Below are 55,562 nucleotides of genomic sequence, written 5' to 3' on the forward strand. Positions count from 1 at the left end.
TGCGTACCGGGGAGGACAACCAGGGCGTCATCGGCCTGCGCCAGACCGGCATCCCGGACGAGTACGAGCCCGGGCTGAACGTGCGGTTCATGGGGCTGAGCGAGAAGGCCATCATCAGCTACCTCGTCAGCGCCTACTACTCCGCCGCGGTGCTCGTCCCGGACGCCCTCGGCGTCCTGGAGAACGTCAACATCGCCAACTGGCGCGACTAGAACGGCGAGCGGAAGGGCGGTGGCCCGGGGATCCCTCCCCGGGCCACCGCCCTTCCGTCGTGCGCCCCGCTCCGGCTCCGCTACTTCAGTGCCGGGAACAGGTCCAGGAACACATCGGGGGCGACCGCGATGCCCCGGCCGAAGGGCGCGTCGAGGTCCCAGATCAGGAACAGCAGGAACGCGATGAGCGCGCTGAACAGGCCCGCCAGCAGCAGCTCCCGGCCCGAGCGGCGGATCTGCAGCGTGAAGATCAGCCCCACCGTCACCAGGGCGCCCGCGATGAGGCCGAACCACACCATCCCGGGCATCGTCGCGCCCGCGTTCTGGCCCCGCGCGGTACGCGCCTCGTCGGCCACCGCGACCTGGTCCACCACCGGCTGGTAGGCCTGGGCGTCCAGGTCCCCCTTGGGCGCGTAGTCCGTCACGTCGCGGCGCACCGCCGACAGCAGTTCCGTCCCCTTCGGGGAGAGGGTGCCGTGGTCGGCCATGTACGGCCACTCCTTGTGGACCACGTACGAGACGTACGCGTCGACGTCCGCCCGGATCCGGTCCCGCACCTCGGGCGGATACACCTGCACGCGCGTGCTGATCTCGTGCAGGGCCTGCGCCTCACGCATCACGTCGTCCTGCGCCGCACCCTGGCCCTCCCACACTCCGGCGATCGCCAGGCCCAGGACGATCGCGTAGATCACCCCGATCATCATCGTCATGTACTCGATGACGTCGGGCGTCTCGGTGGGGTCGTCGTCCACCGGGACGCGCCGCTGTCTGAGCACCACGACGGTGATGACGACCACGCAGGCCGCGGCCATCGCGATCACCAGAGCAATCCACTGCGACATGACGAACTCCTAGCTGACGTAACTGACAGCGGGTCTACGGGTCACCGGTCGTCGGAACGACGTCAACGGGCCCTGCGGTACACGTGCGAGCCCGGCCGGAGCACGGCCGCCGCGAGCAGTCCCGGCACCGTCGTGAGCAGCATCGTCATCATCAGCGGCCGCCGTTGGTGCTTGGGGGGCGCCGGGGCCGCGGCAGGGGCCGGCCAGTGGACGGCCGGGCGCGGAGGCGGGGCGTGCCGCGGCGACGGGGTCGGCGCGGGGGTGACGACGGGCTCCGGACTGCTGCTCGGCTCCGGGGCCGGCGAGGGCTCGACGCGCGGCGGCGGGGTAACCCGCGGGGGCGGGACGACCACGCGGTGCGTCGGCCTGGGCGCCGGGGTCGGCCTGGGCACGGGCGTCGGAACGGGCGTGGGGGTGGGACTGGGGGTCGGTGTGGGGGTGGGAGTCGGCGTCGGAGTCGGAGTCGGTTCAGGACACGACGGATGGCCCCCGTGCCAGTGCCAGTAGCAGTGGCAGTGGTGCCAACCCCAGTGCCAGTATCCGTGGCCGTGGCCGTGGCCGTGGCCGTGCCCGTCCTCGACGCCGTCCTCGACGCCGGGCCCGTGTCCATGGCTGTCGGGAGCCTGGACGCAGACGTGCACCGAGCCGTGCTCCACCTGGACCGTGACCGGCCCCGGACAGTCCTCGCCGGCGACCGCGACCGGTACCAGCAACCCCGAACCGCACAGGGTGGTCCCCGCCGCCACCACTGCTCCTCGCAGGGCGGCCCTTCCCCACCGATTACTCACAGGACAGATCTTGAGGCCGCGCGAACCGCGACCAGGCCCCAGTTCGAACCTGTACCCCCGAACGAATCAACGCAAGGTCGTTAAACCTCGCACCAGTTCGAATATCAGCCGACAAGGCGCATCTCGTGGGGGGTGCCGTTGAGCCGCCGACCGCCCTCCTCGGTGCATGTCACGATGTCCTCGATCCGGACCCCGAAGCGCCCCGGCAGATAGATGCCGGGCTCGATCGAGAAGCACATTCCCGGCACGATCGGCCGCTCCTCGCCCTCCACCATGTAGGGCGGCTCGTGCGTCGTCACACCGATGCCGTGGCCGACCCGGTGGATGAAGTATTCGCCGTACCCCGCGTCCGTGATGACCTTGCGGGCCACCCGGTCGATCTCCTGGCAGGCGATACCGGGCCGGACCGCCTCGAAGGCCGTCTGCTGGGCCTCGCGCACGATGTCGTGCACCTTCCGCTCCTCGTCCGAGGGCTCGCCGACGTGCACCGTGCGCGTGGTGTCGGAGCCGTAGCCGTCCTTCAGGCCGCCGAAGTCCAGCACCACCATGTCGCCCTCGGCGATGGTCCGCTCCCCCGCCTCGTGATGCGGGTTGGCGCCGTTCGGCCCGGAGCCCACGACGGTGAAGTCGACCTGGCTGTGCCCGTACGAGATCAGCAGATCCGCGAGGTCGCCCGCCACCTCGGTCTCCCGGCGGCCCGCGAACCGCACCTTCAGGATGTCCCCGTACGCGGCGTCCGCCGCCGCTCCGGCCGCCGCCAGCCGCGCCAGCTCGTGCTCGTCCTTGACCGCCCGCAGCATCGGCAGCACATCGGTCAGCGACGCGTACGCCGTACCGGGCAGCGTCCGCTGGAAGCCCAGCAGGTGCATCGCCCACGCCGAATCGGAGATCCCGTAACGCCCCTCGGGCCGCAGCAGACTGATCGCCGCGTTGTAGGGGTCCTGCCCGTCGATCCAGTCCGTCAGCAGGACCGCCCCCGCGCCCTCCGCCGTCTCGGCGTCCGGCCGCTCCAGGACCGGCACCAGCATCTGCGGCTCCTCGCCGGCGGACAGCACGAGCATCGTCAGCCGCTCGGTGATCGCCGTCGGCTGGTACCCGCACAGATAGACCAGGTCCGGGCCGGGGGTCACGACCACACCGGCCAGCCCCGCCGCGGCCGCCGCCTCCGCGGCCCGTGCCATCCGGGCCGCGTAGTCCTCCCGCGTGAACGGCTGGATACCCGCCATGACTCCTCCTGAAGCCGCCGGCCACCGGCGGACGCCGGACCGTACGGCTTCCAGCCTCAGGGCTCCCGACCTGGTGCGCGACCGGGGGCGGGCCCGCGGCACCGGCCCCGGGAACGCCGGGAGCCCCCGGCCATGGCTGGCCGGGGGCTCCCGGATGGATCGAGCGGTGGGCGTGGACGGGTTCGAACCGCCGACCAGCGCCGTGTAAAGGCGCTGCTCTACCACTGAGCTACACGCCCTCGGAACGTGAAGTGACAGATTACATCGCCGAACCCCGTGCTCCCCAACCGGATACCAAGGGCGGGTAAAGCATGGCCCGGCGTTCGGTCACGTGTCCGTGCAACCGCCCCGGGCCGTGTATTCGTCTTGGTCAGGTGGGAGACTGGAGCCGACAGACACCAGCGGCGGACCTGCGGGAGAGAGTCACTGTGACGACGGCACGCTCGTGGTGGCGGCGCGGCGACAATCTGCGCGCTGATGCCCAGGCCGCGAAGGACGCCGCCTCCCAGGCCTTCTACGAGCTGGACACCGCCCAACGGGACCTGGACCTGTCGATAGAGACCATCAGCGCCGTCGACAACTCGCCGGCCGCGCAGCGCGCGCTGGCCGGGTTCCGGGCGCTCGGCGAGCAGATCGACCAGGTCAGCGGGGCATACATCGCCACCGTCGACGCCCATGACCTGGACCGTGACGAGCTGGACACGGCGACCGCCACCCGGGCCCGCAACGAGCTGACGAAGGCGAAGGACGACCTCGACCGGGCCAAGGCGGACCTGGAGCGGTTCGCCGCGAGCCTCGCGCCGCTGCTGGGGAAGGCCGAGACGCAGCTGGCCCGGCTGGCGCCGGCGGTGGAGCGGGCGCGGCAGGGGTTGTTGGCGGCGAGCAACGCGCTGGACGCGGTGCGGGCCGCCGGGCTGAAGGGCGACGAGCTGGCCTCGCGGCTGGCGGCGCTCTCGCCGGAGCTCACGAAGCTGAACCAGGGGGCCGGGACGCACGGCGTGCCGGAGACGCTGGCGCGCGCGGAGGACGTGCAGCGCCGTGCGGAGGCGATCCGGGCGGAGGCGTCGCGGCTTCCTGAGCAGGCGAAGGAGATCGACAAGCGGCTGGTCAGCCTGCGCACCCGCGTCGAGGCGCTGGCCACCCGGGCCGGCGGCGTCGAGCCGGTCCTCAGTGAGCTGCGGCGGCGTTTCTCGCTGGCGTGCTGGCAGGACCTGCAGCAGGTGCCGGCGCAGGCGGAGACCGCCGTGGCGCAGGCGAGCGCCAAGCTCGCGGAGGCCGCCAAGGCGCGCGACGAGCAGCGCTGGGCCGACGCGACGTCCCGGCTGAGCACGGTCCGGGCGCTGCTGGACGACGTGGACGGGTCGGTGTCCGCGGCCGGTGACCGGCTGCGCCGGCTGAACGAGGTCAGCAAGGATCCGAAGGCCGAGGTCGAGAGGACCCGGTTCGCCATCCGGGACGCGCAGCGGCTGGCGATGCAGGGCCGGACGACGCCCGAGCCCCGGCATGCCCGGCCGCTGGACGACGCGGTGGCGCGGCTGGACCGGGCGCTCGCCGCGCTGGAAGGGCGGCATCCGGACTACTGGGCCTTCCTGACGGAGACGGCGGCGGTGCGGGAGACCGTGAACCGGGTCGTCGCGAACATCCGTGAGGACCGGGCGCAGGGGCGCTGACGCTCCGCGGGGCGGTCGGCCGGCGGGGCTATTCTTCGTCGCATGCCCCGATACGAGTTTCGCTGCCGGTCCTGCGGTACCACTTTCGAGCTGAACCGGCCGATGGCCGAGTCCTCCGACCCCGCGAGCTGCCCCGAGGGGCATGACGACACGGTGAAGTTGCTGTCGGCCGTCGCCGTGGGCGGCAGCGCCACCGCTCCCGCGTCGGGTGGCGGTGGTGGCGGTGGCGGTGGGTGCTGCGGAGGCGGCTGCTGCAGCTGACGCTCCGCGCCGTCCCGCGTCGGGACCCGGTGTTCATCCTCGCGACATGTGGCCGTCCGTCGGTCCTCATGACCGCGTGCGAGGTTCCCTTCTAAAGTTGGCTAGACAACTTATGGAGGACCGTATGGACCTGACCCGTCTCCCGGCGGCCTGGCTGCGGGACAACTGCCGCTGCGCCCAGTGCCGCGATCCGCGCAACGGCCAGAAGCTCTTCCAGATCACCGATCTGCCAACGGACTTGGCGGTCGGCGAGGTGCGGGCCGGTGAGCTCGCGTTCGAGGTGGAGTGGCTCCCCGACGGCCACCGGTCCGTCTACGGGACGGAGTGGCTCGCCTCGGCCGACCCCGACCCCGGCGACGGCAGCGGGGACAGCGGCGACGGCCGTACCGAGGCCGGCAAGCAGCTGTGGTGCGCCGCCGATCTGGACGGGCGGCTGCCCGAGGCCGGCTGGGAGGCGTATCTCGCCGACCCGGCCGAGCGGATACGGGTGCTGGAGTCCGTCCAGCGGCTCGGCTTCGCCCTGCTGCGGGACGTGCCCCGCACCGAGCGGCAGGTGCTGGCCGTCGCCGGGACGTTCGGCCATGTCCGCGAGACGAACTACGGCACGCTGTTCGACGTGCGCGTCGAGGCGGACCCGAACAACCTCGCCTTCACCGGCGCGGCGATCACCCCGCACACCGACAACCCGTACCGCGACCCCGTACCGACCCTGCAGCTGCTGCACTGTCTGACGAACGCCGCCGTCGGCGGCGACTCGGGGCTGGTCGACGGCTTCGCCGCCGCCGCGCTGCTGCGCACCGAGGACCCGGCCGCGTTCGAGGTGCTGACCCGCACCCTGGTGCCCTTCCGCTTCGACGACGCCCGCACCGCGCTGCGCGCCGACCGGCCGCTGATCGACGTGGACCCGCTCGGGCGGATCCGTGAGGTCCGCTTCAACAACCGCTCCATCGGGACGCTGCGGCTGTCGCGGGAGGCGCTGGACTCCTTCTACCGCGCCTACCGGGCCTTCGGTGAGCTGCTGGTGCGCGCGGAGCTGCGGCTGGACTTCCGGCTGGCTCCCGGCGACTGTCTCGTCTTCGACAACACCCGTCTGCTGCACGCCCGTACCGCGTTCGCCGAGAGCGGTGAGCGTCATCTGCAGGGCTGCTACGCCGACCTCGACGGGCTCGCGAGCACGCTCGCCGTGCTGCGCCGGGAGCGGCCGCTCGACGAGCTGGCCGCCCTCTTCGACGGCGCGGGCGCCGAGCAGTACCTGGGCGAGGACGTCACCCAGGCCCAGCACATGCTGCAGGCCGCTTCCCTCGCGGAGGCCGCGGGCGCCGCGCCCGCTCTCGTCGCCGCGGCGCTGCTGCACGACGTGGGTCACTTCCACGGGGCGGTGACCGGCGCGGACCTGATGGCCGGGACCGACAACCGTCACAGCCACACGGGCGCGGAGTGGCTGGCGCGGTGGTTCGGACCTGAGGTGACGGAGCCGGTGCGGCTGCACGTCGCCGCCAAGCGGTATCTGTGCGCGGTGGAGCCGGAGTACTTCGGGCGGCTGTCCGAGGCCTCGGTCCACACGCTGCGGGTCCAGGGCGGGCCGATGTCGCAGAGCGAGGTACGTGACTTCGAGGCGGAGGCCTTCGGCGCCGAGGCGGTGCGGCTGCGCCGGTGGGACGAGGGCGCCAAGGACGTACGGGTGACGGCGGCCGCGGACTTCGCCCACTACCGGCCGCTGCTGGCAAGCCTGTTGCGGTAGGACCGCACGACCGGAGGGGGTCCGCCGAAGACTCGGGCGGACCCCCTCGGCGTCAGCCGTGACCTACGGCTGCAGCCGTCCCGCGAAGCGGCGCTCGAAGCCGTCGCCGGTGTCCGCCGTCACCGTGAAGTCGTAGCGGCGTGCGGTGGCGGACGGGACGACCGCGGTCGCCGAGGCACCGGGCGCGACCGTCACCTGGTGGCCCGGGAAGGTGAACACCGCGGGCTTTCCACCCGCGTTGGTGAGCTTGAGGTGGACGCCGTCCGGCGCCTCGACCGCCGAGACCTCCGGGTGCGCCTTCGCCGGGTTGGTCCAGGTGCGGACGTCGCCCTTGTAGCCGCGCAGGAATCCGTCCGGGCCATGGGTGTCGATGTCGTACGGGCCGCCGCTGACGGCCTGGGCGCTGAAGTAGTCCGTGATGCTGCCGCCCACGGGCAGCGTGTAGCGCCAGGCGCCGAACTTGCGGTGGTTGACGGTGTACATCGACAGGCCGGCGCCGAGGGAGCCGAGGTTGTCCACGGTGATCCAGATCAGGCCCTTGGCGGTGTCGGTCCGCGAGGACGAGCCGAAGCGGTAGCCGGTGGGCAGCGCCGGGCGGTCGCCCGGCTCCACCTCGGGGAAGTGCTGGACCACCGGCGGGAAGAGCGGCGGGAGCACCTTCTTGTGCTGCTCGGCCAGGTCCGCCAGGAGCTTCTTGGTGTCGGGCAGGGCGGGGAACGTCGTGGTGGACGTCCGGAAGTCGAACGCCGACATCAGGTCGCCGCAGACGGTGCGGCGCCAGGCGGAGATGTTGGGCTCGCGCACCCCCGTCCAGTTCTCCAGGAACCGCAGGACCGACGTGTGGTCGAAGACCTCGGAGTTGATGCGGCCGCCGCGGCTCCAGGGCGATATGACGATCATCGGGACGCGCGGGCCGAGCCCGATGGGCGCGCCGTTGATGAACTCGTCCGGGGTGCCGGCGGGGGCGGCCGGCGGGATGACGTGGTCGAAGAAGCCGTCGTTCTCGTCGTAGTTGAGCAGGACGACGGTCTTGGCCCAGACCTCGGGGTGGGCGGCGAGCGCCTCCAGCACGTAGGAGGAGGTGAAGTCGGCGCCCTGGGCCGGCGGGTGGTTGGGGTGCTCCGACTGGTCGGTGGGGGCCACCACCCAGCTGACGGCGGGCAGTTTTCCGTTGGCCACGTCCTGGGCGAAGTCGTCCGCACCGCGCTTGACCATGCCGTTCACGTAGAGCGGGGAGTCCTTGGAGGCGTTCTGGTACTGCCTGAACCAGGCCAGGGCGTTGTCGTCGTAGTTGTCCTCCTGCTGGTAGACCTTCCAGGAGATGCCCGCTGCCTGCAGCCGCTCCGGATAGGTCGTCCAGGTGTAGCCCTTCTCGCTGTTGTCGACGACCGGGCCGCCGGCGGTGCCGCGCGGGTCGACCGTCCCGGACCACAGGTAGAGGCGGTTGGGGTTGGTGGACGCCATGGTGGAACAGAAGTACTGGTCACAGAGGGTGAAGGCATCGGCGAGCGCGTACTGGAAGGGGATGTCCTGGCGCCGGTAGTAGCCCATCGTGTACCAGGACTTGGCGGGGATCCAGTTGTTGTACTGGCCGTTGGCCCAGGCGCTGTGGGTGCCGTCCCAGGAGTGGTCCAGGTCGAAGATCCGCTGGGCGTCGGAGGTGGTGGTGTCCAGGTGCCAGGGCAGCAGGCTGGTGCCGCCGACGGAGCCGAGCAGCCGCTGGTGCAGCACGTCGGAGCCGTTCGGGAAGCGGAGCAGCGAGCTGTCGCCGTAGCCGCGGGCGCCGCTCAGGGTGCCGAAGTAGTGGTCGAAGGAGCGGTTCTCCTGCATCAGGACCACGACGTGTTCGACATCGTCCAGCGTGCCCTGTCGTGCGGGCTCGGCCAGCGCCTGCTGCAGGCCGGCGGGCAGGACGCCGGTGCCGATGGCCGCGCCGGTGGCGACGGCCGAACCGAGCAGCGTGCGGCGGGACATGCCGGTTCCGGGCAGGCGGGAGAGGGCGGACACGGTGCCTCCTGGTCAGAGAGGTGCGGGGGTTACTCGCGGTTACTGGCGAGTAGGATGATGACAGTCGCACATGAACAGGGGAAGACCGGAGACAGACGTTTCGTCAGATTCCCGTGCGACGGGACAGTGAGGTGACCGCCGTCGAGTTGTGGACGGTGAAGGCCACCGTTCCCGGCAGGTAGCGGTCCTGCGACCACTCCACCGGGGAACCCGCCGGATCGGTGGTGCGGCGCCGCTCACGCAGCAGCGGATCGCCCACCAGGCAGCCGAGCAGCCGGGCGTCGTCGGCGTCGGCGAGGGCCAGGTCGATGGTGTGGTGGGCGTCGGTGAACAGCACGCCCTGCTCCTGGAGCGGCACGGTGTGCGAGACCGCGTGCGGGTCCAGCGCCTCGACGAGGGCGCCTATGTGCTCGGGGTAGACGGTGCGCTCCACCATCACCGGGACGCCGGACAGGGTGCGGACCCGCAGCACGCGGTAGACCTCGGCGTCCGGTTCCAGCCGGAGTTGTTCACGTTCGACCTCGTCGGCGGGACTGCGGATGATCTCCACCACCCGGCCGCCGGGCTCCTCGCCGATGGAGCGGGCCCAGCGGGTGAAGCTGAGCAGCTCGCCGAAGCTCTGCACCCGGGCGGTGCCCAGCACGACGCGGCGGGTGCCGCGCCTGGAGGTGACCAGCCCGTCGGCCCGCAGTACGGCCAGGGCCTGGCGCACGGTGCCGCGCGAGACGCCGTAGCGGGTGGCGAGTTCGCCCTCGGCCGGCAGTCGGCCGCCGGACCCGTAGGCGCCGTCGGCGATGGCCTGCCGGAGGTCGGCGGCCACCTTCCGGTACATCGTCTGCCGGCCGTCCGCCACGCTGCTCCCCCACGTCGATCACTGCTCCGGCGACCGAGCCTAGATCCTGTCCGCCGGATCACCCACGGACGGCCCACCGACGGACCGCACTCCGACCCTAACCGCCGAATCAACCGCCGATTCCGGGGCAACCGCGTCATTCCCGCGGCCGACACCGGAACGCAGTGGCGCGTTCATCCGCCGGACACTGGACTGCGGCGTACTGAGGTCGTCATTGTTCGAGTTGTACAGCCAACCCTGGCTATCTCCCGTCCCCATGGAGAGTCTCGTGATTCTGCCCCGCCCCCGGGCCGCCGGCCTCGCAGGTGTCCTCGCCATAGCTGCGCTCGGCCTCAGTGCCTGCGGCGCCGCACCCACCGAGAGCACGGCGGCCGACGGCAAGAAGAGTGCCGCCACCGCCACCTCCGCCGCCGAGTTCGGCGGGATGGACGCCCTGGTCGCCGCCGCGAAGAAGGAGGGCAAGCTCAACGCGATCGCCCTGCCGCGCGACTGGGCCAACTACGGCGCGCTCATCGACGGCTTCAGCAAGAAGTACGGCATCAAGGTCGAGGTCGAGAACCCCGACGCCTCCAGCCAGATCGAGATCTCCGCGATCAGCACCCGCAAGGGCCAGGACCGCGCCCCCGACGTCGTCGACCTCGGCAGCGCCTTCGCGCTGAGCGGCGCCTCGCAGGGCCTGTTCGCCTCGTACAAGGTCGCGGACTACGAGAAGATCCCGGCGGCGCAGAAGGACGCACAGGCGCGCTGGTACTACGACTACGGCGGCTACGTCTCGATCGGCTGCGACGCCAAGCGCGTCAAGGAGTGCCCCTCGACCTTCGCGGACCTCCTCAAGCCGCAGTACAAGGGCCAGGTGGCGCTGAACGGCAACCCGACGAAGTCCGGTTCGGCCTTCGGCGGCGTCTACGCGGCGGCCATCGCCAACAAGGGCTCGTTCGACAACATCCAGCCCGGTCTGGACTTCTTCGGGCAGCTGAAGAAGTCGGGCAACTACAACCCGGTGGAGTCCACCCCGGCGACCGTCCAGAAGGGCGAGACGCCGATCAGCATCGACTGGGACTACCTCAACGCGGGTTACACCGACGAGTTCAAGACGAAGAACGTGGACTGGAAGGTCTCCATCCCCAGCGACGGCGTCTACGCCCAGTACTACGCGCAGGCCGTGAACAAGGACGCGCCGCACCCGGCCGCCGCCCGCCTGTGGGAGGAGTACCTGTACAGCGCCGAGGGCCAGAACCTGTGGCTCAAGGGCTACGCCCGTCCCGTGCTGATGGACGCCCTCAAGCAGGCCGGCACGCTCGACGCCGCTGCCGCCGCCAAGCTGCCGGCCGTCGCCGGCACCCCGGCCTTCCCGACGCCCGCGCAGGTGGACGCGGCCAAGAAGACCGTCACCCAGGGCTGGGCCAAGGCCGTCGCCTGATGACCCTGAGGACCAAGGCGCCGGCCGGCATGCTGGCGGCGCTGCCACTCGTGCTGTTCATGCTGGTGGCGTTCGGCCTGCCCGCCGTCGCCATGCTGACCGGTGCCTTCAGTACGTCGAGTGACGCGCCCGGCGGCGCGCAGTGGACGACGGCGAACCTCACGGACTCCGTGCAGGGCGCCTACCTCACCGGGCTGGTCAGCAGCGTCAAGCTGTCGGCGCTGTCCGCACTGCTCGCCGCCGTGCTCGGACTCCCCCTCGCGCAGGCCGTGGTGACCTCGCGTCACCGCGCCCTGCGCGAGGGTGTCCTCGCGGCGTCCGGCGTGCTCGCCAACTTCGGCGGGGTACCGCTCGCCTTCGCCTTCATCGCCACCCTCGGCAACGCGGGCGTCCTCACCGAGCACCTGGGCCTGACCGGTGCCGGCTGGAGCCTGTACACGTTCTGGGGCCTGGTCATCGTCTACCTCTACTTCCTGCTGCCGCTGATGGTCCTGGCCATCACCCCGGCGCTGGAGGGCCTGCGCAAGCAGTGGCGCGAGGCCGCGCAGAACAACGGCGCCACCGGCTTCCAGTACTGGCGGTACGTCGCGCTGCCGGTGCTGGCCCCGTCCCTGCTCGGCGGCTACGTGCTGCTCTTCGGCAGCGCCTTCGCCGCCTACGCCACGGCCGCCGCGCTGGGCAGCGGCTCGGTGCCGCTGATCACCGTGCAGATCGCCGACGCGCTGTCCGGCAACGTCCTGGTCGGCCAGGGCAACATCGCGCTCGCGCTCAGCCTGGACATGGTCGTGGTCGCCGGGCTCGTCATGGCGGTCTACGTCCCCCTCCAGCGAAGGAGCGCACGATGGCTCGACTGACCCGCAAGCCGCTGTGGCGCGGCGCCGTCGGCCTGCTGGCCGGCCTGTACTTCCTGGTCCCGGTGGCCGCCTCGGTGATCTTCACCGTGGACGTCCCGGGCCAGGGCTTCACCCTGGACGCGTACAGCGGCATCGTCAGCGCGGACGGCTTCACCGACAGCCTGCTGCTCACCCTGGAGCTGGCCGCCGCGACCATCGTCCTGGTGATGGTGCTGCTGGTCCCGGCGCTCGTCGCGGTGCGCCTCGGCGCTCCCCGGCTGCGGCCGGTCCTGGAGATCATCTGCTCGCTGCCGCTGGTGGTCCCGTCGGTGGCGCTGGTCTCCGGCTACAGCAGCGTGCTGCGCTGGGGCCCGGAACACCTGTCGCGCACCCCGCTGTTCCAGACGTTCACCGCCGTGCAGGACAAGCGGTTCCCGTTCGTCCTGGTCCTCGCCTACACGGTGATGGCGCTGCCGCTCGCCTACCGGGCGCTGGACTCCGGGCTGCGCGCGGTCGACGTCCGCGTCCTGGTGGAGGCCGCGCGCAGCTGCGGCGCGAGCGCTCCGCGGGCCGTCCTGCAGGTGGTGCTGCCCAACCTGCGCGGCGCGCTGCTGAACGCGTCCTTCCTCACCCTCGCGCTGGTTCTCGGCGAGTACACCGTCGGCGCCCTGCTCGGGTACCAGCCGTTCGCGGTGTGGATCGTCAACACCGGAGGCAACCAGGCGCAGTTGTCGGTGGCCGTCTCGGTGCTGAGCCTGGTGGTCACCTGGATGCTGCTGCTGGTGTTCGCCGCCCTGGGCCGGCCCCGCGACCGGTCCCGTTCCCTGTCCCGCTCCCGCCGGGCCGGCCGCGACGCGGCCGCTCCCGCACCCATCGCACAGGAGGTGGCATGACCGCCGCCACGGCTTCCACCAAGGCCACCACGTCCGCCCCGGACCCCGCGGACTCCTCGACGGCCACCACCGTCGAGTTCCGCGCGCTCAGCAAGTCGTTCGGCGCCACCGTGGCGCTCGACGGCCTGGACCTGACCGCCCGTCCCGGTGAGCTGCTCGCGCTGCTCGGCCCGTCCGGCTGCGGCAAGACCACCGCGCTGCGGATGCTGGCCGGCTTCGAACGTCCCGACTCCGGCCAGGTCCTGGTCGACGGCCAGGACATCAGCGGGGTGCCCGCGCACCGCCGCGACGCCGGGATGGTCTTCCAGTCGTACAGCCTCTTCCCGCACCTGACGGCCGCCGACAACGTCGCGTTCGGCCTGAAGATGCGGCGGACCGGCGCCGCCGAGCGCCGGAAGCGCGCCCATGAACTGCTGGAGCTGGTCGGGCTGCCGCAGCACGCCGACCGCTTCCCGCACCAGCTCTCCGGCGGCCAGCAGCAGCGCGTGGCGCTCGCCCGCGCGCTGGCGCTGCGGCCCAAGGTGCTGCTGCTGGACGAACCGCTGTCCGCGCTGGACGCCAAGGTCCGGGTGACGCTGCGCGAGGAGATCAGGCGGCTGCAGCAGGAGCTGCGGATCACCACCGTCTTCGTCACGCACGACCAGGAGGAGGCGCTGTCGACGGCCGACCGGGTCGCGGTGATGCGCGACGGCCGGCTGGAGCAGGTCGCGGCCCCCGCCGAGCTGTACGACACGCCCGCGACGGCGTTCGTCGCCGAGTTCGTCGGCACCATGAACCGGCTGCCGGGCGTCATGGCGGACGGTGACGTGGAGGTGCTCGGACAGCGGCTGCCGGTGCGCGGCGCCGCCCCGGCGCAGGGCCCGGTGGACGTCCTGGTCCGGCCGGAGGCCCTGGAGGCCACCGCCGACGGCGAGGGCCGCTCCCGGGTGCTCACCGCCGCCTTCCACGGCTCGGTCACCCGTCTCACCCTGTCGCTGCCGGACGGCGCGACGGTCAAAGCGGACGTGCCCAGCCACCGCGCGGCCACCCTGCCGGCCGGCGCGACCGTCACCGTGACCCTCCCGCAGCGCCCCGTGCTCGTCGACGGACCCACCGCGTGACGCTTCAGGCGGTGCTCTTCGACATGGACGGCACGCTGGTCGACACCGAGGGGGTGTGGTGGGACACGGTCGCCGAGACCGCGTCGGCGCTCGGCTACACGCTGACCGACGCGGACGTCCCCGACGTGCTGGGCCGGTCCGTCGACCACACCACCGGCCATCTGCTCACGGCCACCGGGACCGCCCGCACCCGTGAGCACCTGGCGGCGGAGCTGGACGCCCGCTTCGCCGAGCTGGTGGCCCGCGAGGTACGGCCGCGCCCCGGTGCGACCGTGCTGCTGGCCCGGCTGCGCGCGGAGGGGGTGACGACGGCGCTGGTGTCCGCCTCGCCGCGGCGCGTCGTGGAGCTGGTGCTCGACGTGCTCGGCCGGGAGAACTTCGCGGTCTCCGTCACCGCCGACGACACCCCCCGCACCAAGCCCGCTCCGGACCCGTATCTGGCCGCCGCCCGGCTGCTCGGCGCCGATCCGGCCCGCTGCGTCGCCGTGGAGGACACCCCCACCGGGGTGGCCTCCGCCGAGGCCGCGGGGTGCCAGGTGCTGGCCGTGCCGTCCGTCGTGCCGATCCTGCCCGCACCGGGCCGGACGGTGCTGCGCAGCCTGGAGCAGGCGGGGCCCGCGCTGCTGCGCTCCCTCGTCGCGGACCGGGCGGCAGCCGGCGGAACAGTTGATGAAGAGGCCCGCCGGGAGGATGCTTGAGTTAAGTGGGGCATGTGGTTCCGCTTGCCCCCGCTTCCGCCAAGGAGGCCGCTCATGGTCATACGACTCGACGAGCATCTGCCCGCTGATCACCGGCTGAGCCAGGTCTACCGCGTCGGCGCGGGCCTCACGGGGCTGGTGCTGCTGGTCTTCGGCATCCTGGGGCTACTGAACCAGGTCCCGTTCCTGGACACCCACGGTGACACGGTGGCTGGACTCAACACCAACGGCACGCTGAGTGTCCTGTCGATCGCCGTCGGACTGCTGCTCTTCGCGGGCATGGTCATCGGCGGGAACATCGCCTCGAACCTGAACATGGTCCTCGGGACCCTGTTCATCCTCAGCGGCTTCGTGAATCTCGCCCTGCTGGACAGCAGCCACAACTTCCTGGCGTTCGAGATGCCCAACGTGATCTTCAGCTTCGTCGTCGGCATCATGCTCCTCATGTTCGGCATGTACGGCCGCGTCACCGGCGGCCTCCCGCACGACAACCCGTACTGGCGACAGCGCCACCCCGAAGCGGCGGCGCGCGAGGCGGCGGCACGAGCGGCTGCGGCCGCCCGCCGGACCCCGCCTCGCGGGCTGCCTCAGCATTAGGGCCTGTCCGGCGGATCAGGGGCGGTCCAGGCGTCGTCTGGTGCGGTAGATCGCAAGGCGCCGGAATGCCCGCATACGCTTTTGTATGTGGGTGTTTCGGCAACGCCGCGAGCTGCCGTGCCAGGCGGCGAAGGGGCCGCCCCTGATCCGCCGGACAGGCCCTGGCACCGGTCGCCGGAACGCCCGGGAGGAGCTACCGCCTGCGGGCGATGGTGAGGCCGTCCGCGACGGTGAGCAGTACGTCGTCCATCCGGTCGTCCGAGCGCACCCGGTCGTTGAAGGCGCGGATGGCCGCCGCGGGGCCCTCGACGGCCGGATCGGCGACCGCACCGTGGAAGAGCGTGTTGTCGGCGACGATCAGGCCGCCGGGGTTCATCCGCGGCACCAGCTCCTCCCAGTACGCGACGTAACTGACCTTGTCCGCGTCGAGGAAGACGAAGTCGATCCACGGCCCCTCGGGCAGCGCGCGCAGCGTGTCCAGTGCCGGAGCGATCCGCAGGTCGATCCGGTCCGCCACGCCCGCCTTCGCCCAGGCCTCGCGGCCGACGGCCGTCCACTCCTCGGAGACGTCACAGGCGATGAGCTGTCCGTCCGCCGGCATCGCCTGGGCCATCGACAGAGTGGAGAACCCGGTGAACGTGCCGACCTCGACGATGCGGCGGGCCCCGACCAGCCGCACCAGGAAGGCGAGCAGCGGGCCCTGCTCCTCCGCGGTCTGCAGTCCTGAGACATCCGCGAGCCGGGTGTGGGTGAGCTCGACGAGTTCCCGCTGCACCGGGTCCAGCGGCGGGTTGTGCGCGAGTACATATGCGTACAGCTCGGGGGTGAGCTGCGGATTCTTCGTCTCGTACAAGGCTTCTCCTCGGATGGACGCTTAAGGTGACGGGCATGCTCGTCGATGACGCCATCGCCCTTGTGCCCAGCATTCCAGGCCGCAGGGCCCTGCTGGGGATGGCGGGCGCGCCCGCCGCGGGCAAGTCCACCCTCGCCCGCCGGCTGGTCGGCGGGGTCAACGCGCGGCTCGGCGCGGACATGGCGGCGTACGTCCCGATGGACGGTTTCCATCTGTCCAACGCCCAGTTGGCACGGCTGGGCCGGGCCGGCCGCAAGGGCGCGCCCGACACCTTCGACGTCGACGGCTACGTCCAGCTGCTGCGCCGGCTGCGCTCCAGCCATGAACGCCCCGTCTACGTCCCCGAGTTCGACCGCCGGCTGGAGGAGCCGATCGCCGCGGGCCTGGTCGTCCTCCCGCAGGTGCGGCTGATCGTCACGGAGGGGAACTACCTGGCCGACGACGGGCCGGGCTGGGAGGCGGTACGCGATCTGCTCGACGAACTGTGGTTCGTCGACGCCCCGCAGGCGGTACGCGAGCGCCGGCTGCTGCGCCGCCACATCCGCGGCGGGCGCAGCGAACCCGAGGCGCACGCCTTCATAGCGTCCAGCGAGCGCCCCAACGCGGACCGGGTCGAGGCCGCCCGCGCCAACTGCAACCGGGTGGTCACCACCAGGGAGTGACCAACGGCCTACGCCGAGAGCGGTGTCAGGCGGCCGCGGCACCGTCCTCCGCGCCGGCCGCGACCTGCGCGAGCATCCGCCGCAGGATCTCCTCGCCCGCAGCGACACCCACCGTGGCGAGCGGCGTCACATGCGGCGCCCGCCAGCCGCTGTCCGCCAGTTCGCCGTGCCCCGGCTGCCAGCCGGCGTCGGCGGCCATCAGCAGATCGGCGTCCAGAAGGGAGTCGCCCGCGGCCAGCACCTGGTCGGCACCGGTCCGCCGGACGACCTCCTCGAGCGCCGCGCTCTTGCGCAGCGGCTTGGGGACCGTGTAGATCTTCCGGCCCTGCAGCGACACCGTCCAGCCGCGGCTGTCGGCCCACTCGGTGAGGTCCTTCACGAAGTTCTCGGGCAGCAGCGACCGCTCCACCACGAGATACGCGAACAGGTCCTCGGCCACCCGCTCCTTGCGCAGCCACGCCGGGTCCGTCACCCGCGCCAGATGCGCGCGCACCTCGGCCAGCGGCACCGAACCGTCCGCGAGGCGGCGGCGCATCTCGGCGTTCCAGTCCTGGTCGGTGCGGCCGTCGACCAGCAGATGGCCGCCGTTCGCGCAGATCGCGAATCGCGGTACCGGGCCCGGCAGACTGATCCGCCGGTACTGCTTGCGCGTCCGGGTGGTGGCCGGCACGAACTCCGCCTCGGCGGCCAGCCGCTGCACCAGCGCGGCGGCCGTCTCCGTCAGGAACGACAGCGGCTTCGCCTCGTGCACCTCGACGCAGAGCAGCCGCGGCGCCTGCTCGTCGGGCATGCCGAGCGCGAGCGCGGCCGAGGAGTAGATCAGCGTCCGGTCCAGGTCGCTGGCGGCGAGGGTACGGAATCCGGCGCTCATCGGGCGACCGCCTTGCCGTCGGTACCGGTGGCGCCTCTGGTGAACCGCGGGTGGATCAGGCCGACACACGAGTACGGCAGCCCGTCCACCTCCTCCACCGGCACCCCGCGCTGCTCGGCGAGCAGCCGGACGTGGTCCAGGTCCGCGCCGGCGCCGCGCTGCGCCAGGATCTTCCACGGGACGCGGCGCAGCAGCACCCGCGTCGTCTCGCCGACACCGGGCTTGACGAGGTTCACGTCCCCGATGCCGTACTCCTCGCTGATCCGCTCGACGGCGGCCCAGCCCTCCCAGGTGGGGCTGCGGTCCTGCGACCGCAGTGCCTTCACGTCCTCGGCGACCGCGTCGGCGACGTCGTCGAAGCGGGCCGTCACCGTGTCCAGGAAGAGCCCGGAGACATCCGCGCCGGCCAGCTCCTGGTAGAACTTCCCGCCGTGGAACTCGTCGGGCCCGATCAGGTCCGCGCGCAGCACGGTGCGCGAGATGAGCCCGGAGACGGTGGAGTTGAGGCAGGCGGAGGGGATGAGGAAGTCGTCACGGGTGCCGTAGGTGCCCACGCAGCCGCCCGGGTCCGCGAGCACCGCGATGTCCGGGTCGAAGTTCCCGAACGGCTTGACGGCCTCGGCCAGTTCCCGGGTGATCGCGCCCTTGCCGGTCCAGCCGTCGACGAAGACGACCTGCTCCGGGTCGTGGTGCTCGGCCAGCCAGCGCAGCGCGGTGGTGTCGATGCCCCGGCCGCGCACGATCGACACGGCGTAGTGCGGCAGGTCCAGGCCGTGCGCGTGCCGCGCCCAGCGGCGCATCAGCACCCCGACCGGGGTGCCGGCGCGCGCCAGCGAGACGAGTACGGCGTCCGGGCCGCGCTCGGCGAGCACCAGCTCGGTGACGGTGCCCACCGCCCGCGCGATCCGGTCGGCCGAGGTGTCCAGCGCGGCGCGGAACAGCGCCTGGTACGCCTCGCTCGGCTGGTACTCCACCGGCAGCGACTCCGCGTAGTGCGCCCCACCGCTCTGGATCGCCTCCTCGCGCTCCTCGGTCGGCGCCTCCAGCTCGACGTCCGACAGGTCCTTCAGCAACCACCCGACCTCGTCCGCCGCGTACGACGAGAACGCCGGACCGCGCAGGGGGGAGGGAAGCGTGGGGGTCTGGGCCATCTGCTGAACCTGTCCGTTCGGTTGGTACGCGGGCACGACCGCGAGCAGTACCTGCCCGGTGTGAGCCGCGAGATGCGCGAGCAGCCCGTCGGGCGCGTGCAGCGCCGGGGTGTCCCCCGCCGAGTCCACGACGGCGACGATCACGTCGAAGCCGCCGCCCGCGACGTTGTAGGCGTAGCGCGGGCCGGGCCCGTCGGAGGGGTCGTCGTGCGCGGGGAAGACGATCCGGCTGCGGATCGCATAGCCGGGGTCGTCCACGGCCAGCACGGGCGAGCGGGTGGTGGTGGAGAACCGGACCTCGGCACCGGTCCCGTCCTGGATCTCCTGGGCGAGCCGCAGCGGCGCGTACATCAGCTCCTCGTTGCCGAGGACGAGGATGCGGCGCGGGTCCTGCGCCGGGAGCGCCAGGCGGACCGCCTCGGCCATCGACGGCAGCGCCGCCTCCAGCCGCTCCCGGTCCGCGGGCGTGAAGCCGTGCCGTCCACCGTCCGGCAGCCCTTGGGGCCAGCCGAGGTCCACCCGGACCGCCTCGTACGCCGTCGCGGGCGCGGGCGGCGGGGTGACGCTCGCCCTGACGAGCGCCTGGCCGCGTTCCCGCACGCCCTCCGGCAGCCGGACCGTGCCGGACGCCAGCGACAGCAGGTCGATGCGCGCGCCGAGCCCGGCCGCGAACTCCGTCAGCCGCTCCCGGTCCGCGTCCGACCGCATGTCGACGAGCGCGACGACCACGTAGTGGGCGCGCGGGTGGCGGGCGTGCAGGTCCCTGATCGTGTTGAGGACGGTCTGACCGGTCGAGAACTCGTCGTCGACCAGCACCAGCGGCCCGTCCCCGGTCAGCAGCCCTGGATCCGCCGGCAGCAGCAGATGACCGGTCGCGTGGCTGTGCTCCTCCTCGAAGCCGCCGGCCGCCGCGACCCCGGCGACCAAGCGCCGCGTCGAGTGCAGATACGGCGCGAGGGCGACCCCGTCGGCCACCGCGTGCCCCAGGCCCGTCGCGGTCTCCGCGTAGCCGAGCACGACGGACCGCGCGGCCTCCTCGTCACCGAGCAGCTCCCGCACCCGGCGGCCGAGGCCGTACCCGGCGGTGTGGACGTCGAAGGGGTGCTGGGGAACGTGCTTGCCCAGCACGTTCGACACCAGCAGGTGCGCGCGCTTCGGGTTGTCCCGCAGCGCGAGCCCGAGCAGCTCGCTCAGCCCCTCCCCTTCGAGGGCGATGTCCAGCCGGTCGGCGACCCACTGGCCGGACCATGTCGGTGTTGCTGCCATGCGGTGGTTCTCACTTCTGTGCGGCAAAACAAACGCGGCGTTGATCAGGACGGCAGACAGGCCGCGAGCAGTTCCACGAAGCCGATGTCGGCGCGGGCCACCCCGAAGATCTCGGCGCGGCGCATGGTGCGCTCGGCCCAGGCCCGGTGCGGCTTCACCTCGTTCATCTTGTTCGTGTACGAGGAGCGCAGGACCCCGCCGCCGGTGCGGTCCTCGTGGAGGATGTCGGCGGCGTCGCTGTACTCCTCGTGCGTGACCACGTTCAGCGCGTGCACGGGGAACACATGGGTGGGGTGGATGCAGGTCTTGCCCTGCAGGCCGTTGGCCCGGTCCAGCTCGATCTCGCGGAGCAGCCCGTCCATGTCGTGCTCGATGAGCGCGGTGCGCAGGTCCTCCGCCTCCGGGGTGAAGGGGCTGCGGCGCAGCTGCGGCTTGAACATCCGCTCGTGGTGCCGGAAGTACTCCCACACCGGCCCGGTCACGGTGAACCCGGTCCCGTCGGCCCGGCCGAAGACATTGACGACGTCGGCGATCACCGAGGCGACGATCTGGACGTCGTACGCCGTCATCGCGGGCGCCCTGCGCAGCGCGTACGAGGAGCAGAAGTCCGTCACGCCCAGCCGCAGCGCCAGCACGCGGTCCCGGTACTTGTCGACCGTGCGGTAGATCCCGGAGAGCGTCTCGACGCGGCTCTCCAGGTGCATCAGCTGCGGGGACTCCAGGACCGGCATGGCGAAGAGCCGGTGGCCGCAGGCGGACTCCGCGACGGCCAGCGCCTCCATGAAGGGGACGCCGCTCTCCTCGGTGAACTTCGGCAGTACGAATCCGGACAGCAGTCGCACGGTGTCACCGAGCCGTTGCACCAGGTCGACGATCTGCGCCGGGGTCCGGACCCGGATGAACAGCAGCGGAGGGTCGCCGGCGCCCTGCCGCCGGTCGAGCTCGGCGAACTGCCGGACCAGATTGGCCTCGGCGTCGACGACCTCGCGGTCGTCTATCGAGTCCTCCAGGCACAGCACCATGGACACGACACCGTGCGCGGCCTGCTTCAGTACGTCGTCGGCCAGGTGCGGCCGGGTCGCCGGGCTGTAGAGGGTCGCGCCCAGGGCGACGGAGAGCGTGTTGGCGGAAGAGTCCGCGGTGAATTCCTGCGGCTCGCGGTGGAACAGGTCGTTCCGTACGTCCGTCGCAAGGTGTCCGAAGTGGCGCATATGCCCCCTTTTATGCATGGCTGACCGAATAGCATCTGGCGGATTATCGTACGTGCGGTCACACGACTGACGTTCCCCCCGTGCGTGAAAATCAGGTAACCCCCGCACGTCCGTCGTATGACCGCTCACGGCGCGTCCAGTCCCCTGCGTTGTGGCCCGCGCACCCGGGAAGGCAGGATGACCGCCATGACGCACGCGATGGTGAAGGGCTCGAACATCCCCCTGGACGTCCTGGGGATCAGGGCGGTGCTGCGCTGGAGCCCCGGCGCCGGTGTCCCCGACGTCGACGCCTCGGCCCTGCTGCTGGGCGCGGACGGCCGGGTCCGCTCCGATGCGGACTTCGTCTTCTACAACGAGCCGAGGCATCCGTCAGGGCTCGCCCGGCACCTGCCCAAGAAGCGGGTCGCCGAGGGTCTCACCGACACCGTCGAGGTGGATCTGACGTCGCTGGACGCCTCCGTGGCCCGCGTCGTCATCGCCGCGTCCGCCGACGGCGGCTCCTTCGGGCAGGTCCCCGACCTGCACGTTCTGCTCTTCGACACCGGTGCGGCCGCCGGCTCCGCCCCGCTGGCCACCTTCGACGTCACCCCCGACACCGGCGACGAGACCGCGCTGATCTGCGGCGAGCTGTACCGCCGCGACACCACGTGGAAGTTCCGCGCGCTCGGCCAGGGCTACGCGACCGGCCTCGTCGGCCTCGCCACCGAATTCGGCATCGCCGTCGATGACGAGGCGGAATCCGGCGCGGACCCCGGCTCCGGCCCCGCCGCGGGCTCCCGCGGGCCCGTGCACGCGCCGCCCGCCGTCCCGGAGCCCGAGGCCACCTCCGCGTACGGCTACCCGCTCCCGGAGCCCGCTCCCGGCCACGTACCGGCCCAGCCCGCCTACGGGTACCCCCAGCCGCCGCAGCAGCGCCCCCAGCCCGCCGCACCGGCCTACGGTTACCCGCAGCCGGTGGCGGCCTCCCCCGGCTTCGTGCTGCCTCCCCAGGGCCCCCAGTTCCAGACCGGCCGCCGCTAGACGCCGCCCGGGGGCCGGGGCCGGCCCTGGCACCGGCCCGGGACGGCGTCCTGCCATCGGCGGGCCGTCACACCTTGGTCTTGTAGCCCCGGCCCCACTGCAGGCCCCAGCCGTACAGCCGGTCTATCTCGGCCTGGAACCCGTAGACGTACTTCACCTCGCGCCGCACCATCAGCTCACCCTTGCGGTTCTCGATCAGCACCACCGCACAGGACCGCGCCTGCGGCTCGCGCTCGCTCAGCGGGATCTCGATCCGCGGACCCGAGCTGGGGAAGAGCGTGACCATGGCGTGGGTGCGGTCGAAGGCGGGTGTGCCGTCGTAGATGTAGACGAACACCAGCAGCCGGACGAACTCGTCCCGCTTGTCGAAGTTGATGTAGATCGTCTCGCCCGAGGTGCCGCCGAACCGGTCGTCGCCGCTGAGCTTGACGTACGGCGGCTCGTTCAGGTCGCCCAGGAAGTTGCCGAGCGGCTGGACGACGCCCTTCGTCCCGTCGGCGAGCTCGTACATGCACGCCAGGTCCAGGTCGACATTGACCATCGCCGGCCCCGCCGCCTGCACGATCTCCGGCTTGAACAGGTTCATCCGGCGGCTGAACAGCCCGCCGCCGCCCTGTTTGTTCCACCCGCCGGTGTCCGAAGTGCGCATTTCCCAGGAAAGGTTGATCCGCAGGTTGCCGACGGCCGCGCCCTGTTTGCTCAGCGACACCATGGGGTGCCGCTTCGTGAGCTCCACGGTGTGCGCGTTGGCGACGTCGAACTGCGTCGCGCCACTGGGCCGCAGGAACTTCCACCAGGCCATGACTACCCCTCCCCTGAACGGACACCGCCCCCCGCCGGATCGGCGGGGGGCGGGACTTCTCGCTCCGGGGTTCAGACTGTCAGAGCTGTCAGACCCCGGATGAGACTTCCGCCGTATCGTTCGACCCCTCTGAGTTTTCCCCGATCCGCCGGTTTCGCACCACCGAGGACCAGTAGGAAGCAGCGATCAACACGACGCCGACGAGGCCGGTGATGACCTCGTTGATCTCGTACTTGATCGTGACGAGGAGGATGACCGCCAGCGCGCCGATCGCGTAGTGCGCGCCGTGCTCCAGGTACACGTAGTCGTCCAGGGTGCCCTTGCGGACCAGGTACACGGTCAGCGACCGGATGTACATGGCGCCGATACCGAGGCCGAGCGCCATCTCGAAGATGTCGTTGGTGATGGCGAACGCGCCGATGACACCGTCGAACGAGAACGACGCGTCGATGACCTCGAGGTACAGGAACATGAAGAACGCGGCCTTGCCGGCCAGCCCGACGACGGCCGCGGTGCTGCCCTTCTTGGCGCCCGCCTCGGCCTCCTCGTCCGCGTCGTCCTCGGCCTCCTCCAGCTGGTCCTCGAAGTAGCCGGAGATCCCGCCGACGACCAGATACGTGATGAGCCCGGCGATCCCGGACAGCAGCACCGTCGCGGCCTTGTCGATCGTCCCGTCCCCGCCGTGCACCGGAACACTGGTGGCGACCGTGGTCGCGGCGACGAGCAGCACGACCATGGCGATCACGACGGAGAGCATGTCCAGCTTGCCGAGCTTGCCCAGCGGCTTCTCCAGCCAGCCGAGCCACCGGATGTCCCGCTCCTCGAAAATGAAGTCGAGGAAGATCATGAGCAGGAACATCCCGCCGAACGCCGCGATCGACGGGTGCGCGCCGGTGACCAGCGCCTCGTAGCGGTCGGGGTCGTTGATCGCGACGTCGACCGCCTCGACCGGGCTGAGCTTGGCGGTGATGGAGACGATGACGACCGGGAACACCAGCCGCATACCGAAGACGGCGATCAGGATGCCGACGGTGAGGAACATCTTCTGCCAGAAGGCGTTCATCTTCCGGAGGATCCCGGCGTTGATCACCGCGTTGTCGAATGACAGGGAGATCTCCAGGACCGAGAGGATCGCGACCACCGCGAGCCCCTCCCACCCCCAGAGGTACCCAGCCAAGGCCAGGCCGGCGGCAGTGATGCCGAACGACCAGCCAAATGTCTTGAGGAGCACGGGCTACCCAGTCCTTCTCTACGAGAGATCCCCCGCGCAGGGCGCGGCTTTACGAAACGTTGACCCCGAAGTCTAGGGCGATGCCTCGCAGTCCTGACGCGTACCCCTGGCCTACTGCACGGAATTTCCACTCGCCGTTGTAGCGGTACAGCTCGCCGAAGATCATTGCGGTCTCGCTGGACGCGTCCTCGGAGAGGTCGTAGCGGGCCAACTCGGCCTGGTCGAACTGGTTGACGACGCGGATGTAGGCGTTACTGACCTGGCCGAAGGTCTGGCCGCGGCTGTCGGCCTCGTGGATGGAAACGGGGAAGACGACCTTGTCGACGCGCTCGGGAACCTTGGTGAGGTCGACGAGGATCTCCTCGTCGTCCCCTTCGCCCTCGCCGGTGAGGTTGTCACCGGTGTGCTCGACGGATCCCTCGGGGCTCTTGAGGTTGTTGTAGAAGACGAAGTGTTCGTCGCTGAGTACCCGGCCGTTGGCGCACAGCAGGGCGCTGGCGTCGAGGTCGAACGGCGCTCCTGTGGTGGAGCGCGCGTCCCAACCGAGGCCGATCATCACCTGGGTGAGATTCGGTGCGGCCTTGCTGAGGGAGACATTGCCCCCCTTGGCGAGCGTGACGCCCATGGTTTTCGCTTCCTCCCCGTGCGTGCTGAGGTCGGTACGTGCACGGCGCCGCACGCCCTGCCGGGTGTGCGGCGCCGCGAGGGGTTCAGACGTTGACGCCGAAGTCCTGCGCGATGCCGCGCAGTCCGGAGGCGTAGCCCTGGCCGATGGCGCGGAACTTCCACTCCGCGCCGTTGCGGTAGAGCTCACCGAAGACCATGGCGGTCTCGGTGGAGGCGTCCTCGGTGAGGTCGTAGCGCGCCAGTTCGTTGTTGTCGGCCTGGTTCACGACGCGGATGTACGCGTTGCGGACCTGGCCGAAGCTCTGCTGACGGCTCTCGGCCTCGTAGATCGAGACCGGGAAGACGATCTTGGCGACATCGGCCGGGACTCCGGCCAGGTTCACCTTGATGACCTCGTCGTCGCCGTCGCCCGAGCCGGTGAGGTTGTCACCGAGGTGCTCGACCGAGCCGTCCGGGCTCTTGAGGTTGTTGAAGAAGACGAAGTGCGCGTCGGAGATGACCTTGCCCTCGGGGCTGGCCAGCAGTGCGCTGGCGTCCAGGTCGAAATCGGCGCCGGTGGTGGTCCTGGCGTCCCATCCCAGAGCGACGATGACCGCCGTGAGATTCGGGGCCTCCTTCGTCAGTGAGACGTTGCCACCCTTGCTGAGGCTGACTCCCACGAGTCCTCCATACGGTCATGGGGTATCAGGCAGTACCCTCGCCCCCGTCGTGCGGTACACAGATCAACGCGTTGAGCTTAGTGAGCGGTTCCCGTCGGCTACAGGTCTTCGAGAGCCTTTGCGTAGTCATTGAGGTCCCGGGCGTCCGGAAGGCCGTTGACGACGGTCCAGCGGACGAGGCCGTCCTTGTCGATGACGAAGGTGCCGCGGACCGCGCAGCCCTTTTCCTCGTCGAAGACGCCGTAGGCGCGCGAGGCGTCCCCGTGCGGCCAGAAGTCGGAGAGCAGCGGGTATCCCAGGCCCTCCTGCTCGGCGAAGACGCGCAGCGAGAACGGGGCGTCGCAGGAGACGGCGAGGAGCTGGACGTCGTCGTTCTGGAACGTCGGCAGTTCGTCGCGCAGGGCGCAGAGCTCACCGGTGCAGACGCCGGTGAAGGCGTACGGGTAGAAGAGCAGCACGACGTTCTTCTCGCCGCGGAAGTCGGAGAGCCGCACGGTCTGGCCGTGCTGGTTCTTCAGCTCGAAGTCCGGGGCCTTGCTGCCGACCTCGATCGCCATGCGGGCACATCCTCGTCTCGGTACCGGAAAGGTCACGGACAGTCTGTCACTGCCGTCCGGAGCCGAACGCACCGCGCCCCCGGCGACCGAGGTCGACGGGGGCGCGGAGCAGGGTCCGGTAGAGCTACCGCTTTGCGGCCCGGGCCGTCTTCGGAGTGACCAGGCGGCTGCCCGACCAGTCCTTGGCGGCGTTGACTGTGCTGGTTTGGGCCAGACCTGCGGTCTGGGCTGCTTCGCCGATCTCGCTTGGCTCGACGTGGCCCTCACGGCCGGTCTTCGGGGTCATCAGCCAGATCGGGGCGCCGTCGTCGATCGTCGACGTGGCGTCGACCAAGGTGTCGGTGAGGTCGCCGTCGTCCTCCCTGAACCACAGCAGGACGGCGTCGGGCACGTCGTCGTAGTCCTCATCGGCGAGCTCTTCGCCCGTGAGCTCCTCGATACCTTCTCGGAGCTCCTGGTCGCAGTCGTCGTCGTACCCGAGTTCCTGGACCACCTGTCCGGGTTCGAATCCAAGCCGGCTAGCCGGGTTGGTCCGGTCCTCCGCGTGGTCCGCGGTCGCGCTCACGCTTTGCCTCCTGTCATGGGGGGAAACTCCCCGCGCCTGTGCGGGGTTATTGGCGGTAGTCCACACGGACGCGGCGGATCGCGCAAGTACCCGGCCGCCGAGACCGCCTAAACGGTGACGTGTCACCGCAACCCGCACGTCCAATCGTGACGCAGATCACGCCGGTTTGCCGGGGTTGTGCACGAATGAAGCCTGGGGTCGGTCGTACGTCCGAGTGGGCGTAGAGTTCTGATTTGGCCTCTCGTAGGCCTGCTTCGCTGCGCACCTCTCCGTCTCACGGAGTGGCAGTTACCGCTCAGTAGAGATGACGTTTCTGGCGACGCGGTACACGATGGAGGCGGCGCGACCCAGCAGAGCAAGACCTAGTAGCGAAGGAACAGCGTGGCTTCCGGATCCGATCGCAACCCGATCATCATTGGCGGCCTTCCCAGCCAGGTCCCGGACTTTGATCCCGAGGAAACGGCGGAATGGCTCGACTCGCTCGACGCGGCTATCGACGAACGCGGCCGTGAGCGTGCCCGCTACCTCATGCTCCGCCTCATCGAGCGCGCCCGCGAGAAGCGTGTCGCGGTGCCCGAGATGCGCAGCACGGACTACATCAACACCATCGCGACCAAGGACGAGCCGTTCTTCCCCGGCAACGAGGAGATCGAGCGGAAGGTCCTGAACGCGACCCGCTGGAATGCGGCGGTCATGGTGTCGCGCGCACAGCGCCCGGGTATCGGCGTCGGCGGCCACATCGCCACCTTCGCCTCCTCCGCCTCCCTCTACGACGTGGGCTTCAACCACTTCTTCCGGGGCAAGGACGAGGGCGACGGCGGCGACCAGATCTTCTTCCAGGGCCACGCCTCCCCGGGTATCTACGCCCGCGCCTTCCTTCTGGACCGGCTCTCCGAGCAGCAGCTCGACGCGTTCCGCCAGGAGAAGTCGAAGGCCCCGTACGGCCTGTCCAGCTACCCGCACCCCCGGCTCATGCCGGACTTCTGGGAGTTCCCGACCGTCTCGATGGGCCTCGGCCCGCTCGGCGCGATCTACCAGGCGCGGATGAACCGCTACATGGAGGCGCGCGGCATCGCCGACACCTCCAAGTCGCACGTATGGGCGTACCTCGGCGACGGGGAGATGGACGAGCCGGAGTCGCTCGGCCAGCTGTCGATCGCCGCCCGTGAGGGTCTGGACAACCTGACCTTCGTCGTGAACTGCAACCTGCAGCGCCTCGACGGGCCGGTGCGCGGCAACGGCAAGATCATCCAGGAGCTGGAGTCGCAGTTCCGCGGCGCCGGCTGGAACGTCATCAAGCTGGTCTGGGACCGCAGCTGGGACCCGCTGCTCGCCCAGGACCGCGACGGCATCCTGGTCAACAAGATGAACACCACGCCGGACGGACAGTTCCAGACGTACGCCACCGAGACCGGCGGCTACATCCGTGAGCACTTCTTCGGTGACGACCAGCGGCTGCGCAAGATGGTCGAAGGCATGACCGACGAGCAGATCCTGCACCTCGGCCGTGGTGGTCACGACCACAAGAAGGTCTACGCGGCGTACGCGGCGGCCAAGGCCCACAAGGGCCAGCCGACGGTGATCCTCGCCCAGACCATCAAGGGCTGGACGCTCGGTCCGAACTTCGAGGGCCGCAACGCGACCCACCAGATGAAGAAGCTCACGACCGAGGACCTCAAGCGCTTCCGCGACCGGTTGCACATCCCGATCACGGACAAGCAGCTCGACGAGGGCTACCCGCCGTACTACCACCCGGGTCGCGACTCCGAAGAGATCCAGTACATGCACGACCACCGCAAGGCGTGCGGTGGCTATGTGCCGACCCGTGTGGTGCGCGCGAAGCCGCTGCCGCTGCCGGACGAGAAGGCGTACGCGCCGGCCAAGAAGGGCTCCGGTCAGCAGTCGATCGCCACCACCATGGCGTTCGTCCGCATCCTCAAGGAGCTCATGCGGGACAAGGAGATCGGCAAGCGTTTCGTGCTGATCGCCCCGGACGAGTACCGCACCTTCGGTATGGACGCGTTCTTCCCGTCGGCGAAGATCTACAACCCGCTGGGCCAGCAGTACGAGGCGGTCGACCGCGATCTGCTTCTCGCGTACAAGGAGTCGCCGACCGGCCAGATGCTGCACGACGGCATCTCCGAGGCGGGCTGTACGGCCTCGCTGATCGCGGCGGGCTCGGCCTACGCCACGCACGGCGAGCCGCTGATCCCGGTCTACGTCTTCTACTCGATGTTCGGGTTCCAGCGCACCGGTGACCAGTTCTGGCAGATGGCGGACCAGCTGGCGCGTGGTTTCGTGCTCGGCGCGACCGCGGGCCGGACCACCCTTACGGGTGAAGGCCTGCAGCACGCGGACGGCCATTCGCAGCTGCTCGCCTCGACCAACCCGGCCGTCGTCGCGTACGACCCGGCGTTCGGCTTCGAGATCGCGCACATCGTGCAGGACGGTCTGAAGAGGATGTACGGCGAGAACGCCGAGGACGTCTTCTACTACCTGACCGTCTACAACGAGCCGATCCAGCACCCGGCCGAGCCGGCCGATGTGGACGCCGAAGGCATCCTCAAGGGCCTGTACCGGTACGCGGAGGGCACCGAGGGCACCGTTCCGGCGCAGATCCTGGCGTCGGGTGTGGCGGTTCCGTGGGCCGTCGAGGCGCAGCGGATCCTCGCGGCGGACTGGGGCGTCAAGGCGGACGTCTGGTCGGCCACCTCGTGGAACGAGCTGCGTCGGGACGCCATCGCGGTGGAGGAGCACAATCTGCTCCACCCCGAGGAGGAGCAGCGCGTCCCGTACATCACGAGCAAGCTCGCCGGTGTGCAGGGCCCGTTCGTGGCGGTCTCGGACTGGATGCGCGCGGTGCCGGACCAGATCTCGCGCTGGGTGCCGGGCACGTACCAGTCGCTGGGTGCCGACGGGTTCGGTTTCGCCGACACCCGTGGCGCGGCCCGTCGCTTCTTCCACATCGACGCCCAGTCGATCGTCCTGGCGGTGCTCACCGAGCTCGCCCGTGACGGCAAGGTCGACCGTTCGGTGCTCAAGCAGGCCGTGGACCGCTACCAGCTGCTCGACGTCTCGGCGGCCGACCCCGGCGCCGCGGGCGGCGACGCCTGAGATAGCCCCGAGGCGGTACGTCTCACGTTTCGAACGCCGGGCCCGCACCACTTTCCGTGGTGCGGGCCCGGCGTTTTCGTTCGGCTTCCGGACCGGCTACTGCGCCAGCCAGAGGACGGCGACGACGGTGTCGAAGGCGCCGAGGACGACGGCGACGACCGCGGGGATCGACTTCGCGCCACGCCAGCTGCGGCCCATGGCGAGCCAGCCGAAGATGATCGCGAGGGGTCCGAGGACGATCCCCAGGACGAAGAAGCCGACGACGGCGCAGACGGCGCCGACGACGGCGATCGTTCCGATGTCGGACCGGCTGCGGGAACGCATACGGGTACGGGTGCGGGTTCGGGTGGCCATCGTCCCTCCGTAAGGTTTCGGGGCTCGCCGTTCGTGTTCCCCGCCCCCGGCCGCCCATGCGGTGTCAGTTCTCCCAGACCTTGAACGCCCGGACGGTGTAACGGGATTCGGGCACCCAGGTACCCGTCGGATAGGTGTCGAACTCGGCCTCGGTGGCGCACTCCGCGCTCTGGTAGGTGGTGACCGGCCGGCCGATCCGGTTGACGAAGGAGCGGGCGGGGGTGCCCGCGGGGAGCGGCACGCAGTTGTCGATGCCGGTGTCGGCGAGTTCATGGGCCTGCCGGGCGCTGCTGTAGCCGGCCTTGCCCCACAGGCACAGCTGGCCCGGATCGCAGGCCCCGGAGGACGCGGCGGAGGCCGGGGCGAGGGCGGTGACGGGCAGCAGCGCGGCGGCCAGGGCGGCGGCGGTGAGGATCGTGTTCATGCGGCTCAGGCTGGTGCGGCCGGCGCGGCGCCCACAAGAGCGGCCGGACACGTTCCCCCTGATAGGGGGATTGCGCACGGCCCGCCCCACCGGTAACGGCCGCCCCAGTCGCTTGGCCCGTACAGTCACTTTCGAAACGTGACTTGAGTCACCCTTGGCTCAGGCATGGCCCTGCGTCTTCTACGCTGGCGGAGATACCGCAAACCTCCGAGGGGCCACCACACCCCCCGCGCACCTTCTGCCGACGGACCGGGCCGGCGTGCGCGTCCGGGACGATTTCGCGAGGCAATACTGAGTGACCCCATTCGATGAGCGCTTCAATGCAACGTCCATCCGGGCCCTGCTGGCCCTGGCCGTCATCTTCGTCATGCTCGCGACCACCGGCTGGACCGCCATCCGGCCGCACAAGGGCGCCGAGGATCCGCGGGCGGCGGCACTGGTGTCGTGGCTGCACGGCTCGGTGGCCGGGCACAAGCTGCCCAGCGCCTCGGCCGGTGCCGACTCGATAGCGCACTTCTTCGCGACGCTGACCGCGGGCCAGACCCGGCAGCTCGCCAACCGCTACCCGCTCGTCGTCGGCAACCTGGACGGCGCGCCGGTGAGCGTGCGCTATCTCGCCAACCGGGTGGCGCTCGCCCAGACGCGCGTCACGGAGATCGCCCGCTCGCACAGCTCGCTGCTCACACCGGCAGGCCGCAAGGACGCGGACAAGCGCGCCCACCGCTACGCCTCGCTGCTGAGCGACGGCCGGCAGATCCTCGCCTTCGACCCGACCGGAGCCGGCCGGGCCGCCGAGGTCTTCGGTGATCTCGGTACCGCCGACCGGGTGGCCGTGGTCGTGCCGGGTGTGGACACCGACATCAGCACGTTCGAACGCACCGCGAAGTCGTACGCGGCCCCGGTCGGCATGGCGCGCGCCCTGTACTCGGCCGAACGCGCCCAGGACCCGTCCGCGCACACCGCGGTGATCGCCTGGGCGAACTACACGACGCCGTCGGGTGTCGGTCTCGACGCCTCCACCGGCGAGCTGGCGGAGAACGGCGCGGTCCGGCTGAACTCGCTGGTCGAGGCGCTGCCGTCCACCGCGCGCATCTCGCTGTTCTGCCACTCGTACGGCTCGGTGCTCTGCGGTGTGGCCGCTCCTGGCCTGCCGTCGGAGAAGATCTCCGACATCACCGTCTTCGGCAGCCCCGGGATGCGGGTGAGCCGCGCCGCGCAGCTGCACACTTCCGCCAATGTGTGGGCCGCCCGCGATCCGAGCGACTGGATCGGCGAGGTGCCGCACCTGGAGATCGCCGGCCTCGGGCATGGCGCCGACCCGGTCTCGGCGTCCTTCGGGGCCCGTGTGGTCGGTACCGAGGGCGCACTGGGGCACCCCGGCTACTTCGCTCCCGACACCGAGAGCCTGGCGAACTTCACCGACATCGCCCTCGGCCAGTACGGCGCGGTGCAGTGTGCGCCGAACCGCGAGGACTGCGCGTCGGGCCTCGGCCAGGGCTGAGCCGGAGTCGCAGGGGTGGTTCCGGGCCTGGCGCCCGGAACCACCCCACGCGCGTTTTTGCGGCCGGTTCGGCAGTTGATCCCACATTCGGCCCTACGATGAGCCACATGGGTGACGTTTTGGCCGGATCCAACGCCGTGTGGGAGTTCGACACGGATGCCGTGGTCATCCGGTACGAGCGCGGGGTGCGCAATTCGAAGCTGCTCCAGACGCTCGGCGAGCGCCGGATCCCGTACGCCGCGCTGACCGGCGTCGAGCTCGTTCCCGGCAAGCGCGGCACGGTCGTGCTGCGCGCCCTGCCCCGGCCTGGCGCCGATCCCCTGATGGAAGCGGCGGGCGGGCAGCTGAAGGACTCCGCGGACCCCTACCGGCTGGTGCTGCCGGCCGACCGCGAGACCCTCGCCGAGTACTACACGGACGAGCTACGGGTCGCGGTCTCCGACAACGACACCGGCGAACCGGCCGACCGCTTCCTGGTCGCCGCGCCCACCGGGCCGCAGTCGTTCAAGGCGTACGACGCCAGGGCCGCCTTCGACGGCCGCACGGTGTCCTTCCGCTGGTTCTGGACGGGCGCCTCGACCGCCAAGTGGAAGGCCGGCGACCAGCACTTCCCGGTCGCCGGCCTGAGCGGGGTCGACTGGCGCTCCCCCGAGCTGCTGCACGGCTATCTGCGGCTGCGGCCGAACGACGACACCGAACACCCCGGCGACCCCGACCAGAACCCGGCCGCGGTGGTCTTCGGGCTCGGCTACGGGCAGGTCCATGAATCGCTGCCGTTCGCCGCGTCCGTGCTGGCCGCCGTGCAGACGGCTACTCGCGCGCGGCGGAAGTAGAGCTCATGTCCGGGTAGCGGTCGCCCGCGACGTGCTCGGCGATCGGTTCCAGCCACTCCAGCTCGATCCGGTCGAGAGTGATCCGGGTCGCCCCGGTGTTCTCCAGCACGCGGCTGACCTTGCGGGTGCCCGGGATCGGCACCACCGTCAGCTGGTGCACCTGGGCCCGCTGCTGCACCCAGGCGAGCGCGATCTGGCCGAGCGTCGCCCCGTGCGCCTTGGCGGCCTTGCGGACCGGGTCCAGCAGATCCGCGTTCCGCTTGGCGTTCTCACCGGTGAACCGGGGCTGGTGCTGCCGGTAGTCGCCACCGCTCAGATCCGTCGTGGCGTCCAGGAACGAGCCGGTCAGGAAGCCCCGGCCCAGCGGTGAGTACGGCACGAAGGCCACGCCCAGCTCGGCGGCGGCCGGTACCGCGCTGCGTTCCACATCCCGGCTGAACAGCGACCACTCGGACTGCAGCGCGGCGATCGGGTGCACGGCGTGCGCCTCGCGCAGCTCCGCGCCCGTCACCTCGGACAGACCCAGGTACCGGACCTTGCCCTCCGCGACCAGCTCGGCCATCGCGCCGACGGACTCCGCGAACGGGACGCCCGGGTCACGGCGGTGCATGTAGTAGAGGTCGATGACGTCCGTGCCCAGCCGGCGCAGGCTGCCCTCGACGGCCTGCCGGATGTACGCCCGGTCGTTGCGGACGCCGCGGTACGTCGCGTCGTCCGCCCTGCGCTCTATGGCGAACTTGGTCGCCAGCGTGATCCCGTCCCGGTGCGCCTTCACGAACGGGGCGAGGAACTCCTCGTTCGCCCCCGAGCCGTAGGCGTCGGCGGTGTCGAAGAGCGTGACGCCCGCCTCGAGGGCCGCTTCCAGCGTCGCCCGCGCCGCGTCCACGTCGGTCTCGCCGTAGAACTCGCTCATGCCCATGCAGCCCAGGCCCTGGACGCCGACCAGCGGTCCGTCCGTGCCCAGCCGTACGGTGTCGATCATTTCCGTGCCGGCTTCCGTGCCGTTCTCGGTGCTCGCGTTGTCGCTCATCAGGGTCAGACCCTCTCCGGCGCCCGCTGGGCGCCCCCATACATGTCGATCTTGTAGTCCAGTACCGCGAGGGTGTCCTGCAGCTCGGCGATCCGCCGGTGCACGTCCTCACGGTGCGCCACGAGCAGCTCCTGCCGCGCGGCGAAGGTCTGCTCGCCCTCGCGCACCATCTCCGCGTACCTGACCATGTCCGCGACCGGCATCCCGGTCAGCCGGAGCTTGCCGACGAAGGCCAGCCAATGCAGATCGCGGTTGGTGTAGCGGCGCTGCCCGGTGTGGGAGCGGTCGACGTGCGGCATCAGTCCGATCCGCTCGTACCAGCGCAGGGTGTGCGCGCTCAGCCCGGTCACCGTGACCACTTCGCTGATCGTGTACTGGTCCTGCCCGTCGGGCCGCAGAATCGAGGCCTGGTCGTCACAGCTGGCGATCCGGCCGGCCCTGGTCCTCGCCACCTTCGTCACAGCCACCTGCGTTACGGTCATGCCCCTACGCTACGGACTTGGAGTGCACTCGAAGCAAGCGCCTCAGGAGATCTTTTCCGGCCGCGTTACGCTCGCCCCATGGAGAGCTTGCGTGAGATCCGGAACTGGCCCGTCCCCACGGCGGCCGCGGCCGTCGTCCGCCGGGACGGCACGGTGGCCGGGACCCACGGCCCGGTCGGTGAGCCGTTCCGGCTCGCGTCCGTCACCAAGCCGCTGACGGCCTACGCGGCGCTGGTCGCCTGCGAGGAGGGTGTCTTCGAGCTCGACGACCCGGCGGGCCCCGAGGGCTCGACGGTGCGCCATCTGCTCTCCCACACCTCGGGGCTGGCCTTCGACCAGCACCGCGTCATGGCGCCGCCCGGTGACCGCCGGCTCTACTCCAACGCCGGGTTCGAGGTGCTCGCCGACCACATCGCCAAGGCCACCGGCATCCCGTTCCCCGAGTACCTGCGCCAAGCCGTCCTGGAGCCGCTGGGGATGACCGCCACCACGCTGCCCGGCTCGGCCGCCGCCGACGGTGTCTCCACCGTCGAGGACCTCGTCCGCTTCGCCGCCGAACTGCAGGCGCCGCGCATCCTGCACCCGTCGACCCTCGACGAGGCGACGTCCGTCGTCTTCCCCGGCCTCAAGGGCGTGCTGCCCGGCTACGGCCACCAGAACCCCAACGACTGGGGGCTCGGCTTCGAGATCCGGGACTCCAAGACCCCGCACTGGACCGGCTCCGCCTCCAGCCCGCGCACCTTCGGGCACTTCGGCCAGACCGGGACCTTCCTGTGGGTCGACCCGGACGCGGGCGCCGCGTGCGTCTGCCTCACCGACCGCGCCTGGGGCGAATGGGCGGTCCCGCTGTGGCCGGCGCTGACGGACGCGGTCCTCGCGGAGCTGCGGGCCTAGGGCGTGTCGCGAAAGTCCCGCCTGGCCCACGACGCCTGGCACGCGCCCTAGTCCGCCGGGTCGCGCGGCACCGGACGCATCTCCCAGACGAGGTACTCCACCGGGCCCGCCGCCGCCTGCACCAGAAGCCCCTCCTCATCGGTGATGCGCGCCGCGTCGCCCGCTTCGAGGGTCTCGTCGGCCAGCCGGACGCTGCCGCGCACCACGTGCACGTAGACGAAGGGCGCGGCCGGCAGTTCGCCCGGGCCGCGGCCGACGGACAGTGCCGCGTGCGGCTGCCGGAGCGGGACGAAGGGCGTGCCGTGTTCGACGCCGTAGCGCGGGCCGCCGCCGAACACCGCGGGCTCCAGCCACATCTGAAGGAACCTCAGCGGGCTCTCCCCGGCGTTGCGTTCGACGTGGCGGACGCCGTCGCCGGCGCTGAGCAGCTGTGCCTCGCCGGCCCGCACCACGGTCTCGTGGCCCGCGGAGTCCCGGTGCCCCAGCTCGCCCTCGATCACCCACGTCACGATCTCGACTCCCCCGTGCGGGTGCTCCGCGAAGCCGGCGCCGGGCGCCAGCCGCTCCTCGTTGCACGCCATCAGCGGCCCGAAGCGCAGGTTGCCGGGGTCGTAGTGGGAGCCGAACGAGAACGCGTGGAGGGTCTCGATCCCCGCGGCGGGATCACCCCCGGCGTACCGCTGCGCACCGCGCCGAACGTCGATCATTCCGCCACCGTACAAGCGACCGGCGCGCACCCCGGCGCCGTGCGCCCCCGGGGATAAGGCAGTCTTGTCCCGTGCCCGACACTCCGCAGCCCCCGAAAAAGCCCGTCCGCGCTGAGCACGCCGCGACGCTGCGCCGACTGGAGAAGTCGTCCGGCCGGCTCGCGGCGAACGCCATCGCCCGGATGGATGAGCAGCTGCCGTGGTACCGGGCGATGCCACCGGAGAACCGGTCCTGGATCGGGCTGGTGGCGCAGGCAGGCATCGCGGCGTTCACCGAGTGGTTCCGGCATCCCGAGGCGCCGCAGGCGATCAGCACGGATGTGTTCGGGACCGCGCCCAGGGAGCTGACCCGGGCGATCTCGCTGCGGCAGACCGTGGAGATGGTGCGCACCACCATCGAGGTGATGGAAGCGGCCATCGACGAGGTGGCGGCGCCCGGTGACGAGTCCGTGCTGCGCGAGGCGCTGCTGGTCTACGCCCGGGAGATCGCGTTCGCCACCGCCCAGGTGTACGCGCAGGCGGCCGAGGCCCGGGGCGCGTGGGACGCGCGCCTGGAGTCGCTGGTCGTCAACGCGGTGCTGTCCGGTGAGGCGGACGAGGGGGTGCTGTCGCGCGCGGCGGCGCTGGGCTGGAGTTCGCCCGACAAGATCGTGGTGGTGCTCGGGACCGCGCCGAACGGCGACAGCGAGCTGACGGTGGAGGCCATCAGGCGGGCCGCTCGGCACGCGAAGCTGCAGGTGCTCACCGGGGTGCTCGGTGAGCGGCTGGTGGTGATCGCGGGCGGTGAGGGCGAGCCGCTCAAGGTCGCGAAATCACTGATCGCCCCGTTCGCGGCGGGCCCCGTGGTGGCCGGACCGGTCGTCGGGGACCTGCTGTCCGCCACCCGTTCCGCACAGGCCGCCGCCGCCGGTCTCAAGGCGTGCGCCGCCTGGCCGGACGCGCCCCGGCCGGTCGTCTCGGACGACCTGCTGCCCGAGCGTGCGATGGCCGGCGACCGTTACGCGCGTGAACAGCTGGTGGAGGAGATCTACAGACCGCTGGAGGAAGCGGGCTCCGCGCTCCTCGAAACGCTGAGTGTCTACCTCGAACAGGCCTCGTCGCTCGAAGGGGCCGCGCGGATGTTGTTCGTTCACCCAAACACCGTCCGCTACCGGCTGCGACGTGTGACGGATGTCACCGGATGGTCGCCCTCCGACGTACGTTCGGCGTTCACGCTGCGCATCGCCCTCATCCTGGGACGACTGTCCGCCGCCGATCAATCACCCTGAGTTTTTGTTGGACACCAACAAATCGTCCAGCAGTTCTTCGTCCCTGTCCCCACGGGCGGTGAGACCCGCCCGCGAGAGAGAGTGTGTACGTGCTCGTACTCGTCGCTCCCGGCCAGGGTGCCCAGACGCCCGGCTTCCTGACTCCTTGGCTCGACCTTCCCGGCGTCGCCGACCGCCTTCACTGGTGGTCCGCGGTGGCGGGGCTCGACCTTGTCCACTACGGCACGAAGGCCGACGCGGACGAGATCCGCGACACCGCCGTGGCCCAGCCGCTGCTGGTGGCCGCAGGACTGGTCTCGGCCCTGTCGCTGTTCCCGCACCCGGCCGACGGCCGGCGCGCGGTCGGCGCGGTCGCCGGACACAGCGTCGGTGAGATCACCGCCGCCGCCGGTGCCGGGGTGATCACCGCGGAATCGGCGATGGCCCTGGTGCGACAGCGCGGACTGGCCATGGCCAAGGCCGCGGCCGTCACCACCACCGGCATGTCCGCGGTGCTCGGCGGCGACCCCGAAGAGGTCCTCGCCCACCTGGAGAAGCTCGGCCTGACCCCGGCGAACATCAACGGCGGCGGACAGATCGTCGCCGCCGGTACCGCGGAGCAGCTGGCCGCGCTCGCCGAGGACAAGCCCGAGAAGGCCCGCGTCATCGCCCTGAAGGTGGCCGGCGCGTTCCACACCCACCACATGGCTCCCGCGGTGTCCGCGCTGGAGGCCCTCGTGCCCGGTGTGACCGTGCACGATCCGGGTATCCGCTATGTGTCGAACGCCGACGGCCAGGTCGTCGGCAGTGGCGACGAGATCGTCCGCCGGCTGGTCCAGCAGGTCTCCAACCCGGTCCGCTGGGACCTGTGCATGGAGACGTTCAAGGAGCTCGGCGTCACCGCCATCATCGAGATGGCGCCGGCCGGCACGCTGGTCGGCCTGGCCAAGCGCGCGCTGCCGGGCGTCAAGACGCTGGCCCTGAAGACCCCGGACGACATCGACGCGGCTCGCGCGATCGTCGCCGAGCACGGCGACCCGGACGCCGGCGGCGCGTCCCTGCCGCTCATCCATCCCGCGGCCGAAGAGGAGTCACCCCAGACATGACGGCGAAGATCCAGCCCAGCCAGGGTGCCCCGTACGCGCGGATTCGCGGGGTCGGCGGCTACCGGCCGACCCGGGTGGTCCCCAACGAGGTGATCCTGGAGACGATCGACTCCAGCGACGAGTGGATCCGCTCCCGCTCCGGCATCTCCACGCGCCACTGGGCGAACGAGTCGGAGACCGTCGCCGAGATGTCGATCGAGGCCTCGGGCAAGGCGCTCGCGGACGCGGGTCTGTCGGCCGAGGACATCGGCGCGGTGATCGTCGCGACCGTCTCGCACTTCAAGCAGACCCCGGCCATCGCGACCGAGATCGCGTTCCGGCTCGGCGCGGGCAAGGCCGCCGCGTTCGACATCTCCGCGGCCTGCGCCGGCTTCGCCTACGGGCTGACGCTCGCCAAGGGCATGGTCACCGACGGCAGCGCCAAGAACGTGCTGGTGATCGGGGTCGAGCGGCTGAGCGACCTGACCGACCTGACCGACCGGGCGACCGCCTTCCTCTTCGGCGACGGCGCCGGCGCGGTCGTGGTCGGCCCGTCCGACGTGCCCGCCATCGGCCCCTCGATCTGGGGCTCGGAGGGCGACAAGTCCGATGTGATCGCCCAGACCGACTCGTGGGAGGTCTTCCGCGCCGGCGGCCAGCCGGAGACGGGGAAGTTCCCGGCGCTGCGCCAGGAGGGCCAGACGGTCTTCCGCTGGGCGGTCTTCGAGATGGCCAAGGTGGCCCAGCAGGCGCTGGACGCCGCCGGGATCACCGCGGAACAGCTCGATGTGTTCATCCCGCACCAGGCGAACATGCGCATCATCGACTCGATGATCAAGGCACTGAAGCTGCCGGAGCATGTCGCGATCGCCCGCGACATCGAGACCACCGGCAACACCTCGTCGGCCTCCATCCCGCTGGCGATGGAGCGGCTGCTGGCCACCGGCCAGGCCAAGAGCGGCGACACCGCCCTGCTCATCGGCTTCGGGGCGGGTCTCGTGTACGCCGCAACTGTGGTTACTCTCCCCTAGTCACAACCCCTTCGCGGCGCCGCAGTCCCGCACGCCGCACTCCCCCGCAACACATAAGGAGCGCCGTAATGGCCGCCACCCAGGCAGAGATCCTCGAAGGCCTCGCCGAGATCGTCAACGAGATCGCCGGCATCCCGGTCGAGGACGTCCAGACGGAGAAGTCCTTCACCGACGACCTGGACGTCGACTCCCTGTCCATGGTCGAGGTCGTCGTGGCCGCTGAAGAGCGTTTCGAGACCAAGATCCCGGACGACGCCGTCAAGGACCTGAAGACCGTCGGCGACGCCGTCGACTACATCCTCAAGAACCAGGCCTGACATACCCCCTGGGACGACGTGTCTGTCGCCCGCCCTTCTATACGTGGAGAGACATTCCTGTGAACTCGACCAATCGCACCGTGGTCGTCACCGGTATCGGCGCAACCACACCGCTGGGTGGCGACAGCGCGTCGACCTGGGAAGGCCTGGTCGCCGGACGTTCCGGTATCAGCGCCCTGGAGCAGGACTGGGCAGCTGAGCTGCCGGTCCGCATCGCCGGTCAGATCGCCGTCGAACCGTCGGAGATCCTGCCGCGCCCGCTGCTGCGCAAGCTGGACCGCTCGGCGCAGTTCGCGGTGATCGCGGCCCGTGAGGCGTGGGCCGACGCGGGCTTCACCGCCAAGGCCGGCGAGGACTCCTCGATCGACCCGGACCGGCTCGGCACCGTCGTCGCCTCCGGCATCGGTGGCGTCACGACGCTGCTGGGCCAGTACGACGTGCTCAAGGAGCAGGGCGTCCGCAAGGTCTCCCCGCACACCGTTCCCATGCTCATGCCGAACAGCCCGTCCGCCAACGTCGGCCTCGAGGTCAACGCGCGGGCCGGCGTTCACTCGTTGGTGAGCGCGTGCGCCTCCGGCGCGGAAGCGGTCGGCTACGCCATCGAGATGATCCGCACCGGCCGCGCCGATGTGGTCGTCGCGGGCGGCACCGAGGCGGCCATCCACCCGCTGCCGATCGTCGCCTTCGCCAACATGATGGCGATGTCGAAGAACAACGACGACCCGCACGGCGCTTCGCGCCCGTACGACAAGGGCCGTGACGGCTTCGTCCTCGGTGAGGGCGCGGGCGTCATCGTCCTGGAGTCGGCCGAGCACGCCGCGCAGCGCGGCGCCAAGGTCTACTGCGAGGCGCTGGGCCAGGGCCTGTCCGCGGACAGCCACCACATCGCCCAGCCCGAGCCGACCGGCCGCGGCATCTCCGCCGCGCTGGAGCACCTGATCGCCTCCACCGGTCTGAACACCTCCGAGATCATGCACCTGAACGCGCACGCCACCTCGACCCCGCAGGGTGACGTCGCCGAGGTCAAGGCGCTCGCCAAGGTGCTGGGCCACGAGCTGGACCACATCGCGATCTCCGCCACGAAGTCGATGACCGGGCACCTGCTCGGCGGCGCGGGCGGCATCGAGTCCGTCGCCACCGTGCTCGCGCTCCACAACCGCCTCGCCCCGCCGACGATCAACATTGTCGAGCTGGACGACGAGGTCGACGCGAAGCTGGTCTCCACCGAGGCGAAGCCGCTGCCGGAGGGACCGGTCATCGCCCTCAACAACTCGTTCGGCTTCGGCGGTCACAACGTCGTCCTGGCGTTCCGCACCGTCTGACAGCCACAGCGCCGAAACGGCCTGTTCCCCGGTCCGCCGACCGGGGAACAGGCCGTTCTCGCGTCAGGCGCCCGTTCACGGGCAGGCGACGTCCTTACGGGCAGGCCACGACCTGAGCGGCCCAGGAGAGACCGCCGCCGAAGCCCAGCAGCAGCACCGGGGCGCCCCGCGGGATCGTGCGGTCCTCGACGAGCTTGGAGAGCGCCAGCGGGATCGAGGCGGCGGACGTGTTGCCCGAGACCGTGACATCGCGGGCCACGACGGCCTGCGGGGCATCCAGTTGGCGCACCAGCGAGTCGATGATCCGCAGGTTCGCCTGGTGGGTGACGATACCGCCCAGGTCCGCGGGGGTGAGGCCGGCGCGGCGGCAGGCCTCGACGGCGACGGGTGCCAACTCGGTGGTGGCCCAGCGGAAGACGGTCTGGCCGTTCTGCCGGAAGCGCGGCTGCCAGTCGTCCTGGAGGCGGACGGCGTCCCCGCGGGCGGGGTCGGAGCCGCCGCGCCCGCCGCGCGGTGGCGCGGCTGCTGGACGGACCCGCCGCGAACTGAGCGAGGTACCGGCCGCTACGTGTCGAAGCTCGCGAAGTACGAGGCCGCCATGTCCTCGCCGCCGTGCCCCTGGCCGGCCGCGCGGCTGAAGCGCTCCGCGCCCGCCGCGGCCACGTCCAGCTGGACGCCGTGCGCCTCGCCGGCGGCGACGATGAGCCGGGCGTCCTTCAGCGCGCCGTCGACCGTGAAGTTCGGTGCGAAGTCACCACTGAGCATCGCCTCGGCCTTCAGACGCAGATACGGCAGGTCGAGCGGGCCGCCGTCGAGCGCCTCGAAGAAGTGCCGGGGGTCCACGTCCAGGCCCTTGGCCAGGGCCATCGCCTCGGCCGCGCCGTTGGTGACCGCCAGCACCCAGCTGTTGAGAACCAGCTTGAGGCTGCTGGCCGCTCCCTTCCCGCCGTCGTCGCCCAGCCACAGGACCTTGCGCCCGACGGCGTCGAAGACCCGGCCCGCCACCGGCCGGGCGGCTTCCGGGCCGGCCGCCAGCACCGTCAGTTGACCCGCTTCCGCGGCCGACCGGGTGCCGAGCACGGGCGCGTCGACGAAGTGCGCGCCACGCTCGCGGGCCAGGGCCGCCAGCGGTGCCAGCGCGTCGGGCCCCACGGTGCACATCTGGGCCCACACCACACCCTCGCGCAGCCCGGGGGACGCCTCCCGCATCGTCCGGAGCACGGACGGGCCGTCGAGCAGCATGGTGACGACGGCGTCCGCGCCGCGGACCGCCTCGACCGGGTCGCCGGTGATGTGCACTCCGGCGGCGGCCAGCGGCTCGGCGCGGGCGAGGGTGCGGTTCCAGGCGCGCACTTCGAGCCCGGCGGCGGCGAGGTTGCGCGCCATGCCCGCGCCCATGAGGCCGGTGCCGAGCACCGCTACGGAAAGTGTGTCGTCCATACCGGCACGTTAGACCCCGCGACGGGACCTACGGCAAGGGCGCGGGCGGAACGTGAGGGGGCGTCACACGACCTGGTGCAGCCAGCGCACCGGTGCGCCCTCGCCCGCGTACCGGAACGGTTCGAGCTCGTCGTCCCACGGTTTGCCGAGCAGCCTGCCGACCTCGGTCTCCAGATCCGCCTCACCGGTGCGGGCCCGCTGGAGCGCGGCGCGGAGCCGGTCCTCGGGGATGAGGATGTCGCCGTGCATGCCCGTGACGGCGTGGAAGATGCCGAGTTCGGGGGTGCAGCTGTATCTCTCCCCTTCGGCGGCCGGGCAGGGTTCGGCCGTGACTTCGAAGCGCAGCAGGTGCCAGCCGCGCAGGGCGGACGCCAGCTTCGAGGCCGTACCGGGCTCCCCCTGCCAGGAGAACTCGGCCCGCCAGGTGCCCGGTGAGACGGGCTGGCGGATCCAGTCGAGGCTTACGCGCACGCCGAGGACGCCCGCGACAGCCCATTCGACGTGCGGGCACAGCGCGCGCGGTGCGGAGTGAACGTACAGAACTCCACGTGTCGTCACCGGTACCTCCAGTGTGGGACGAGGTTCGCCTTCCCCAGCGGCCTCACGCCCGAACCGGCTGCTTCCGGGGCAACATTAGATATTCTGCACCATTGATAACAAACAGGACAAGAGTGAACTCCTGCCAACTGGGCTTCGGTAAACCTCCCGCCGGTTCTCCTGGGCTGTCAGGGAAAAGCTACCGTGCGGCGTCTCCAGAGGAGTGACGTACCGTCGGGCTCGGACCAGATGTCACCCACTCGTCGGAGGGGATCACCGGATGCGACCGTTCCTGCGAGGCTGCGTGGCCGCTGCCGCCGCCTCCCTGTTGCTGGCCGGATGCTCCGGAGGGGGAACCGCACCGCACGAGAAACCGGCCGCCCCGGTCAGCCGCAAACCTGTTCCCCGGCCCACCCCCACGTGGAACGCGCACCCCGCGTCGATCGCCGCGCTGGGCGATTCCATCACCCGTGGCTTCGACGCCTGTTCCCTGCTGGCGGACTGCCCCGAGGTCTCCTGGGTCACCGGCACCCGCAGCCAAGTGGACAGCATCGCCGGGCGGGTACTGACCGCCACCGGCATCGCCGCCAACAGCTGGAACCTCGCCAAGAGCGGCGCCCGGATGTCGGATCTGCCGGACCAGGCGGTGGCGGCCGCCGCGAAGAAACCGTCACTGGTGACGGTCCTGATGGGCTCCAACGACGCCTGCCGGGACTCCGTCGACGACATGACACCGGTGGCCGACTTCCGCGCCGACTTCACCCGGGCGATGACCGGGCTGCACAGCGCCCTGCCGAAGTCCCAGGTGTTCGTGGCGAGCATTCCCGACCTCAAGCGGCTGTGGGAGGTGGGCAAGGAGAACCCGCTCGGCAAGCAGATCTGGAAGCTCGGCATCTGCCCCTCGATGCTGCGCGACGCGGACTCGGTGAGCGAGAGCGCGCAGAGCCGGCGGGACGCGGTCCGGGCGCGCGTGGTGGCGTACAACCGGGTCCTCAAGGAGGTCTGCGCGAAGTACCAGCACTGCCGCTACGACGGCGGCGCGGTCTTCGACTACCGCTTCACGTCGGACGAGTTGAGCAGCTGGGACTGGTTCCACCCCAACGCCCAGGGCCAGGCGCAGCTCGCCCGGATCCTCTACACGGCGGCGTTCGCGAAGCCGTGAAACAGCTGCTTCCGACCCCTTCAACTCCCCTGTTCCTTGCGGACAGAAGCTGACCGCAAGGGTCCGTAACGTACTGCTCATGGACACGAAGAACGCACTTCACCGGTACCGCTGGCTCGGGTACACCGCCGTCATCGCGGCGAGCGTCATGGACCTGCTGGACTCGACCGTCGCCAATGTCGCGGCGCCCGCGATCCGCACCGGACTTGGCGGCTCGTACGCCGACCTCCAGTGGATCGCGGCGGGCTACACCCTCGCCATGGCGGTCGCGCTCCTCACCGGCGGACGGCTGGGCGACATGTACGGCCGCAAGCGGGTCCTGCTGGCCGGGATCGCCGGGTTCACCGTCACCTCGATGATGTGCGCGGCGGCGCAGTCCCCGGAGATGCTGATCGTGGCGCGGATCGCGCAGGGAGTGTGCGGCGCGGTGATGCTGCCGCAGGGCTTCGGGCTGACCCGGGACCTGTTCCCCGCCTCCGAGATGAAGAAGGCGTGGGGGATCTTCGGTCCGCTGATGGGGCTGTCCGCGGTGATGGGCCCGATCATCGCCGGCGTGCTGATCCACGCCGACCTGTTCGGTACCGGCTGGCGCATGATCTTCGGCATCAACCTGCCGATCGGCGCGTTCGCGTTCGTGATGGGCTGGAAGTACCTGCCGGACGTGGCCCCGACCGCCCGCGGCGCGCGGCTGGACCTCCCCGGGGTGCTGCTCGCCGGAACCGGCGCCTTCCTGCTGGTCTTCCCGCTGGTGCAGGGCCGTGAACTGGGCTGGCCCACCTGGGTGCTGGTGATGCTCGTCGCCTCGCTGCCGGTCCTGGCCGTCTTCGCCCGCTACCAGGTGCTGCGCAAGCGCTCGGGCCGTACGCCGCTGGTGGAGCCCAGCGTCTTCACCAAGCGGGCCTACGTCTCCGGGGTCGCGTTCGCCATCGCCTTCACCGCGTCCATGGGCGGCATGATCCTCACCCTCGGCATCTTCCTGCAGCTCGGCCTCGGTTACACGGCCCTGCACTCCAGCCTGACCACGGCGCCCTGGGCGCTGGGCGCGCTCTTCGGCTCCGCCTTCGGCGGCATCATGATGGCCCGCCTCGGCCGCCGGATCCTGCACCTCGGCCTGCTCCTGATGGGCGGCGGACTGCTCGCCCTCCACGGCGTCTTCCAGTGGGCCGGCGCGGACATCACGGACTGGGACTTCGCCGCCCCGCTGCTGGTCGGCGGCGCCGGGATGGGCATGATCTTCGTGCCGCTCTTCGACATCATCCTCAACGGCGTCGACGGCCACGAGATCGGCTCCGCCTCGGGCACCCTGCAGGCGCTCCAGCAGCTCGGCATGACGCTCGGCTTCGCCGTCCTGGGCACCGTCTTCTTCAACATCCTCAGCGACGCCCGGCCCGGTCCCGCCGGCCATATCGACGCCGCGCTGGACGCCGCGGGGACGACGGCGCTGTGCACGGTGGGACTGATCGCGCTGGCCTTCGTGCTCGGCTTCTTCCTCCCGAAGACGGTCCGCTCCGCGGAGGAAGCGGAAGCGGACGTCACGGCCGACCGGGAACTCGCCCTCGTCTGAGAAGCGCCCTCGAACGCCGGACAGGCTGGTGTCCTCAAGCGCCGGACGGGCTGAATTTCCAGCCCGTCCGGCGCTTGAGGACGTTCTCAACCTGCCTTGCGCGCCAGGAAGAACATGCTCGGCCCGAACGACACCTTCGCCAGGGGCGACTGGAGGGCGCCCTCGGCGCGGGCCAGGGCCTGGTGGGGCACGAACTTCTTGAGCTTGCTGCTGCGCAGGTTGGAGACGGACAGCGTCCGCTCCACCGTCAGACCCGCCGCCGCGAGCTGCTCGGCGACCTTGCGCGGGTGGTGGTTGACGAAGGGGATCGAGTCCCGTTCGCGGTTCTCGGCGGAGCGGATGTCGACCGGCTCGGTGGGGATGCGTTGTTGGCGGGCGGCGTAGCGGACCCGGTTGGCGGCGTGCGCGAGGTTGGCGCTCTCGATGACGGCGATGCCGCCCGGCCGCAGCAGCCGGGCGATCTCGGACAGGGCGGGCACCGGGTCGGGCAGATGGTGCATGACGCGGATCATCGTGACGAGATCCACGCTGGCCTCGTCCATGCCGAGCCGGCCCGCGCTCATCAGCCGCATCGCGACGTTGGTCTCACCGGCGAGGAACTCCTCGGCGTCCGAAAGCTGCTTCCTGCTCGAGTCGACGAGCGTGACGTGATCGGCGAACTCCCGCAGTACGGGGACGAGACGGCCGTAGCCGCCGCCGACGTCGGCCGCGTGGCCGAACCGCCGGCCGTCCAGGAGCGAGCGGAGCGCTGCGACCTCGGCATCGTGCTCGTAGCTCCGGTCCTGCCAGTACGTGCGGTAGCTGTGTTCGTTCTCGTCGTACTGGTTCGTGCGCTCCGGCATGAACGTCCCCTCCCATGTCACTGCGGACTTCCGCATGGACCGGGTTCCCCCCCATGTCGATGCGGTCTCTCGCATGGACATATCTAGGAGGCCGGAACGGTTCCCGTCGCGTCGTCATGGTGTTCGTCATTTTCCTCGTCGGGCACCGGATCCGGGTCGGCCGCCGGATCGGGGTCGGGTGCCGGGACGAGTTCGCGCACCAGCAGTGCGGCGCCCGCGACGGCGCCCGGCATCGCGAAGACGGCGATGACCGGCACCAGGAACAGGAGGACCAGCGGCACGCCGAAGCCGAGCGCCAGCGGGAGCCGGCCGCGCAGCAGTCGCAGCCGGGTCCGCAGCGGGACGGAGCGGCGCCGCATGGCGACCGAGGTGAGCTCGGTGGTCAGGAAGAAGCCGGAGACGCAGATGCCCACGACGGGGACGACGGTCTGGCCGACCACCGGGATGAAGCCGCAGGCGAAGAGCAGCAGTCCGAAGGCCGCCACCCGCGCCAGCACGGACAGGCTGTCCCGTACCGAGGTGAGGATCTCGCGCCAGAGCGGGATGTCGGGCTTGGGCGGTGCGCCGCCCTCCATCTCCTCGACGCGTTCCGAGAGCGACTCGTAGAACGGGTCGCCGATCAGCAGCGCCACGGCGGTGAAGGTCACCATCGCCAGCAGCAGGCCGCCGCTGAAGACGATGACGGTCAGCGTCCAGCGCAGCAGCGACCGGAAGGGGGTGTCCCAGCCGTCCGCGAACGGCGTCGCCCAGGACGACAGGTCGTCCGCCCAGAAGCCGAGGGCGACGAGCGCCGCGATGTAGAGGACCAGGGCGATCAGGCCGGGCAGCAGCCCGAATCCCCACCACCTCCGGTGCCGCGCCACCCAGCGCTGGCCTTCCAGGAAGTACTTCAGACCGGTCGTGAGATCACGCATGGGCGTCACCCTAACGACCAGGGCCCGTCCGGCGGATCAGGGGCGGTCCAGGCGTCGTCCGGTGCGGTGGATCGCAAGGCGCCGGAATGCCCGCATACGCTTTCGTATGTGCGCGTTTTGGCAACGCCGCGAGCTGCCGTGCCAGGCGGCGAAGGGGCCGTTCATGATCCGCCGGCCAGGCCCTGGGTCGGACGGCCCGGCCGGGGAGGGCCGGAAAGGGGCGGGGCGCGTCAGGGCGCCCCGCCCCGGTCATGGGGTTCCCGTCCGGTCCGGCCGGTCCGGCACGGGCTTCGCGGGTGTTACGGAAGGTCGAGCGGGGCGCTCACCCGGAGGTCGGCGAGCGAGCGGCCGGCCTCGACCTCGTAGTGCCCGGGGACCAGCAGCCAGCCGCCGTCCGCCTCGTCCCACACCTCGGCGGCCCGGCGCGGCAGTTCGACGACGACCTCGGCGCTCTCCCCCGGTCCTGCCTGAACGGAGGCGAAGCCGGCCAGCCAGCGGGCCGGCCGCTCGACCGCGTCGGCGGCGGGGGCCAGATAGACCTGGACGACTTCCCGTCCGGGGCGCGAACCGGTGTTGCGGACGCGGACGGTGAGCGTGCCCAGCGCCTCGCCCTCGCCCTCGCCGCGCTCGAACTCCGCCGACTCGTAGGCCCAGTCGGTGTATCCGAGGCCGTGGCCGAAGGCGTACGCGGGGGTGGCGCCGGCCTTCTCCCAGGCGCGGTAGCCGATGAAGACGCCCTCGTCGTAGGAGAGCGTGCCGTCCTGCGGGGTGACCTGGGTGACGGGTACGTCCGCCAGGGCGACCGGCCAGGTCGTGGGCAGCCGGCCGCCCGGCTCCTCGGCGCCGAGCAGGACGTCGGCGAGCGCGGCGCCCGCCTCCTGGCCGGGGAACCAGCCGAGCAGCACCGCGGCGACGTCCTCGCGCCACGGCATCTCCACCGGGGAGCCGGAGTTGACGATGACGACGGTGCGCGGGTTCACCGCGGCGACGCGGGCGACGAGCTCGTCCTGGCGGCCGGGCAGCCGCAGATCGGTGCGGTCGAAGCCCTCGCTCTCGACGCGCTCGGTGGTCGCGACGACAACGATCGCGGTATCGGCGGCGGCGGCCGCCGCGACGGCGTCCTCGATCAGCTGGTCGGGGTCGCGCTCCGGCTCTCCGTGCACGAAGGAGAAGCCGATCGCCTGGATCGGGGCGTCGGCGAACTTCGCGACGGTGTAGGTGAGGCTGACGTCGACGGTCTCGCCCTCGGTCAGTTCCACCGTGCCGCGCGGCACCGGGGATCCGAAGAACGCCTCGAACGGGTCGGCGTGGTCGGCGGACTGCTCGCCGTCGAAGAGCACGGTCCCGGCGACGACGAGCCGGAAGCCGCCGAGGCCGCGGGTGCCGAAGGCGTGCGCACCGCTCTCGCGGGGGGTGAAGGTGCCGGTGGCCTCGACGGTGGTGACCTCGTCGTAGCTGACGCCCTCCGGCATGTCGCCGAGCCACTGCACCATGCCGTTGGGCATCCGCTCGGAGCCGAGCTCCCGGCCCTCGGCGTCGCGGGCGACGGCGCGCAGCGTGAAGCCCCTGTCGGCGACGGAGAGTTCGTCGCTGGGGTCGGCGCCGACCGCGTAGCTCAGCGCGAAGCCCTCGGGCAGCGCGGCGCGCAGGCCGTCGAGCGGGGAGACGATGTGGTCGGGGAAGACCTGCGCGGAGCCGCCGCCGAGCACCCGGGCGTCGCGGGCCGCGGCGCCGATCAGGGCGATGCCGCGGACGGCCGAGGCGTCGACGGGCAGCGCGCGGCCGCCGCCGGCCACGGTCTCGTTGCGCACCAGGACGAAGGCGCGGCGGGCGATCTCGCGGGCCAGCGCCTCGCCGTCGATCCCGGCCGGCCGGTCCGCCTCGGCGACGGCGGCCGGGACACCGTCCAGGATGCCGACGCGGGCGGCGAGCCGCAGCACGTTGCGGACGGCCGCGTCGACCACCGGCTCCTCGACGCTCCCGCCCCGGACGGCGGCGGCCAGCGCCTCGCCGTAGACGGTGCGCGGGCCGGGCATGGCCACGTCCAGGCCGCCGTTGACGGCGCCGACGGTGTCGCGGGCGGCCATCCAGTCCGAGACGATGTAGCCGTCGAAGCCCCATTCGCCGCGCAGCACCACGTTCTGCAGGTAGTGGTGCTCGCTCATCGTGGTGCCGTTGACGCCGTTGTAGGCGCACATGATGCCCCACGGGTGGGCGTTCTTGACGATGGCCTCGAACGGCGCCAGGTACAGCTCGCGCAGCGCGCGGGTACCGACCACGTTGTCGACGGTGAAGCGCTCGGTCTCGGCGTCGTTGGCCACGAAGTGCTTGACGGTGGTGCCGACGCCGCCCGCCTGGACGCCCGCCACGTAGCCGGTGCCGATCTCCCCGGTGAGGTACGGGTCCTCGGAGTACGCCTCGAAGTGCCGTCCGCCGAGCGGGGAGCGGTGCAGGTTCACCGTCGGCGCCAGCAGGACGTGCACGCCCTTGCGGCGGGCCTCCTGGGCGAGGAGGTTGCCGGCCCTGCGGGCCAGCTCCGGGTCCCAGGTCGCGGCGAGCGCGGTCGGGCTGGGGAGCGCGATCGACGGGTCGTCGGCGGTCCAGCGCACCCCGCGCACCCCGATCGGGCCGTCGGACATCACCAGCGAACCGAGGCCGATCTCCGGCAGCGCGGGCAGCGTCCACATGTCCTGGCCGGACAGCAGCCGTGCCTTCGCGTCCAGGTCCAGCTTGCCCAGCGCGGCCTCGACCGCGTCCTCGATGGCCGTGCGCCCGGTGTCCGTCATCGTCTGCTCCCTCTGTCCCTCGGTGTCGTCCCGCGCCCATCCTCACCTCACCCACCTGTAGATCGGTAGGGTAAGTTACAGATACGTTACTTAAATCTTTCACCGATCAGGTTCGATTAGGCTCACGGCCGAACGAAGGGGGCACGGTGTCCAGAACGACCGGAGACCGGCGGGCGGAGATCATCCAGGCCGCGGTGGAAGTGATCGCCGAACGCGGCTACCGGGGGGCCTCCCTCGGCGCGGTGGCCGAGCGGGTGGGACTGACCCAGCAGGGGCTGCTGCACTACTTCCCGACGAAGGAGGCGCTCCTGGTCGCGGTGCTGGCGGCGCGCGACCAGTGGGACGTGGCCTCCACGGCGCTGCACGGCACGACGTGGCCGCTGGAGATGCTGACGTCCCTGGTCGAGTACAACGCGACCCGGCCCGGCATCGTGCAGACCTTCACGGTCCTCGCGGGCGACAGCGTCACCGAGGACCATCCGGCCCGCCCCTACTTCGAGGAGCGCTACCGCTGGGTGCGCGAGGGCGCGGCCGACATGCTGCGCGCGGAGTTCGGCGACCGGCTGCCGGGCGGCCTCACCCCGGGGCGGGCGGCTCCGCTGCTCGTCGCCGTCATGGACGGCCTGCAGGTGCAGTGGCTGCTGGATCCGGAGGCGGTGGACATGGCGGCGGCGTTCCGCGACTTCGTCGCCCTGCTGGGCGGTACCGGAAACACGTAAGGGCCGCACCCCTGGGGGTGCGGCCCTCACCCGGCCGATGGCCGAGCGGTGATCAGACGACGGTCAGCACCACGTCGACGTTGCCGCGCGTCGCGTTGGAGTACGGGCACACCTGGTGCGCCTTCTCCACGAGCGACTGGGCGGTGGCCGCGTCCACGTTCGGGATCGACACCGCGAGCTCGACCTTGAGGCCGAAGCCGCCGGCCGGGGTCTTGCCGAGGCCGACCTTGGCGGTTACCCGGGAGCCGGATATGTCCGCCTTCTCCTGGCGGGCCACCACACCGAGGGCACCCTGGAAGCAGGCGCTGTAACCGGCGGCGAAGAGCTGCTCCGGGTTGGTGCCGGCACCGTTGCCGCCCAGTTCCTTCGGCGGGTTGACGACGACGTCGAGCTTGCCGTCGTCGGTGGCGACCCGGCCGTCACGGCCGTTCTCGGCCGTGGCGACGGCGGTGTACAGGACGTCTACGGACTGGATGGTCATGAAAAGAACCCCTCCTGGTTGGTGCACTCACGTGCATCGCCGCGACTCGCGCCCACGATCGCAACAATTTGTTGAAGAGCTTACTCCGGCAGGGTGACGATCATCTTGCCGGTGTTGTCGCCCCGCAGTACGCCGAGGAAAGCTTCGAAGTTGTTCTCGATGCCCTCGACGACCGTCTCGCGGTAGTGCAGCTTGCCGTCCCGGATCCAGCCGCCGACCTCCTGCACGAACTGCCCCTGCAGCGCCGCGTGGTCGCCCACGAGCATGCCCTGCAGCCGCAGCCGCTTGCCGATGATCTGCGCCAGGTTGCGCGGCCCGCCCGAGGCCTCGGTGTCGTTGTACTGGGCGATGGCGCCGCACAGCACGGCACGGCCGCGCAGGTTGAACGAGCTGATCGCGGCTTCCAGGTGCTCGCCGCCGACGTTGTCGAAGTAGACGTCGATCCCGTCGGGGGCGGCCTTCTTCAGCTGCTCGGCCACCGGGCCGTTCTTGTAGTTGAAAGCGGCGTCGAAGCCGTACTCCTCGACGAGGAGCTTGACCTTCTCGTCCGAGCCGGCGCTGCCGATCACCCGGGAGGCGCCCTTGAGCTTCGCGATCTGGCCCACCTGGCTGCCGACCGCACCGGCCGCGCCCGAGACGAAGACCACGTCGCCCTCGGTGAACGAGGCGACCTCCAGCAGTCCCGCGTACGCGGTCAGGCCCGGCATGCCGAGCGCGCCGAGGTAGGCGCTGAGCGGCGCCGCTGCCGGGTCGACCTGCACGGCGTGCGCCGCGTCGAGGACCGCGTACTCGCGCCAGCCGAGCCAGTGCAGCACGTGGTCGCCGACCGCGAACCCGTCGGCGTTGGAAGCGGTGACACGGCCGACCGCGCCGCCCGCCATCGGCTCGTTCAGGGCGTACGGCGGCGAGTACGACTTCACGTCGTTCATCCGGCCGCGCATGTACGGGTCCACCGACAGGTGCAGGTTGCGGACGACGATCTGGCCGGGGCCCGGCTCCGCCGTCTCGACCTCGCGCAGGGCGACGTCATCAGTGGTCGGCCACCCGTGGGGGCGGGCTACCAGGTGCCATTCACGGCTCTTCGGCATGAGGGGGATGCCTCCGTCCGCCATAGCTTGACTATGGCAAAGATTGATTTCCTCAAATAACGATGGACCTTGATGTTTGAGGTTGTCAAGTAACCGGGGGTACGCTGTGGCACATGTCCCCCACGCCTCAACGTACCGACCCCCTGACCCTCGAAGTGGTCGACCTGATCGCCACGGTCGTGGCGCGCTACCACGAGGAGTACGAGGAGGCCGCCGCGAACCACCAGCTCACCGGTGCGCAGGCCCGCGTCCTGGCGCTCCTGTCCCGTGAGCCGCTGCCCATGCGGCACATCGCCCAGCAGCTGAAGTGCGAGCCGTCCAACATCACCGGGATCGTCGACCGGCTGGAGGCGCGCGGGCTCGCCGAGCGCCGGCCCGACCCGGCCGACCGCCGCATCAAGCTGGCCGCCGCCACCGACGAGGGCCATGAGACGGCGGCCCGGCTGCGCGGCGCGCTGCACTTCGCCCGGGCGCCGCTCGCCGGGCTGTCCGAGGCGGAGCGCACCTCACTGCGCGATCTGCTCAAGCGCATGCTGACCTGACCTGACGGCCGGCCCGCGGGACCGAACCGCTACTCGCACCACCACAGGACGGGCTTGCAGGTCGGGCTGTGCGTGGGGTGCGGGGTCCGGGTCGGCGAGGGCGAGCCCGAGGCCGTAGGCGACGTCGGCGGCCGGCTGGTCGGCGATGCCGGCCGGGTCGGCGTCCTGGAGCCCGACGGGGTCGCGGACGGCGAGCCCGACGGGGTGCCGGAGGTGCTCGCGGTGGTGGCCGGCTTCGAGTGCGTCGGCCGGGCCGTGGTGTGCCGCGGGGCCGGGCTGGACGCGCCGGCCTGCGGGACGGAGTCCCCGGCGGGCGCCTGCGACGGGCCGGTGTCCGCTTCCGGGCCGCTCGCGAAGGTCCCCGACGACAGTGCCGCGGCCGTGCAGACGACAACCACGAGGCCGACGCCGACTCCCGTCAGCAGCCGCCTCCTGCCGCGCCGCCGCGCCCGGCTCGGTGCCCGGCGCCGGGCGGCCCGGCCGCCCGAATGGTCCGGTTCCGGCGGGGCGGCCGGTGTCCCCGACACCGGCACGGGGTCCACGGGGATGACGAGCTGATCCACGGGCGTGCCGCACCCGGGGCACGACAGGGCGCCGTTGAGGTGCCGACGGCACGAGTAGCAGTAGTCCATTGTGGTTGGGACGCTATGCGGCCCGTAGGTCACGGGTGAACGCGAACGTGTGAAACTTCTGGGAAGATCGCGGCCCCGCACGGGCGTTGCCGGACAATCCGGTCCCCTCCGGCGCCGGTCGTGCGGCGCCGGAAGGGATCCCGGATCAGTCGACCTCCGCCACCGCCTGCGCGAACTGCGCCGCGTACAGCCGTGCGTAGGCACCCTCGGCGGCCAGCAGTTCACTGTGCGTGCCCTGCTCGACGATCGCGCCGGACTCCATCACCAGGATCACGTCCGCGTCGCGGATCGTGGACAGCCGGTGGGCGATGACGAAGCTGGTCCTGCCGTGCGCCAGGGTCGCCATGGCGCGCTGGATCAGCACCTCGGTACGGGTGTCGACGGAGCTGGTCGCCTCGTCGAGGACGAGGATCACCGGATCGGACAGGAACGCCCGCGCGATGGTGATGAGCTGCTTCTCGCCCGCGCTGACCCCCGAGCCCTCGTCGTCGATCACCGTGTCGTAGCCGTCCGGGAGGGTGCGGATGAAGCGGTCGGCGTGCGCCGCGCGCGCCGCCTCCTCGATCTGCTCCTGGGTACGGCCCTCGGAGCCGTAGGCGATGTTCTCCGCGATGGTGCCGCCGAACAGCCAGGTGTCCTGCAGCACCATGCCGATGCCGGAGCGCAGGTCCTCGCGGGACATCTCGGCGATGTCCACGCCGTCCAGGGTGATCCGGCCCGCGGTCACCTCGTAGAACCGCATCAGCAGGTTGACCAGCGTGGTCTTGCCCGCGCCGGTCGGACCGACGATCGCGACGGTGTGGCCGGGCTCGACGCTCAGCGACAGGTCCTCGATCAGCGGCTTGTCCGGCTCGTACCGGAACGCCACCCCTTCCAGGGCGACGCGGCCGAGCAGTTCCCTGGGCCGGGCGGCGTTCGCCGGGTCCGCGTCCTGCTCGGGGGCGTCCAGCAGCTCGAAGACCCGCTCGGCCGAAGCGACCCCGGACTGCACCAGGTTGGACATGCTCGCCACCTGGGTGAGCGGCTGGCTGAACTGCCGGGAGTACTGGATGAACGCCTGGACGTCGCCGATGGACAGCGCGCCGGTCGCGACCCGCAGCCCGCCGACGACCGCCACCAGCACGTAGTTGATGTTCCCGATGAACATCATCGCGGGCTGGATGATCCCGCTGATGAACTGCGCCTTGAAGCCCGTCCGGTAGAGCATCTCGTTCTGCACCCTGAAGGCCTCGGCGGACTCGTCCTGCCGCCCGAAGACCTTCACCAGCGAGTGGCCGGTGTACATCTCCTCGATGTGCGCGTTGAGCTTGCCGGTGGTCTTCCACTGCTGGACGAACTGCGGCTGCGCGCGCTTGCCGACCGCGGTGGCCACGACCACCGACACCGGCACCGTCACCAGCGCGACCAGGGCCAGCAGCGGCGAGATCCAGAACATCATCACCAGCACGCCGACGATCGTGAGCAGCGAGTTCACGATCTGGCCCATGGTCTGCTGCAGGGTCTGCGCGATGTTGTCGATGTCGTTGGTGGCCCGGCTGAGCACCTCACCGCGCGGCTGCTGGTCGAAGTACGACAGCGGCAGCCGCGACAGCTTCGCCTCGATGTCCTCGCGCAGCCGGTAGACGGTGCGCTGGATGATGCCGGTGGCGGTCCGCATCTGTACGAGGCTGAACAGCCCGGCGGCCAGGTAGATCCCCAGGACGGTCAGCAGCACGCTGCCCACCGCCTCGAAGTCGATGCCCTGGCCGGGGGTGAAGTCCACCGCGGAGAGCAGATCGGCGACCTGGCCCTCGCCGTGCTGGCGCATGGCCTCGATCGCCTGCGCCTTGGTGGTGCCGGCCTTGAACTGACCGCCGATCACGCCCGCGAAGATCAGGTCGGTGGCGTGGCCGAGGATC

53 protein-coding genes, 1 tRNA gene and 3 pseudogenes (1 of these 57 running past the window's edge) are annotated in these 55,562 nt (G+C 71.0%); 26 read left to right on the plus strand and 31 right to left on the minus strand.

What is annotated here, in order from left to right; translation table 11 throughout:
* Nucleotides 1-212, plus strand: a pseudogene (locus C6N31_RS35010) (Crp/Fnr family transcriptional regulator); the annotation flags it as partial.
* Between the two features lie 80 nt (nt 213-292).
* On the opposite strand, the gene C6N31_RS35015 reads toward C6N31_RS35010, so the two are convergent.
* The 4 genes from C6N31_RS35015 to C6N31_RS35030 form a co-directional block, all read right to left on the minus strand.
* Nucleotides 293-1,054, minus strand: coding sequence for a bestrophin-like domain (locus C6N31_RS35015; protein WP_138359651.1), 762 nt, complete (start codon nt 1,052-1,054; stop codon nt 293-295).
* 62 nt (nt 1,055-1,116) lie between these two features.
* Complete coding sequence (locus C6N31_RS35020) at nt 1,117-1,800, minus strand: hypothetical protein (RefSeq protein WP_198359024.1); 684 nt, start codon at nt 1,798-1,800, stop codon at nt 1,117-1,119.
* 146 nt (nt 1,801-1,946) lie between these two features.
* The gene (locus C6N31_RS35025; RefSeq protein ID WP_138356792.1) at nt 1,947-3,068 is read right to left on the minus strand and encodes an aminopeptidase P family protein; all 1,122 of its coding nucleotides are present in this window, start codon (nt 3,066-3,068) and stop codon (nt 1,947-1,949) included.
* 167 nt (nt 3,069-3,235) lie between these two features.
* Nucleotides 3,236-3,307, minus strand: a tRNA-Val gene (locus tag C6N31_RS35030).
* Between the two features lie 189 nt (nt 3,308-3,496).
* On the opposite strand from C6N31_RS35030, the gene C6N31_RS35035 reads away from it, so the two are divergent.
* The 3 genes from C6N31_RS35035 (at nt 3,497) to tmpA (ending at nt 6,740) form a co-directional block, all read left to right on the plus strand.
* Nucleotides 3,497-4,738, plus strand: coding sequence for a coiled-coil domain-containing protein (locus tag C6N31_RS35035; protein ID WP_138356791.1), 1,242 nt, complete (start codon nt 3,497-3,499; stop codon nt 4,736-4,738).
* Nucleotides 4,739-4,780: 42 nt separating this feature from the next.
* Entirely contained in the window at nt 4,781-4,999 is a 219-nt protein-coding gene (locus C6N31_RS35040; protein WP_138356790.1) for an FmdB family zinc ribbon protein, read from the plus strand.
* Between the two features lie 112 nt (nt 5,000-5,111).
* Nucleotides 5,112-6,740: a 2-trimethylaminoethylphosphonate dioxygenase gene (tmpA, locus tag C6N31_RS35045; protein WP_198359021.1), complete on the plus strand. Its 1,629-nt coding sequence runs from the start codon at nt 5,112-5,114 to the stop codon at nt 6,738-6,740.
* Nucleotides 6,741-6,803: 63 nt separating this feature from the next.
* Here tmpA and C6N31_RS35050 read toward each other — a convergent pair whose 3' ends face one another.
* Nucleotides 6,804-8,747, minus strand: coding sequence for a phosphocholine-specific phospholipase C (locus tag C6N31_RS35050; RefSeq protein ID WP_269286868.1), 1,944 nt, complete (start codon nt 8,745-8,747; stop codon nt 6,804-6,806).
* Nucleotides 8,748-8,850: 103 nt separating this feature from the next.
* Nucleotides 8,851-9,579: a GntR family transcriptional regulator gene (locus tag C6N31_RS35055; RefSeq protein ID WP_138356798.1), complete on the minus strand. Its 729-nt coding sequence runs from the start codon at nt 9,577-9,579 to the stop codon at nt 8,851-8,853.
* A gap of 277 nt (nt 9,580-9,856) precedes the next feature.
* Here C6N31_RS35055 and C6N31_RS35060 point away from each other — a divergent pair, with 277 nt between their 5' ends.
* Genes C6N31_RS35060 through C6N31_RS35085 form a run of 6 tightly spaced genes read left to right on the plus strand, consistent with a single transcriptional unit; the run spans nt 9,857 to nt 15,141 of the window.
* On the plus strand, nt 9,857-11,020 hold the full coding sequence (locus C6N31_RS35060) for an ABC transporter substrate-binding protein (RefSeq protein WP_138356788.1): 1,164 nt from the start codon (nt 9,857-9,859) through the stop codon (nt 11,018-11,020).
* On the plus strand, nt 11,020-11,874 hold the full coding sequence (locus tag C6N31_RS35065) for an ABC transporter permease (RefSeq protein ID WP_164294055.1): 855 nt from the start codon (nt 11,020-11,022) through the stop codon (nt 11,872-11,874). Before C6N31_RS35060 ends, C6N31_RS35065 begins: the two co-directional genes overlap by 1 nt.
* Nucleotides 11,862-12,746, plus strand: a complete 885-nt coding sequence (locus tag C6N31_RS35070) for an ABC transporter permease (RefSeq protein WP_138356786.1) — start codon at nt 11,862-11,864, stop codon at nt 12,744-12,746. Before C6N31_RS35065 ends, C6N31_RS35070 begins: the two co-directional genes overlap by 13 nt.
* Complete coding sequence (locus tag C6N31_RS35075; RefSeq protein ID WP_138356785.1) at nt 12,743-13,846, plus strand: ABC transporter ATP-binding protein; 1,104 nt, start codon at nt 12,743-12,745, stop codon at nt 13,844-13,846. The genes C6N31_RS35070 and C6N31_RS35075 overlap by 4 nt, the downstream gene beginning before the upstream one ends.
* Nucleotides 13,843-14,544, plus strand: coding sequence for an HAD family hydrolase (locus tag C6N31_RS35080; protein ID WP_307811581.1), 702 nt, complete (start codon nt 13,843-13,845; stop codon nt 14,542-14,544). Before C6N31_RS35075 ends, C6N31_RS35080 begins: the two co-directional genes overlap by 4 nt.
* A 54-nt stretch (nt 14,545-14,598) precedes the next feature.
* Nucleotides 14,599-15,141 (plus strand): DUF4383 domain-containing protein, encoded by a 543-nt coding sequence (locus tag C6N31_RS35085; RefSeq protein WP_138356784.1) that lies wholly within the window; start codon nt 14,599-14,601, stop codon nt 15,139-15,141.
* A gap of 193 nt (nt 15,142-15,334) precedes the next feature.
* Here C6N31_RS35085 and C6N31_RS35090 read toward each other — a convergent pair whose 3' ends face one another.
* Nucleotides 15,335-15,994: an O-methyltransferase gene (locus C6N31_RS35090; RefSeq protein WP_138356783.1), complete on the minus strand. Its 660-nt coding sequence runs from the start codon at nt 15,992-15,994 to the stop codon at nt 15,335-15,337.
* A gap of 35 nt (nt 15,995-16,029) precedes the next feature.
* Between C6N31_RS35090 and C6N31_RS35095 the strand changes: the two genes are divergently transcribed.
* The gene (locus tag C6N31_RS35095; protein WP_198359016.1) at nt 16,030-16,656 is read left to right on the plus strand and encodes a nucleoside/nucleotide kinase family protein; all 627 of its coding nucleotides are present in this window, start codon (nt 16,030-16,032) and stop codon (nt 16,654-16,656) included.
* A 25-nt stretch (nt 16,657-16,681) separates the two neighbouring features.
* Here the strand turns inward: C6N31_RS35095 and C6N31_RS35100 are convergent, their stop codons facing one another.
* Genes C6N31_RS35100 through C6N31_RS35110 form a run of 3 tightly spaced genes read right to left on the minus strand, consistent with a single transcriptional unit; the run spans nt 16,682 to nt 21,155 of the window.
* Complete coding sequence (locus C6N31_RS35100; protein ID WP_138356781.1) at nt 16,682-17,527, minus strand: HAD family hydrolase; 846 nt, start codon at nt 17,525-17,527, stop codon at nt 16,682-16,684.
* Nucleotides 17,524-19,944, minus strand: coding sequence for a phosphoribosyltransferase (locus tag C6N31_RS35105; RefSeq protein ID WP_138356780.1), 2,421 nt, complete (start codon nt 19,942-19,944; stop codon nt 17,524-17,526). Before C6N31_RS35105 ends, C6N31_RS35100 begins: the two co-directional genes overlap by 4 nt.
* A 44-nt stretch (nt 19,945-19,988) precedes the next feature.
* Complete coding sequence (locus C6N31_RS35110; RefSeq protein WP_138356779.1) at nt 19,989-21,155, minus strand: HpcH/HpaI aldolase/citrate lyase family protein; 1,167 nt, start codon at nt 21,153-21,155, stop codon at nt 19,989-19,991.
* A 177-nt stretch (nt 21,156-21,332) separates the two neighbouring features.
* Between C6N31_RS35110 and C6N31_RS35115 the strand changes: the two genes are divergently transcribed.
* Nucleotides 21,333-22,175 (plus strand): TerD family protein, encoded by an 843-nt coding sequence (locus C6N31_RS35115; RefSeq protein ID WP_138356778.1) that lies wholly within the window; start codon nt 21,333-21,335, stop codon nt 22,173-22,175.
* Nucleotides 22,176-22,242: 67 nt separating this feature from the next.
* Here the strand turns inward: C6N31_RS35115 and C6N31_RS35120 are convergent, their stop codons facing one another.
* From C6N31_RS35120 to C6N31_RS35145, 6 genes are all read right to left on the minus strand, one after another.
* A complete protein-coding gene (locus C6N31_RS35120; protein ID WP_138356777.1) occupies nt 22,243-22,977 on the minus strand; it encodes a TerD family protein in 735 nt (244 codons plus the stop codon).
* A gap of 88 nt (nt 22,978-23,065) precedes the next feature.
* Nucleotides 23,066-24,208: a DUF475 domain-containing protein gene (locus tag C6N31_RS35125; RefSeq protein ID WP_138356776.1), complete on the minus strand. Its 1,143-nt coding sequence runs from the start codon at nt 24,206-24,208 to the stop codon at nt 23,066-23,068.
* Between the two features lie 49 nt (nt 24,209-24,257).
* Nucleotides 24,258-24,833, minus strand: a complete 576-nt coding sequence (locus tag C6N31_RS35130) for a TerD family protein (RefSeq protein WP_138356775.1) — start codon at nt 24,831-24,833, stop codon at nt 24,258-24,260.
* 85 nt (nt 24,834-24,918) lie between these two features.
* Nucleotides 24,919-25,494, minus strand: a complete 576-nt coding sequence (locus tag C6N31_RS35135) for a TerD family protein (protein ID WP_138356774.1) — start codon at nt 25,492-25,494, stop codon at nt 24,919-24,921.
* 98 nt (nt 25,495-25,592) lie between these two features.
* On the minus strand, nt 25,593-26,051 hold the full coding sequence (locus tag C6N31_RS35140; protein ID WP_138356773.1) for a peroxiredoxin: 459 nt from the start codon (nt 26,049-26,051) through the stop codon (nt 25,593-25,595).
* 124 nt (nt 26,052-26,175) lie between these two features.
* The gene (locus C6N31_RS35145; RefSeq protein WP_138356772.1) at nt 26,176-26,616 is read right to left on the minus strand and encodes a DUF3052 domain-containing protein; all 441 of its coding nucleotides are present in this window, start codon (nt 26,614-26,616) and stop codon (nt 26,176-26,178) included.
* 381 nt (nt 26,617-26,997) lie between these two features.
* Here C6N31_RS35145 and aceE point away from each other — a divergent pair, with 381 nt between their 5' ends.
* Nucleotides 26,998-29,730, plus strand: a complete 2,733-nt coding sequence (aceE, locus tag C6N31_RS35150; RefSeq protein ID WP_138356771.1) for a pyruvate dehydrogenase (acetyl-transferring), homodimeric type — start codon at nt 26,998-27,000, stop codon at nt 29,728-29,730.
* 96 nt (nt 29,731-29,826) lie between these two features.
* Here the strand turns inward: aceE and C6N31_RS35155 are convergent, their stop codons facing one another.
* Together C6N31_RS35155 and C6N31_RS35160 are read right to left on the minus strand one after the other, a co-directional pair.
* Nucleotides 29,827-30,084 carry a small hydrophobic protein gene (locus C6N31_RS35155; RefSeq protein ID WP_138356770.1) on the minus strand — a complete coding sequence of 86 codons (258 nt, stop codon included), beginning with the start codon at nt 30,082-30,084 and terminating at the stop codon, nt 29,827-29,829.
* A 64-nt stretch (nt 30,085-30,148) separates the two neighbouring features.
* On the minus strand, nt 30,149-30,508 hold the full coding sequence (locus C6N31_RS35160) for a peptidase inhibitor family I36 protein (protein ID WP_138356769.1): 360 nt from the start codon (nt 30,506-30,508) through the stop codon (nt 30,149-30,151).
* 295 nt (nt 30,509-30,803) lie between these two features.
* On the opposite strand from C6N31_RS35160, the gene C6N31_RS35165 reads away from it, so the two are divergent.
* Nucleotides 30,804-32,009 (plus strand): alpha/beta hydrolase, encoded by a 1,206-nt coding sequence (locus C6N31_RS35165; protein ID WP_244809164.1) that lies wholly within the window; start codon nt 30,804-30,806, stop codon nt 32,007-32,009.
* 107 nt (nt 32,010-32,116) lie between these two features.
* Nucleotides 32,117-32,842: a DUF4429 domain-containing protein gene (locus C6N31_RS35170; protein WP_198359017.1), complete on the plus strand. Its 726-nt coding sequence runs from the start codon at nt 32,117-32,119 to the stop codon at nt 32,840-32,842.
* On the opposite strand, the gene C6N31_RS35175 is transcribed toward C6N31_RS35170, so the two are convergent.
* On the minus strand, nt 32,820-33,872 hold the full coding sequence (locus tag C6N31_RS35175) for an aldo/keto reductase (RefSeq protein WP_138356767.1): 1,053 nt from the start codon (nt 33,870-33,872) through the stop codon (nt 32,820-32,822). The two genes, C6N31_RS35170 and C6N31_RS35175, sit on opposite strands and share 23 nt — an antisense overlap.
* A 5-nt stretch (nt 33,873-33,877) precedes the next feature.
* Nucleotides 33,878-34,354: a MerR family transcriptional regulator gene (locus C6N31_RS35180; protein WP_138356766.1), complete on the minus strand. Its 477-nt coding sequence runs from the start codon at nt 34,352-34,354 to the stop codon at nt 33,878-33,880.
* A gap of 78 nt (nt 34,355-34,432) precedes the next feature.
* Here C6N31_RS35180 and C6N31_RS35185 point away from each other — a divergent pair, with 78 nt between their 5' ends.
* Nucleotides 34,433-35,248, plus strand: a complete 816-nt coding sequence (locus C6N31_RS35185) for a serine hydrolase domain-containing protein (protein ID WP_138356765.1) — start codon at nt 34,433-34,435, stop codon at nt 35,246-35,248.
* A 47-nt stretch (nt 35,249-35,295) separates the two neighbouring features.
* Here the strand turns inward: C6N31_RS35185 and C6N31_RS35190 are convergent, their stop codons facing one another.
* Entirely contained in the window at nt 35,296-35,955 is a 660-nt protein-coding gene (locus C6N31_RS35190; RefSeq protein WP_138356764.1) for a pirin family protein, read from the minus strand.
* A gap of 53 nt (nt 35,956-36,008) precedes the next feature.
* On the opposite strand from C6N31_RS35190, the gene C6N31_RS35195 reads away from it, so the two are divergent.
* From C6N31_RS35195 to C6N31_RS35215, 5 genes are all read left to right on the plus strand, one after another.
* Entirely contained in the window at nt 36,009-37,223 is a 1,215-nt protein-coding gene (locus C6N31_RS35195; protein WP_381588799.1) for a PucR family transcriptional regulator, read from the plus strand.
* Nucleotides 37,224-37,312: 89 nt separating this feature from the next.
* Nucleotides 37,313-38,308 (plus strand): ACP S-malonyltransferase, encoded by a 996-nt coding sequence (locus C6N31_RS35200; protein ID WP_138356762.1) that lies wholly within the window; start codon nt 37,313-37,315, stop codon nt 38,306-38,308.
* A complete protein-coding gene (locus C6N31_RS35205; protein ID WP_164294046.1) occupies nt 38,305-39,318 on the plus strand; it encodes a ketoacyl-ACP synthase III in 1,014 nt (337 codons plus the stop codon). Before C6N31_RS35200 ends, C6N31_RS35205 begins: the two co-directional genes overlap by 4 nt.
* 68 nt (nt 39,319-39,386) lie before the next feature.
* On the plus strand, nt 39,387-39,635 hold the full coding sequence (locus C6N31_RS35210) for an acyl carrier protein (protein ID WP_138356760.1): 249 nt from the start codon (nt 39,387-39,389) through the stop codon (nt 39,633-39,635).
* Nucleotides 39,636-39,694: 59 nt separating this feature from the next.
* Nucleotides 39,695-40,957 carry a beta-ketoacyl-[acyl-carrier-protein] synthase family protein gene (locus C6N31_RS35215; protein ID WP_138356759.1) on the plus strand — a complete coding sequence of 421 codons (1,263 nt, stop codon included), beginning with the start codon at nt 39,695-39,697 and terminating at the stop codon, nt 40,955-40,957.
* A gap of 94 nt (nt 40,958-41,051) precedes the next feature.
* Here the strand turns inward: C6N31_RS35215 and C6N31_RS35220 are convergent.
* The 3 genes and pseudogenes from C6N31_RS35220 to C6N31_RS35230 form a co-directional block, all read right to left on the minus strand.
* A pseudogene (locus tag C6N31_RS35220) lies at nt 41,052-41,453 on the minus strand (3-oxoacyl-[acyl-carrier-protein] synthase III C-terminal domain-containing protein); the annotation flags it as partial.
* A gap of 68 nt (nt 41,454-41,521) precedes the next feature.
* Nucleotides 41,522-42,397 (minus strand): NAD(P)-dependent oxidoreductase, encoded by an 876-nt coding sequence (locus C6N31_RS35225; RefSeq protein WP_138356758.1) that lies wholly within the window; start codon nt 42,395-42,397, stop codon nt 41,522-41,524.
* A gap of 63 nt (nt 42,398-42,460) precedes the next feature.
* The gene (locus C6N31_RS35230) at nt 42,461-42,955 is read right to left on the minus strand and encodes a DUF3145 domain-containing protein (protein ID WP_138356757.1); all 495 of its coding nucleotides are present in this window, start codon (nt 42,953-42,955) and stop codon (nt 42,461-42,463) included.
* 259 nt (nt 42,956-43,214) lie between these two features.
* Between C6N31_RS35230 and C6N31_RS35235 the strand changes: the two genes are divergently transcribed.
* A complete protein-coding gene (locus C6N31_RS35235; protein ID WP_164294042.1) occupies nt 43,215-44,096 on the plus strand; it encodes an SGNH/GDSL hydrolase family protein in 882 nt (293 codons plus the stop codon).
* Between the two features lie 79 nt (nt 44,097-44,175).
* Nucleotides 44,176-45,660 carry an MFS transporter gene (locus tag C6N31_RS35240; protein ID WP_138356755.1) on the plus strand — a complete coding sequence of 495 codons (1,485 nt, stop codon included), beginning with the start codon at nt 44,176-44,178 and terminating at the stop codon, nt 45,658-45,660.
* 86 nt (nt 45,661-45,746) lie between these two features.
* Here C6N31_RS35240 and C6N31_RS35245 read toward each other — a convergent pair whose 3' ends face one another.
* The 3 genes from C6N31_RS35245 to C6N31_RS35255 all read right to left on the minus strand — a co-directional run bounded on the left by C6N31_RS35245 (nt 45,747) and on the right by C6N31_RS35255 (nt 50,202).
* A complete protein-coding gene (locus C6N31_RS35245) occupies nt 45,747-46,502 on the minus strand; it encodes a class I SAM-dependent methyltransferase (RefSeq protein WP_198359018.1) in 756 nt (251 codons plus the stop codon).
* An 83-nt stretch (nt 46,503-46,585) separates the two neighbouring features.
* Nucleotides 46,586-47,416 (minus strand): EI24 domain-containing protein, encoded by an 831-nt coding sequence (locus tag C6N31_RS35250; protein WP_198359019.1) that lies wholly within the window; start codon nt 47,414-47,416, stop codon nt 46,586-46,588.
* Between the two features lie 299 nt (nt 47,417-47,715).
* On the minus strand, nt 47,716-50,202 hold the full coding sequence (locus C6N31_RS35255) for a glycoside hydrolase family 3 protein (RefSeq protein WP_138356752.1): 2,487 nt from the start codon (nt 50,200-50,202) through the stop codon (nt 47,716-47,718).
* A 146-nt stretch (nt 50,203-50,348) separates the two neighbouring features.
* Here C6N31_RS35255 and C6N31_RS35260 point away from each other — a divergent pair, with 146 nt between their 5' ends.
* Complete coding sequence (locus C6N31_RS35260) at nt 50,349-50,921, plus strand: TetR/AcrR family transcriptional regulator (RefSeq protein ID WP_138356751.1); 573 nt, start codon at nt 50,349-50,351, stop codon at nt 50,919-50,921.
* 52 nt (nt 50,922-50,973) lie between these two features.
* Here C6N31_RS35260 and C6N31_RS35265 read toward each other — a convergent pair whose 3' ends face one another.
* Nucleotides 50,974-51,402, minus strand: a complete 429-nt coding sequence (locus tag C6N31_RS35265) for an organic hydroperoxide resistance protein (protein WP_138356750.1) — start codon at nt 51,400-51,402, stop codon at nt 50,974-50,976.
* A gap of 80 nt (nt 51,403-51,482) precedes the next feature.
* Nucleotides 51,483-52,490, minus strand: a complete 1,008-nt coding sequence (locus C6N31_RS35270; protein WP_232486044.1) for an NADP-dependent oxidoreductase — start codon at nt 52,488-52,490, stop codon at nt 51,483-51,485.
* Between the two features lie 113 nt (nt 52,491-52,603).
* Here C6N31_RS35270 and C6N31_RS35275 point away from each other — a divergent pair, with 113 nt between their 5' ends.
* Together C6N31_RS35275 and C6N31_RS35280 are read left to right on the plus strand one after the other, a co-directional pair.
* Entirely contained in the window at nt 52,604-53,032 is a 429-nt protein-coding gene (locus tag C6N31_RS35275) for a MarR family winged helix-turn-helix transcriptional regulator (RefSeq protein WP_138356749.1), read from the plus strand.
* A 54-nt stretch (nt 53,033-53,086) separates the two neighbouring features.
* The gene (locus C6N31_RS35280; protein ID WP_164294036.1) at nt 53,087-53,590 is read left to right on the plus strand and encodes a hypothetical protein; all 504 of its coding nucleotides are present in this window, start codon (nt 53,087-53,089) and stop codon (nt 53,588-53,590) included.
* A 20-nt stretch (nt 53,591-53,610) separates the two neighbouring features.
* Here the strand turns inward: C6N31_RS35280 and C6N31_RS47055 are convergent.
* Together C6N31_RS47055 and C6N31_RS35285 are read right to left on the minus strand one after the other, a co-directional pair.
* Nucleotides 53,611-53,664: pseudogene (locus C6N31_RS47055) on the minus strand (hypothetical protein); the annotation flags it as partial.
* A 145-nt stretch (nt 53,665-53,809) separates the two neighbouring features.
* A protein-coding gene (locus tag C6N31_RS35285) for an ABC transporter ATP-binding protein (RefSeq protein ID WP_138356794.1) crosses the window boundary here: on the minus strand, nt 53,810-55,562 show its 3' portion. It continues 167 nt past the right edge of the window; 1,753 of the gene's 1,920 nt are visible here — the last part of the coding sequence; its start codon lies off the right edge, out of view; its stop codon occupies nt 53,810-53,812.

Source organism: Streptomyces fildesensis (assembly GCF_016107395.1).
GTDB classification, from domain to species: Bacteria; Actinomycetota; Actinomycetes; order Streptomycetales; family Streptomycetaceae; genus Actinacidiphila; species Actinacidiphila fildesensis.

Coding starts and splice junctions, on each gene's coding strand:
- C6N31_RS35015 (WP_138359651.1), bottom strand. CDS start 1,054: ATGTCGCAGTGGATTGCTCTGGTGATCGCGATGGCCGCGGCCTGCGTG.
- C6N31_RS35025 (WP_138356792.1), bottom strand. CDS start 3,068: ATGGCGGGTATCCAGCCGTTCACGCGGGAGGACTACGCGGCCCGGATG.
- C6N31_RS35040 (WP_138356790.1), top strand. CDS start 4,781: ATGCCCCGATACGAGTTTCGCTGCCGGTCCTGCGGTACCACTTTCGAG.
- tmpA (WP_198359021.1), top strand. CDS start 5,112: ATGGAGGACCGTATGGACCTGACCCGTCTCCCGGCGGCCTGGCTGCGG.
- C6N31_RS35055 (WP_138356798.1), bottom strand. CDS start 9,579: ATGTACCGGAAGGTGGCCGCCGACCTCCGGCAGGCCATCGCCGACGGC.
- C6N31_RS35060 (WP_138356788.1), top strand. CDS start 9,857: ATGGAGAGTCTCGTGATTCTGCCCCGCCCCCGGGCCGCCGGCCTCGCA.
- C6N31_RS35065 (WP_164294055.1), top strand. CDS start 11,020: ATGACCCTGAGGACCAAGGCGCCGGCCGGCATGCTGGCGGCGCTGCCA.
- C6N31_RS35070 (WP_138356786.1), top strand. CDS start 11,862: ATGGCTCGACTGACCCGCAAGCCGCTGTGGCGCGGCGCCGTCGGCCTG.
- C6N31_RS35075 (WP_138356785.1), top strand. CDS start 12,743: ATGACCGCCGCCACGGCTTCCACCAAGGCCACCACGTCCGCCCCGGAC.
- C6N31_RS35085 (WP_138356784.1), top strand. CDS start 14,599: ATGGTCATACGACTCGACGAGCATCTGCCCGCTGATCACCGGCTGAGC.
- C6N31_RS35095 (WP_198359016.1), top strand. CDS start 16,030: ATGCTCGTCGATGACGCCATCGCCCTTGTGCCCAGCATTCCAGGCCGC.
- C6N31_RS35100 (WP_138356781.1), bottom strand. CDS start 17,527: ATGAGCGCCGGATTCCGTACCCTCGCCGCCAGCGACCTGGACCGGACG.
- C6N31_RS35105 (WP_138356780.1), bottom strand. CDS start 19,944: ATGGCAGCAACACCGACATGGTCCGGCCAGTGGGTCGCCGACCGGCTG.
- C6N31_RS35110 (WP_138356779.1), bottom strand. CDS start 21,155: ATGCGCCACTTCGGACACCTTGCGACGGACGTACGGAACGACCTGTTC.
- C6N31_RS35115 (WP_138356778.1), top strand. CDS start 21,333: ATGACCGCCATGACGCACGCGATGGTGAAGGGCTCGAACATCCCCCTG.
- C6N31_RS35120 (WP_138356777.1), bottom strand. CDS start 22,977: ATGGCCTGGTGGAAGTTCCTGCGGCCCAGTGGCGCGACGCAGTTCGAC.
- C6N31_RS35130 (WP_138356775.1), bottom strand. CDS start 24,833: ATGGGCGTCACGCTCGCCAAGGGGGGCAATGTCTCCCTCAGCAAGGCC.
- C6N31_RS35140 (WP_138356773.1), bottom strand. CDS start 26,051: ATGGCGATCGAGGTCGGCAGCAAGGCCCCGGACTTCGAGCTGAAGAAC.
- C6N31_RS35155 (WP_138356770.1), bottom strand. CDS start 30,084: ATGGCCACCCGAACCCGCACCCGTACCCGTATGCGTTCCCGCAGCCGG.
- C6N31_RS35160 (WP_138356769.1), bottom strand. CDS start 30,508: ATGAACACGATCCTCACCGCCGCCGCCCTGGCCGCCGCGCTGCTGCCC.
- C6N31_RS35170 (WP_198359017.1), top strand. CDS start 32,117: ATGGGTGACGTTTTGGCCGGATCCAACGCCGTGTGGGAGTTCGACACG.
- C6N31_RS35175 (WP_138356767.1), bottom strand. CDS start 33,872: ATGAGCGACAACGCGAGCACCGAGAACGGCACGGAAGCCGGCACGGAA.
- C6N31_RS35180 (WP_138356766.1), bottom strand. CDS start 34,354: ATGACCGTAACGCAGGTGGCTGTGACGAAGGTGGCGAGGACCAGGGCC.
- C6N31_RS35185 (WP_138356765.1), top strand. CDS start 34,433: ATGGAGAGCTTGCGTGAGATCCGGAACTGGCCCGTCCCCACGGCGGCC.
- C6N31_RS35190 (WP_138356764.1), bottom strand. CDS start 35,955: ATGATCGACGTTCGGCGCGGTGCGCAGCGGTACGCCGGGGGTGATCCC.
- C6N31_RS35205 (WP_164294046.1), top strand. CDS start 38,305: ATGACGGCGAAGATCCAGCCCAGCCAGGGTGCCCCGTACGCGCGGATT.
- C6N31_RS35210 (WP_138356760.1), top strand. CDS start 39,387: ATGGCCGCCACCCAGGCAGAGATCCTCGAAGGCCTCGCCGAGATCGTC.
- C6N31_RS35225 (WP_138356758.1), bottom strand. CDS start 42,397: ATGGACGACACACTTTCCGTAGCGGTGCTCGGCACCGGCCTCATGGGC.
- C6N31_RS35235 (WP_164294042.1), top strand. CDS start 43,215: ATGCGACCGTTCCTGCGAGGCTGCGTGGCCGCTGCCGCCGCCTCCCTG.
- C6N31_RS35240 (WP_138356755.1), top strand. CDS start 44,176: ATGGACACGAAGAACGCACTTCACCGGTACCGCTGGCTCGGGTACACC.
- C6N31_RS35245 (WP_198359018.1), bottom strand. CDS start 46,502: ATGCCGGAGCGCACGAACCAGTACGACGAGAACGAACACAGCTACCGC.
- C6N31_RS35250 (WP_198359019.1), bottom strand. CDS start 47,416: ATGCGTGATCTCACGACCGGTCTGAAGTACTTCCTGGAAGGCCAGCGC.
- C6N31_RS35255 (WP_138356752.1), bottom strand. CDS start 50,202: ATGACGGACACCGGGCGCACGGCCATCGAGGACGCGGTCGAGGCCGCG.
- C6N31_RS35265 (WP_138356750.1), bottom strand. CDS start 51,402: ATGACCATCCAGTCCGTAGACGTCCTGTACACCGCCGTCGCCACGGCC.
- C6N31_RS35270 (WP_232486044.1), bottom strand. CDS start 52,490: ATGCCGAAGAGCCGTGAATGGCACCTGGTAGCCCGCCCCCACGGGTGG.
- C6N31_RS35275 (WP_138356749.1), top strand. CDS start 52,604: ATGTCCCCCACGCCTCAACGTACCGACCCCCTGACCCTCGAAGTGGTC.